Raw genomic sequence first — 57,671 nt, 5'->3', positions numbered from 1 at the left:
ATTTAATTAGAAATTTATAATGCATTCATTAGCTTTTAAGAATATTTATTTTAATAAGAAAAGCAGTTATTATCATTTGCAATTAATACTTTTTGTTGCTTTGCTATTTATAGCTCTAACAGTAGCACTTCAACATTATTTTATAATTGAACATAATTCCAATCAACATTATAGCTTATTGTGGCATATTCCATTCAATATTTTTTACTGGCTATACTGGTTTTTTATTGCGCCATTAATTTTTATGATAGTAAAAAAGTATAATAAAAATAAATTTCTTGATTACTTTATTCTTTATTTTATTGCACCCCTGATACTCGTTAGCATTCATCAAATTGTATCTGCAGTTGTAATAAATCTTATACTTGATTATCTCGATATTGAAACATTGATTTATAGAAGGATTCTTCGAAATCAGTGGTTGTGGGTTGATATTGTTATTTATTTTATCATAGAAATAGGGATTGATGTAGTAGAAAATATCGAAGGAAATAAAAAAGAAGAAATAAAATTATCTCAGTTAAATAACAGTATCACAGAAACACAAATAAATATATTGCGAAGTCAAATTCACCCGCATTTTTTATTTAACACATTTAATACACTTTCAACCTTGATATTGAAAGAGGACAGGCAAACAACATTAAGATTGATAAATAGCATAAAAGAATTACTTTCAAGGTCAATTAAAGAGAATAACAATTCACTTATATCAATAAGCGAAGAATTAGAATTTGTAAAGAATTATCTTGAAATTGAAAAATTGAGATTTGGCGAAAAACTTTCCTTTGAAATTAACAATTATATAAGCATTGAAAATGTGTTAATACCGAATTTTATTCTTCAGCCGCTGGTTGAAAACTCAGTTCGTCATGGAATTGCAAAAAATCCTGAAAGTGGGATTATTCAAATAAATATTATTGAAGAAAATAATCATCTGGTGATTTCTGTAGAAGATAATGGGAAAGGAATTGATGATAATAAAATTGAAAAAGGATTAGGATTAAAAATCATCAGAAAGCAGCTTGAATATTATTATGAAAACAAATATGATTTCGAACTGATGAAATCAAATCTTGGCGGATTAAAGGTTTTGATGAAAATACCCATAATTAAAAAAATGTAAAATCAGCGTGAAGTGTTGATACAATTGAAAAAAATAATTGACCTCAAATTGTTTATTTCACTTTTTATCGTGCTGAGTTTTGTGGGTTTGGTAAATTCATTGCAAAACTATTTTATTTACCGGAAAACCATAAATCCTTTTTTGCTTTTATTATTTACTAAATTGATTTACAACTGGTATTTCATAGTGATTGCTTTAATTATTTTAATTCTGGTAAATAGTCAAAATAAAAATATTTTATTTAAGATATCGAAAGATATTCTGGTTATTTTTTCTTTGATTGTAATTCATCAGCTTCTTTTTTATGCTTCAGAGAATTTGTTTCTAATTCGAAAAAGCTATAACAGTTTTTATCAATTTATGTTTAATAATCCACTTGTGTGGCTTGATATTGTAATGATAATTTTATTTTATCTTGGTTTTTATTTGATTAAATATAAAAATCAATTAAAAGAAAATGAGCTGATTAGTTATCAGTTGAAAGAAAAATTATCTTTGGCAAGACTGCAGGAACTTAAAAGTAAAATTAATCCTTCATTCCTTTACAAATCTTTGGAAAAAATTTCAGAATTAGTAAAAGACCGACAAACCAGTCAAGCAGACAATTTACTGACAGCAATAAGTGATTTTTTGAGAATATCACTTTATAATGAAAAAGATTTTATTTCACTTAAAGATGAAATTGATATTGTAGAAAAATATTTATCAGTAGAAAGAATAATCTCCAAGAAAAAAATAGAATTGAAAAACAAAATAGATAATTCTCTTTATGAGTTTATGATTTCATCTTTCTCAATTTTATTTATTGTAAAAAATTTATTGAATATAATCAGCCAAGATATTTGTGTTGAATTAACTGCTAAGGAAACGAATAATGAATTATTTATAGTTCTTAATATTTTTTTTAATGCAGGTATTGAATATGAAGAAATAAAAATGCTTCATAATTTTATAAAAGAAAATGATAATGTTTATCTAATTGAAAATGGAAATAGTTATTCGATTATTCTGAGTACCAAAAAAATTCTAAAAATGGAGCAGGTGATTGCTTGAAAGTGCGAACAATAATTATTGACGATGAACCACATGCAAGAGAAGGTCTAAAAATTCGTTTGAAAGATTATGATGAAATTACAATAGTTGCTGAATGCAGTTCTGGCATAGAAGCTGTAGAAAAAATTAATAAATTTTCTCCTGACTTAGTTTTTCTTGACATTCAAATGCCTGGGATGAATGGTTTTGAAGTTCTCAAAAATCTTAATAGTGATAATATTCCTATGATAATTTTTGTGACTGCTTATGACAAGTATGCTCTTAAAGCTTTTGAATTTCATGCAGTTGATTACTTATTAAAGCCAATTGATAAAAATCGTTTAAATAAAGCAATAAATTTTGCAATGAGTGAAATAGAAAACCGAAGATTAAAATTATATTCTGAAAAACTAAAAGCACTTGCAGATGAATATCTAAATTTAATTTCAAATAAAGAAAAAAATATTGAAGAGGGTAAGTTTATTAACAGAATATCTGTAAAAAACAAAAATATAATTAAAATTATTCCTGTTTCAGAAATTGACTGGATAGAAGCTCAGGGAGATTATGTTTATCTTCATGTTAAAGATGAGAAATTTCTTTTGCATGATTCATTAAGTTCCCTGGAGAATAAATTAAACCCGGAAGTTTTCATTAGAATTCACCGCTCATCAATTGTTAATATTGAAAAAGTAGAAAAGTTGAAATCAAATGAACATGGTGATTATGAATTGTTTCTTAAAGATGGAACGAAATTAAAAATGAGCAGAACTTATAAGGAAAATTTTCGAAAATTATCTGGAAACATATTTTAATGCCTCAGCTTATCCTTTCAAAATTGCTGCTTATCGAAAAATTACTCAACTCATAGAAATTTTATTCTAAATGCTAAAAATCCGTCATAGATTTAATTACGGCATAATTTCTTTGCTTAGATGAAGAAAATTATAATTCAATAAACGGAGGCATCAATGAAGAAAATTCTATTGTTGTTTATTCTTCTTATTTTAACGAATTATCTATATTCACAAAACAAAGCATTTGTTGAGTGGAAATGTATTCCACCCGATAGTCAAAAAGTTTCTGTTGTCCAAGGTAACTTAATTGGATTTCCTCAAATCGGAAGTTCTAATTTTGTTGTAAGAAGTTATACCGGCACTAATGCAGGTCCACTAGGCACAAATCAAAGATGGTGGCCATTTGATGGGACTAATCCAATATCGTGGGGAAATGAAACTGGTCAAGTCGAAACTCGTTATGTTCAATTTTCTTTAATGCCAAAAACCGGAAATAGTTTTCATGCAGATTCAATTTCATTGTGGCTTGGTGGCGGTGGAACAAGTTATATGAGAGTCAATATTTGGTATTCAATTGGATCATCTTTTGTTAATGCCCAGAAATTAAATTCCAATCCATTAATACTTGGGAATAATAATGATTCATTGTATGCTTTTAAAATCAATGCACAGGTGAATAATGGTGATACACTTTTTGTAAGAATTTATCCATGGTATGAAGGTTCACCTTCAACATCTAAATATCTTTATATTCAAGATGTTAAAATTTGGGGAACAACAAAAGGGAAAACTTATCAAACATCTGCAACATGGCCTTTGACAAATCCTGCTGATGGAGGAACAGGTTTTTCAGTAATTACGACTGGACAAATTGTAGCTCAGGATGAATTTTTCAAGAATACTGAAATAAATCAATATACCGGACCAAACAACAGCCAGAGAATTAGAATGGCTGGAACAAATAATACTTGGCCTGCAGGATTGACAGACCAGATTGATTCTGTCTATGTTCAATTTTCAGTATCTCCAAAATCAGGTTATACCCTTTATGTTAATAAAATTTCTTTTGATATTGGTGCAAAAAGCTCAAGTACATTTAAAGCTAATGTATGGATTTCTACAAAGGCAGATTTTAGCAATGCAATTAAGTTGATTTATCAAACAAGTGACCAGACAGGTCATAATTATCTAAATCCAAATGCATTAGAGCATTTTGAATTTGACCAGAACATTGCAGTAAAATCAGGTGAAACATTTTACTTGAGATTTTACCCATGGCACGAAAGTTCAACAGTGTCTACAGGAAAATATTTGTGTCTGCAGAATATTGTAATTGCGGGCGAAGTTGAAGGCAGTCCAGTTGCATCAAAGGTTTTGTGGCCTTATGAAACAGGTGAAGAATATGAAACTACTGGACCAATTTTAGCAGAACCTGTTAAATACAGTCCAACTATGAAATTTTATGGAACAACTCAATTACAGGATACAAAAGGTAATAATTTGAAATGCGGTGCAATTCAAACTGTTTCGAAGGCATGGTATGCTGAACCTAATCCAACAGACACACTTTATATACAGTATACCGCTAAACCAAAACACGGTGGAACTTTTTATGTTGATTCTGTTTCTCTATATATGGGAGGATGGTTTTCAAGTAATTTAAGAGCAGCAGTGTATTATTCTAAAGATTCTACTTTTGCAACAAAAACATTATTGATAAAAGATACTTCTTTAGTTGGGAACAAAGTTGATAAGTATGGTGCAAAGCTTGAAGAAACAGTTAATACAGGAGAAAAATTCTATTTGAGAATTTATCCGCATAATACAAAAGCAGAAGGATGGGCAAAATTAATTGCTGTAGATAGTGTTCAAATAATTGGAAATGTTCTTGGTGTTACAGCAGACCCCCCAGCTGTAATTACTAATGCCGTGACAGATATTTCAACTACTTTTGCAACAAGTGGCGGAAATATTCCAAATGATGGAGGTGCAATTGTTACCTCAAGGGGTGTTTGCTGGAATACTACTGGAAGTCCAACAATATCAGATAATAAAACTAATGACGGGAGCGGTTCTGGTACTTTCAAGAGTAAAATGACAGGATTAACTCCAGGTACAAAATATTTTGTTCGTGCTTACGCTATTAATGATGCTGGAATTTCTTATGGTGAACAGATAGAATTTTCTACTCTTGATTCACTGACGGTTCCTATTGTTACTACAAATATTGTAACAAGTATTTTAGCTAAAACAGCAGTAAGCGGAGGAGAAGTTATAAGCTGGGGTGGTGATACTGTAATTGTAAGAGGTGTTTGCTGGAATAAAACAGGAAATCCTACAATTAATGATTTTAAAACTGAAAATGAAAAAGGATTAGGAAAATTTACCAGTATTTTATATCCATTAGAACCCAATACAACTTATTATGTTCGTGCATATGCCACAAATAGTAAAGGAACTGGATATGGAGAAGAATTTTCATTTAAAACTCAAGAAATGATGCCCCCTGTAACAAAAGTGGTTGCAAAAGATGGAACAGGGGATTACACATCTGTACAAGCAGCGTTTAATGATGTTCCGGATTATTATACAGGACCATATACAATTTATGTTAAAAAAGGAGTTTATTACGAAAAATTACTTTTGTCATCTACTAAAACAAATGTAATATTAAAAGGTGAGGACAGAGATAGTACAATACTTACATATGATGATTATGCCGGCAAAAATAACTTGGGAACCTCAGGCTCTTACAGTGTTGCTATTGATGCTGATGATTTTACTGCAATGAATATTACTTTCCAGAATACAATTAAAAATGATGGAACTCACGGAAGCAGTGAACAAGCAGTTGCATTAAGAGTTAATGGTGATAGACAGCAGTATTTTAATTGTCGCCTTCTTGGTTATCAGGATACTTATTATACATGGGGCGGCAGAGGTGCTGGAAGAATTTATATGAAAAATTGTTACATTGAAGGTTCAGTTGATTTTATTTTCGGAAGAGATATAGTTGTATTTGATTCATGTGAAATTCATATTAATAGAGAAGGAGGAACATTAACTGCTGCAAGCACTGATGCAGAATCAAAATTTGGTTATGTGTTCAGAGATTGTAAAATTACAGCCGACTCAATTGGTTTTGATGGCAGAAGAATAACATCTTTTTTTCTTGGAAGACCATGGCAAGCAAAACCAAGAACAGTATTTATAAATTGTTATGAACCTGCATCTCTTAATCCAGCTGGATGGTCAACATGGAATGTTACTCCAGCACTCTATGCAGAATATAAATGCTATGGACCAGGTTCTGATATTTCAAAAAGATTAACTTCGATATCAAGACAATTAACTGATGAAGAAGCCAAAGAGTATACACTTCAGAATATTTTCTCTAAAAATACGAATCCAAATTTTGGATACAATTGGATGCCAGATATTATCACTTCTGTAGAAGAAAGAGAAGTTAATATTAAAGAAATTCCTGCTGATTATTCTTTATCTCAAAATTATCCTAATCCTTTTAATCCATCTACCACAATCAATTATACATTGCCAAAAGCAGGGAAAGTTAAACTTATTGTTTATAATATTGTAGGTCAAAAAGTTGCTACACTTGTTGATGAATTTCAAAATCCTGGATACTATAAGATTCAATTCAATGCATCAATGCTAACAAGCGGGGTTTATTTCTATCAACTTATAACAGATGATTTTGTAAAAGCAAAAAAAATGATTTTATTAAAGTAAAAATCTCATCTTAAGGGCTGTTCAAATATTTGGAACAGCCCTTAAATTTATTTTAAGAGGTAGTAAAAATGAAAAAAGTATGGTTGCTTTTATTTCTTTTATATTCAATTCCTAATGCGCAAAATAAAGTTAATCAAGATACTTCATTTACAATTTATTCAGCATATGAAAAATTAAAAAATGATTATCCATTTGTTAAACCTGCTAAAGTGAACGAAAATGTAGTATCAATAAAAAATATAGTTTATTACAAAGAGGGCAAACGTAAGCTGCAGCTTGATTTATTTATGCCTAGAATTATTGATAATAAACTTCCCTGCATTATTATAATTCACGGTGGTGGATGGCGTTCGGGTCATAAAGAAATGGAATGGCCTATTGCTTCTGAGTTAGCTTCAAAAAATTTTATTACTGCAACAGTTGAATATCGACTTTCAACCGAAGCTTTGTTTCCAACTTCAGTTTATGATATTAAACAAGCAATATTGTTCCTAAAGGAAAATTCTAAAAAATATAATATTGACACTAATAAAATTGTTTTAATGGGACAATCTGCAGGTGGACAGCTTGCAGCATTGGTTGGTGCAACATCAGAAAAAAAATATGAACCGAGCAATAAAAAATTTTCATCTAAAGTTAAAGCAATTATTGATATTGATGGAGTTCTTGATATGACAACACCTTCAGAAAGTGGAAAAGATACAATTCCTACTAAACCATCTGCTGCAAAAATGTGGCTTGGTTATACTTATAAAGAGAACCCGAAATTGTGGTTGGAAGCCTCACCTTTAACTTACATTGGAAAAGATACTCCGCCAATGCTTTTTATCAATAGTTCAATACCAAGATTTCATGCAGGAAGAGATGAAGCAATTGAAATTATGAAAAAGCATAATATTTATTTTGAAGTTCATACAATCGAGAATACTCCTCATACATTCTGGCTTTTTTATCCTTGGCAACAAAAAGTTGTAAATATTATTGTGAATTTTTTGAATAAAGTTTTGTGAGATAATTATATTGTTTGATTTGAATTGACTGAAATGCATTAAATAATTTTTACAATTTTTCGATAATTATAAAAAAAGAGAGCGTGATGGAACCAATTAAAAACGAACACTTCTTTTTAAGTTCGATATTTAAAGAAATTTATGATAAAAAAGATTTTTTAAAAGAAGAATATAAACTCAAGGATTCTGCTGAAATTTCAAATACAGCCAAAGTATTTGATAAACTTGATAAGTTTTTAAATCTTGGCCGCTCAAATAGACTTGATATTGATGACCTGAACGACAAAGAAAAAGAAGAATTCCTGAAAATGTTAAGTGAATTAATAAAACGAGGTGTAGTTGGTTATGAAATTCTCGAAGTAAATGGAAAACCAGAGAAACATTATATTGTAAATCAGATTGGAAATCAAAGAATTTATGGCGCAAAACTTTATAAAAAGAAAGGTTATAGTGATTAGGCAATTACATTTACAAGTGTACCAGGGTCTTTTGTATAATTTATATGATAAACTTTATTAATTCTTTTTTGAATGTAACTTAAGTCTTCGTTTTTTGCTGCTGGTTGAAAAACCATTCCATCAATAATTATATAAAAACCCTTTTCATTTTTTGATTCAACAGTCTTTTGAGGTGCATCCTCGCTATAATTATATGAACTAAAATTTCTTCTTGTTCTTTTATTGAGAACCTTTTTTGTTTCATTAAATATTGTTGAACTTTCAAGTGGACGAGCAATCGGAGTATTTTCGTGAAATCTTAAATCACTTTTATTTTGACTAGAATTATCATCAGCTTTCTCTGATACAAATAAATTTTTCTTTTCATTAGATGAATATTTTATGAAGAATTCATAATCTATTTGTTTCTTTAGTTCACTTATGTTTTTAATACTATTGAAATCAATCTTCGAATGTATAAATTCATTGATAGGATTAATTGTATTGGCATTATTAATTGTCATAGCGAAATTAATCTTTTGAGACAATTATAATCTAATAGGATTATTAATTCAAGTAATTTTTCGTATGAATTTTTTTTATGTGATGTGTATCTAAAATTATTATTAAATAATTAAAAATTCTTATAATCATTAAAAAGACAAAGATTACTCAAATTAAACAGATTTACACAGAATTTAAGTAAAGTTGATTAAAGAAATTAGTGTTTTTTTAAGCCCCTGTTTACAAAAACTTAACGAGAAATAAAGTTAAATAAATAGAATAATTTTATTGAAAAGAATTAAAATTATTTTTATAATTGCTACTAAGAAGACCATTTTGGTAGTAATTAATTTTTAAGATAATATGAAACTTTCAACACGCAGCCGTTATGGCGCTAGATTTATGTTTGAATTAGCGAAGAATTATAACAATGGTCCAATTTATCTTAAGGACATAGCTAAAAAACAGGAAATATCAGAGAAATATCTAAGCAAGTTGGTCATATTACTAAAAAATGCTTCTTTAATTAGTTCTTTTAGAGGTTCTCAGGGTGGTTATACTCTTGCAAAAAAACCCTCCGAAATTTCGATGAGAGAAATTGTGGAGGTCTTAGAAGGGGGAATTGAAATTGTTGATTGTATTAATAAAGATAATTTTTGCAAAAAAATTGATGGATGCGTTACAAGAGATGTATGGATTAAGCTTAATTCTGTAATAAGGGATACTTTAGAGAAAATTACCTTGGAAGATTTAGTAGAAAATCATAAGAAAAAAAATAATGCGGAAGTTCATAATTTTATTATTTAATTACTTGTAGGGTAGAATCAGATGAGTAACATTGCAGAAGATATTACAAAATTGATTGGTAATACGCCTTTAGTAAAAATAAATAAAATTACGGATGGCTCTAAGGCAAAAGTTGTAGCTAAACTTGAATTTTTTAATCCATGTTCTTCCGTTAAAGATAGAATTGGTGTAGCAATGATAAATGAGGCTGAAAAAAAAGGTTTAATAAATAAGGATACAGTAATAATTGAACCAACTTCTGGTAATACTGGAATTGCGCTTGCTTTCACTTGTGCTGCCAGAGGGTATAAGTTGATTATTATCATGCCAGATACAATGAGTGTAGAAAGGAAAAAATTATTAGAAGCATTCGGTGCCGAAGTTATTTTGACGCCGGGGCATCTTGGTATGAAAGGCTCAATTGAAAAGGCTGAAGAATTGTTTAAAAAATATAAAAACGCTTTTATACCTCAACAATTTAAAAATCCAGCTAATCCAGAAATTCATAGAATGACTACTGCAGAAGAGATATGGAATGACACAAATGGTGAAGTAGATATTCTTGTTGCTGGTGTTGGTACTGGTGGAACTATTACAGGTGTAAGTGAAGTTATTAAAAAAAGAAAACCGCAATTCAAAGCAATAGCTGTTGAACCTGAATCTTCTGCTGTATTATCTGGTAATAAACCAGGACCGCATATGATTCAAGGCATAGGTGCAGGATTTATTCCAGATGTATTAAATACTGAAATAATCGACGAAATTATAAAAGTTTCTAACGAAGATGCATTATCAATGGCAAAACGAATAATAAAAGAAGAAGGAATTTTAGCCGGTATTTCTTCAGGTGCTGCTATGCATGCGGCACTGCAAATTGCTAATCGAGAAGAGAACTCTAATAAATTAATAGTTGTTGTATTTCCAGATACTGGTGAAAGATATTTAAGTATACCAGTTTTTACAGACTAACTAATGGGAGAAAAAATGAAACTTATAATTAATGGAAAAGAAGAAATTCTTGAGCAAGAAAAAATCACCATTTCGGATTTATTAAAAATAAAAAATGTAGAAATGCCAGATATGGTCTCAGTTCAGTTAAATGAAGAATTTGTTGAAAAAAATAATTATCAAGAAATTTATCTGAAAGATGGCGATGTAATCGACTTTTTATATTTTATGGGCGGGGGAAGTTAAATGGAATTTGAAACAAAAGCAGTTCATATTGGAATAGATTCAAAAGAAAGATTTGGAGCCACTGCAATTCCAATTTATGAAACTGCTTCGTATGCATATAATACTGCTGAAGACTTAGAAGAAGTATTCAGCGGAAAAAAATTTGGTTACATTTATTCAAGAATTGCTAATCCTACTGTTACAGTGTTTGAACAAAAAATTTGTTCATTAGAAAATGGAATTGGTTCGGTTGCAGTTGCATCTGGCATGGCAGCAATTTCTACAGTTATATTCGCTTTAACTGAACAAGGGGACGAAATAATCTCGTCTAAAAGTCTTTTTGGTGGCACTTATCAATTTTTTAATGAGGTATTAAAAAAATTTGGTGTAAATATTATTTTTCTTGATTTAACAGATTTAGAAACATTAAAGAAAAATATATCAGAAAAAACCAAATTAGTCTTTGTAGAAACAATCGGGAACCCCCGAATCGATGTGCCCGATATAGAAAATATTGCTAAAATTACAAAAGAATTTAACATTCCCTTAATTGTGGATTGTACTTTAACTCCCCCTTGTATTTTTGAAGCAAAAAAGTTTGGTGCAAACATTACTGTTCATTCATCTACTAAATACATAACTGGTAGTGGTATTGCAATTGGCGGAGTATTAACTGACCTTGGAAATTATGATTGGGGAAATTCAAAATCTCTTAGGATTAAACAACTTCATAAAAAAGCTGGGCATTTTGCTTTCCTTTATGCTGCTCGTAAACAGATAGTTCAAAATATTGGAAGTTGTCTTTCACCTTTTAATGCATTTTTACATAATCTTGGTCTTGAAACCTTATACTTGCGTATGGAAAAACATTGTACTAATGCTCAAATACTTTCAGAATTTTTATTGAATGAGAAAAAAGTAAAAGAAGTTAATTATCCAGGTCTTAAAATTAATCCATTTCATACTGTTGCGAAAAAACAGTTTAATGAAAAATTTGGTGGACTATTAACTTTCAAATTAAACAGCAAAGAAGAGTGTTTTAAGCTTATTAACAATTTAAAGCTAACAAAAAATCTTGCTAATCTTGGAGATGCTAAAACATTAATTATTCATCCTGCTTCCACAATTTATCATGATTTTAGTAAAGAAGAAAAACTTGCTGCAGGTGTTACTGATGATTTGTTGAGAGTTTCGGTTGGTATAGAAAATATTAAAGATATTATTAATGACTTTAAGGAAGCTTTTGAAAAACTATAAGAAAGGAAATAAAAATGGAATTCACAGAATCACAAATAGAAAGATATAGCCGGCAAATAATATTAAAAGATGTTGGTGGAATAGGGCAACAAAAATTATTAAACGGAAAAGTTCTGATTGTAGGAGCCGGCGGTTTAGGTTCTCCTGCAGCTCTTTATTTAGCAGCAGCAGGTGTTGGAACAATTGGTATTATTGATGGCGATGCTGTTGATTTGACAAATCTGCAACGTCAAATTATTCACTTTACTCCGGATGTAAATAAACCGAAAGTTGAATCTGCAAAAGAAAAAATCGAGAAATTAAATCCTGATGTAAAAGTAATTACATACAAAGAAAGATTAAATGCAGAAAATATAATTGACATTATTAAATCTTACGATTTTATTATTGATGGAACCGATAATTTCCCAACAAAATTTTTAATTAATGATGCTTGTGTGATGATAAAAAAGCCATTTTCACATGCTGGTATTTTGCGATTTAATGGACAAACAATAACATATACTCCAGGTAATACCTGCTATAGATGTATTTTCAAAGAACCACCACCAAAAGGTCTTATTCCTACTTGCAGTGAAGCAGGTATTTTAGGTTCTGTTGCCGGTGTTCTTGGTACGATTCAAGCAACAGAAGCACTCAAATATCTTTTAGGAATCGGAAATCTTTTAATAAATAAATTATTAACCTTCGATGCTTTTGAAATGAAGTTTAGAGAAATTTCTTTAAAGAAAAATAAAAATTGCCTGATTTGCGGAGACAATCCTACAATTACTGAACTCAAAGAATATGAACAGCCTGTTTGTGATTTAAAATTTAGCTAAGAGAGGTGAATATGGAAACAAATAGAAAAAAATTATCGCTGATTCTTTTCTCGGGCGATTTTGATAAAGCAATTGCAGCTTTTACACTTGCTACTGGTGCAGCTGCTGTTAATTATGAAGTAAATATGTTTTTTACTTTTTGGGGATTGAATGTTATTAAAAAATCAAAAAGCAGAAAAGCAATTGGTAAAGGATTCTTGACAAAAATGTTTAATTTTTTAATGGGAGGATTCAATAATCTTCCATTGTCAAGATTAAATTTTTGCGGAATAAGTCCAAAACTTATGACAGGTCTTATGAAAAAAAGAAATGTTGCAACACTTGAATCGTTAATCGAAGCTGCAAAAGCATTGTCTGTTAATTTTTATGCCTGTGAAATGTCGATGCATATTCTATTATTGAAAAAAGAAGATTTTATTCCAGAAGTAAAAGAAGTTTTAGGCGTTGCAAAATTCCTTGAGTATTCACAAAATGGGGAGGTATTGTTTATATGAACATGTATAAACTTGACATAACTGCAGATCATTGCCCTATGACTTTTGTTAAAACTAAACTCGAATTGGAAAAGTTAAAAGCTGGCGACCGTCTTGAAGTCCTTGTTACTGAAGGTGAACCCCTTGATAATATTCCAAAGACAGTGAAAGAACAAGGATATAAAGTGATAGAAATTTCTCATATTAAAGACAAAATTCATAAAATCGTGATAGAAAAATGAGCGATAAAATTCTTTTCCAAATAAATAAAGATTTACTTGAGAAAATAAAAGAGCAAGGTCGAAAAGAAGCTCCTATTGAAGCATGCGGCTATTTAGCCGGCAATGATAATGTTGCAAAGGAAGTTATTTATATGAAAAACATTGATAATTCACCTGAACATTTTACATTCGATCCAAAAGAGCAGTTTGCTGCACTTAAATATGCCCGCAGTAAAGGCTTAGATTTAATTGGCGTTTATCATACTCACCCTGCTACTCCAGCAAGAATGTCAAAAGAGGACATTAGATTAGCAAACGATACTAATATCGTTTACCTAATTTATTCATTAACAGAAGATGTAATTAGAGCCTTTAAAGTTGATAAAGATAAAAATGTAAGTGAAATAGAAGTTGTTATTAATGTAGAATTCAGAACATTGAATTCATGATGTAGCTGATTTTTATGTTAAAGTTCAAATTGAGCATAATTGAACATCTATTATTCAAAAGAGACAGAGCCATTCCCACAAAAGAATGGCTCTGTCACTTTGGAAGAATTTTTAGGTATCTATCCCTTCAATCTTTGAAATCCAGTCAATAATTTTTTATGAACCTCTAACAGGAGTGAGATTATTTTGTTATTAAATCAGAAAATGGAGACAATTATTCTGCATTATTTCACCAATTATGTGTATGACAATCATTTCATTCTGTCGATATTTTATTAATAGATTCCATAGATTTTAATTTTCTTCTAAAAGCATGACCTTTGCCATAATTAATGATGCGTGTTAATCATCATTATTTTTCTTTACAAGAATTTTCCAATGTTTTTCATTTATCTTTTCCTGTAATATTATTTCGTGTCCATCTTGTTTTAATGATAATGGAACATTCTTTATTGGTAGACCATCATCTAAAATTACTTCTAAGATTTGTCCAATTAGCATTGTCTCGAGTTTTAGTTTTGTTCTTACATAATTGATTGGACAAGATACACCTTTAAGGTCAAGTGTTTCGTCTGGTTTAATTTGGATCTCAGACATCTTCTTCTCCTGTAATTTTTGCACATTCCATAATTTTCAAATTTGGTAAAAGTCGTAAATATGATTTATCAGAATCTTCTACAAATCTTTTTGTATAATCGAAAATTCTTAGAGCAATTTCTTTTTCATCCGACGAGTGTTTCCATATAAAATAATTATCTTTAATATTGGACCAATCATTGCACAACCAATGTTTTGGAACAATTCTATTTACAAATTCAGTAAGAATTTCTTCTTCATTTTGTGGTTCAATTCCTTCTAAGTAAACGTACATTTTTGAGCATTTTAATAATGAATCGAAACATTTAGATTTTACAGCTGACCAATTTTCTGCTTTAATGTCATCTTCTGCTTCGTAAATATTTCTCATTGAATCATAAAGATTGATTGCCATTATATCGAGTAAACTGCCTGCGCATTCTCCTCGTGTTTCTGCTTCCATTTTGAATTCTTCATCAATATAAGGTTCATGGAAATATTCAGGATTATCTTGGGGCACTTTTGAATATTTCGAAAGAATTCTTCTTAATGAATCGATTCCAACTCTATCAACAAATTCAAAAAATTGTTCTCCGTTTTGTTTTTGATTTTTCCAAAAATCTATTACTTCTTTTACAAACAAAGGAGCAGCTGCAGCAGGTACTTTACCAATAACTTGACCAATACGAGTTCTTTGATGAAAAACATTGCCGCCTATTAAAACCACATAATGAGGTGAAAGCTTTCCATCTATTTTTAGAGATGCGCCAAAAAATCCTAAATCGCCAATGTGATGTTGTCCACAAGAATTAGGGCAGCCTGATATGTGTATTCTTAATCCATTAAGATCATCTATGTTTTTGCCAATATATTCTGCAAAGTTATAAGGATGGGTAACAGCAAGTCGGCAAGAAAAAGCACCTGGGCAAGAGACAATTTCGTGCATTGCTTCTGTGGTCCCACCTATTAATCCATTTTCCTTGAGATATAGAAATGTGTCTTGTAAAAATTTTTCTTCAACCCATGGTATCAGTAATTTTTGAGTTGGAGAAATTTTCATATAACCAGCACCGTAAAGGTCAGAAAAATCGGCAATTAGACGGAGTTTATCTGGAGTAATATTTCCCAATGGTGGTTTTATCCAGATTGCATAATACCCGGTTTGTTTTTGTTTAATTAAGTATTTATTAAGAAATGTTTTCCATAGAGGATCAATTTCAACATTTTGATTCTGATAAATTGGATTTTTTAATCTTCGTGTATTTTCCGGTCCATCAGATTTCCCATTTTTTGTTGGAGCTGGGAGCGGGAAATTATTTACATATTCTTTTAATTCGTCATCAATTTGTCTGAACTTTTTTAATACTTCAAATTCTTTTGCAACAAGTTCTTTGAAATTATCAAATCCAATCCGTGCAATTAAGAATTTCATTCTTGCTTTGTTTCTGTTGTTTCTTTCTTCAGTTCCATATTTATGAAATACTCTTAGTATTGCTTCTGCTAATGGATAAAATTCTGTTACAGGTATAAAATCAAATAATAAATTAGAAGTCATTGGAACAGAACCAAGTCCGCCGCCAACATAAATTCTAAATCCATATTCTTCCTTACCATTGTTTTTAACTTGCGCAATGCAGCCAATATCATGAATTCGAGATAAGGCAAAATCTTCTTCACTTTCTGAAAATGATATTTTGAATTTTCTTGGCAATGTTGAAGTTAAAGGATGCCTTAAAAAATATCTTGTGCAAAAAATTGAATAAGGTAAAATGTCAAAATATTCATTAGGGTTAATTCCAGATAAATAAGATGCAGTAATGTTTCTAACACAATTTCCGCATGCTTCTTTTGTTGTAATTCCAACATCAGCAAGCATCCTGAGAATAACAGGTATATCTTCGATTTTAATAAAATGAAGTTGTATATCTTGACGAGTGGTTAGATGTGCATGACCGGAACCAACATATTTTTCTGTTATAGATGCAATTTGTCGAATTTGTTCTGAAAGAATAAATCCGCTTGGGATTTTAATTCTTTGCATGTGAATTCCTTCGCCATGATGCCTTACTCCATAAGTTCCAAAAGTAAGACGATATCCTTTGAATCTCTCGGGATGAATTTCACCGGCTTTTAATTTATTTATGATTTCTTCGTATTCATTAATTTCACTATAGACATCATACCCTCGATTAATGTCTATCTGCTCCCAAATAGTTACCTGTGTCATTTTCATTCTCCTTTCATTTATTTTGTTAATTTATTTTTACAGTTAAGCAAGAAGCATATTAACCTTTGGCTGAATAAATAGTATATGCATCCCGCTTTTCTGAACTTTGAATGTTATTAATTTTAATATGAGGAAGTATGTTGGAATAATTAACAACATTCCCAAAAATTAAAACTGCAGGTGATTCAGCTTCTTTTGAAATAGTGATTAAATTTTCTAACGTTGTTATTAAAACTTTTTGATTACTTCTTGCTGCATTTGAAATAATTGCTGCCGGTAAATTTTTGTCTACTCCGATTTCTATAGCGAACTTTACAATGTTCTCAACCTGAGTTAATCCCATAAGAACAATTGTAGTATGATTTTTACGTTTTAATAAATCGAGCCATGAACTATCGAATACATTGCCATTTAAGTGACCCGTAACAATAGAAACCGAAGACGAATGACCACGTGCGGTAGGTGGTATTCCAGCAGATAAAGGTGCAGAAAATGCCGATGAAATACCAGGGATGATTTCTACATCAATGTTATGGCTTACTAAAAATTCAGCTTCTTCAGCACCTCTTCCAAATATAAATGGGTCTCCATTTTTTAGTCGTCCCACTTTAAATCCTTGCGATGCATAAGCAAGCATCAAATTGTTGATTTCATTTTGTGATATAGAATGTTTGCCTTTGCATTTGCCCACATAAATTTTTTCTATATTTGGTGGAATAATATTTAATATATCATCTGTAATGAGATGATCATAAAGCACTACATCTAAATTCTGTATTGTGTTGAATGCTTTAATTGTCAGCATATCTATTCCGCTAATTCCGCAGCCGATTATATACACCTTACCAAATAATCGAAGAGTTTCTTTTCTGGTTTCTTCAATATTCACAATACCATTTATTCTTTCGTTTAATTTTTTCTCTGCAAGGTTGCCTAATCCCTCTGGTAAAAATTCTTTTATTTTATCTCTAACAATTTGTGTTATAGTGGGACTTGCACCATCACTCGAAACTGCGATTTTAAGATTCTTGTATTTTAATAATGAAGAAAAATAAAAATCGCACTCATCTGGTACATCAACTGTATTAAGCAAAATGAATCTCTCTTTTTTAATTTCTTTAAGTATAGAATTTACCTCTTTATTACCGGTTGCATCAATAATAATATTGTAGTTATCAGCATCATGCTTTTCGAATTTCTTTAGTTTATAAGGGAAAGTATAATTCTTTAATTCGTCGCAGAGATGTTCTGATATTACAAAAAAATTGATTTCATTTTCCTTAAGCACTTTTATTTTTTGCAGTGCTACTTTCCCACCGCCGATTATCAAAATTTTTGGGTTCCTTAATAATACCGGTAATGAATTTATCTTATACATTTTGATCTCTTTCATAATATTTTATTTTCATTAATTAAAAACATGATTAAAAAATTGGTTTTATTTCCCAGTGTGGAAAATATTTTTTAATTAATTGATATAATTCTTTTTCAAATTCAGAATAATCAACTTTAGCTGGCTTTTCCTCTTCTTCAAGAGCTTCTACAATTATACCGCCGCCTGCAATGTCATATTCATCGACAATAACAAAACGTCCTGTAGTTTTTATTTGATTAAAGAGGTCAAAGCTAATTGGTTTATCTGTTTTAAAAATAATTTGTGCTACTTCGTTGCGATGAACTTCTTCTCGATTTATCGTGCTTTCCAAATTAGAAGCATTCATTACGGTTATGATTTTTTCGATATTCAATCCAGCCTTATTTGTACCGATTTTTAATTTATATTTTTTGTGAATGCTCAGTAAATTTTTTCCCATCCAGAATATATTTGCTTTAAATCGATTTGTAGTAAAAGGCAGCTGCTGGTCAGTTCTGCAGATTAAATCGCCAGGCTTTACATAAACTTGAGTTGTTAATGTCAGTCCGATTGCCTGTTCAACCGAAGCAAAAAGAGGAGATTCTTTACCGTATATTTCAATAGTTTTTACTGTAGATTTTTTATTAGAAGGCAAAAAGATTATTTCATCTCCCACATTGATTGTCCCCGAATTAATGGTTCCAGCAATAATTCTTCTGTTGTCACCATTTTCTGTAAATTTATAAACTCCCTGAACAAACATTCTGAAATTTTTTTCTTCATCTCCTTTTTCTTTTTCAAAAGAATCAATTAATTCTAATATAGTTTTCCCTTTATACCAGGTCATATTATTGGAATGTTCAATTAAATTAAATCCATTTCTTGCCGAGATTGGTACAAATGCAATAGGCTCAATTCCAATTTCTTTTAAGAAAACGACATAATCATTTTTTATTTCGTTGAATTTTGATTCGCTGTAATTAACCAGGTCCATTTTATTAATAGCAACTGCAATTTGTTTTATTCCTAGTAATGAGAGCATATAAGCATGTCTTTTAGAATTTTCTGCTATGCCTTCGTGGGCATCTATTAAAAGAATTGCAGCTTCTGCACGTGCAGCTCCGCTTATCATATTTTTTAAGAATTCGATATGACCAGGTGCATCAATGATAATATATTCCCGCTTTGATGTTTTGAAAAATACTCTTGCAGTATCAATTGTGATTCCCTGAGCTTGTTCATCAACTAATGCATCAAGCAGAAATGCGTATTCAAATGGTTTTGAGTTTAATTCGCAAGTTCTTTTTACCTGTTCGAGTTTACCAATAGGCAATGAATTTGTATCAGCTAATAATCTTCCAATCAAAGTGCTTTTCCCGTGGTCTACATGTCCAACAATTACAATGTTCATTCTTTCTTTCATGAAAAACTCCAATTTGTTACTTAATTCTAAAATTGATATTTATTTTGAAATCATGATTTATATTTTAAACTCTTTAAGATTTATGAGACTGTATTAAAATGCTAACTATCATGCAAAATATATTTGACTTGTTAAAATCTGTTTTCACAATAATTATTTGCTAAATAAATTTTTCTTTACAATTATTATCAAACAATCTCGTCAGTAAATTGTGTAAAAAACATCTTACCTCATCCCTGTTCGAAGTTATCGAAAAAGAATTTTTAATTTTAAAATCTGTGTAAATCGCTCTGAATCTGTGTTTTCTGTGTGCCATTTTTAAACACTTTACTTTTAAGAAAGCACCATTTGAAATCTTTAATTTATTTAGAATGACCTTTAAAAAATATTTCAACATTTTAATACAACGTAAAAATTATGATAAAGAACAAAAGCAAAAATCTATTACATATATCCTTCTCTTCTTAATTCTTCAAGAGTTCCTCCGCCATCTTTATCTTGAGCACGTCCTGACCTTTCTGCTATGTTGACTAATTTTCCACTTTTTAATTCTTCAATAATTTCTTTAACATTTTTTGCTGTTGATTCGATTGGAAAAGTACAAGGATAGCAACCTAATGACCTGTATCTTTTACCATCGCCATTATCAAAATAAAGTGATACAACTGGAATATTTTCTCTATCGATATATTCCCAGATATTTAGTTCAGTCCAATCAAGTAAAGGATGAATTCTTACATGAGTATTAGGTGCAAATTCAGTTTTAAATTGATTCCAGAGTTCCGGCGGTTGATCACCAATATCCCAGTCACTGTTTTTATCTCTCGGTGAAAAATATCTTTCTTTTGATCTGCTTCCTTCTTCGTCGGCTCTAACACCAACAATAACACCAGTATAAGCTTCTTTATTTGGGTCTTCAACGAAAATGCCTAATTCATGGTCAAATTTGTATCGCGTAAAATTTCCGGATAAAGTATTTTTCAATGCTTCAGTTTTTAATAATTTGCAGCAAGTAATACGATCAACATTTCCATCAGGAAAAGTTTGTTTGGTGCGCAATGCTTCTTTGTTTTGTCCAACTATTAAATTTAATTTTAATTCTTTAGCTAATTTGTTTCTGTATTCAATCATTTCAGGTATTTTAAATGAAGTATCAATGTGTATTAAAGGAAAAGGGATATGATCAAAAAATGCTTTGCGGGCAAGATGCAAAAGTACAGTGCTGTCTTTTCCTATTGACCATAACATTGCTAAATGTTTGAACTCGCGGTATGCTTCTCGAAAAATGTAAATGCTTTGTGCTTCTAATTTATCTAAGTAATCCATATTCCACCTCATTATTGTTTAATGTGTAAACCACATTCTTTCGTATTTGGATTTTCCCACCACCATCTGCCGGCTCTTATATCTTCGCCAGGTTGAACCGGCCTTGTGCATGGTGCACAGCCGATGCTTAAATAATTTTTATCATAAAGACTATTGTATGGAATATTATTTTTTTTGATATAATCCCATACTTGGGCTTCTGTCCAATTAAAAAGTGGATTTACTTTTATTAATTTGTAATTATAGTCATATTCTATTAATTCAATATTTTGCCGTGTGATTGATTGTTCTCTGCGCAAACCAGTAATCCACACTTCTATATTTTTTAGTGCGCGTTTCAATGGTTCAATTTTTCTTACATAACAGCATCTTTTTCTGTCTTCTATGCTGTTATAAAAAAGATTTATTCCTTTTTCCCTTACCATTTTTTCAACTGATCTGTAATTGGGAAAGTAAATGTGAATTTTTATGTTGTATTGTTCTCTTGTTCTTTCAATTAAACTGTATGTTTCGTTTGGTAATCTGCCAGTATCAAGTGTAAATATTTTTACTTTTGAATTAATGGAAGAAAGCATGTGAGTAATTACCTGGTCTTCAATACTCAGACTTGTTGAAAAAGCTGCTTTTTTCCCAAAAGTTTCTGAAAAATATTGTATTACCTCGAATGTATCTTTACTTTTTAATTGATTATTTAATTCTTCGATTCTTTCCATTTCATTCCTCAAATGTTGTATTCAATGTCAGATTTTGTTTCTTTCCCAAATTTGATTTTATCCCATATTCTTTCATGAAGATAATAAATGAATATTTTGGTAAATATTTCTACACCTCCTATCGATAAAGCTATTCTTACACTTCCAGTAAAAAAGTAAGAAATTATTGCAGTATATAAGCTGCCAGTGATTCTGTAAGTAATAGATTTTATTAAACTTCGATATGACTTCTCATGCATGTTTTTCCCATCTTTTTATTGATAATGGGGATTGTTTATTATTAGTCTCTAAAAAGACTAAAGTTTAATATTGTTAATTATTTATTTAGTATAGTGTTGATTAAAAAAAGAAAAGTATTAACAACAACAGAACATTCGGTGGGTACAGAGACAGGTATTATTTGAATTTTGGATGTAATTAATTGAGAAATTAGTTTGAATATAAACAGAAGTATTAAACCTTCTAATACTTCGATGCTTCGTTTTAAGTAAGTTATTCATCTTTAGTCCCTTTCTATTTTTTGATTATCGTTTTCTTATTCTTGCTAATAACAAAAAAGCCCTTCAATCTGTGAAGGGCTCTTGAGATTAAATTTATAAATATAATTTTATCTCCGCTCCTTCACAGAACATTTGATAAACATTTTACAAATACAATTACTAAAAATATTTTTTGGTGTCATCTGCTAATTTTTTATTTTCAGTGCAAAGATAAATTTAATAAGTTATTATGTCAAGTTTATTTTTAAATTTCTCAGTAGTAAAATAATAAATATGAATTATTTATTTTTAGTTGTGATAAATAAAAAATTATAACTACGTTAAAACATCTTTTATATCAATGGAATCAGAAATATCTGAAAGAATAATTGGAAAAAGAAAAGTAGCTATAGCTTCAGCTTTTGCCGCAATATTTCTTACTTCATTAAAGCTTATCATTGGTTTAATTACAGGCAGCCTGGGTATTTTATCAGAAGCACTTCATTCAGGATTGGACTTGATTGCAGCAGGAATTACATATTTTGCCGTTAAATATTCTGATAAACCTCCAGATGAAGGACACAACTACGGACACGGAAAAATTGAAAACTACTCAGCTCTTATCGAAACAATTTTGTTATTTATTACATGTATTTGGATAATTTACGAAGCGATCAGAAGATTAATTACAAAAGAAGTTGAAATTGAAGTATCAGTTTGGGCATTTGCTGTAATGATTACATCAATTATTGTAGATTTAACACGTTCACGTGCACTGAGTAAAGCAGCAAGAGAATATAATAGCCAGGCACTCGAAGCCGATGCTCTTCATTTTTCGACTGATATATGGAGTTCTACTGTAGTAATAATTGGGTTGATATGTGCGTATTTTAATTTTTATTATGCAGATGCAATTGCAGGATTAATAGTTTCATTTATCGTAATGACAGTGAGCTATCGCCTTGGAAAAAAATCTTTTGATGCATTAATTGATAAAGCACCATTGGGATTAAAAGAAGAAGTAGTAGCTATTGTTAGCAAAATTCCTGAAGTTGTGTTATCTCACGACATAAAAGTTAGAGAATCTGGTCCTTACAAGTTTGTTGATATTAATATTCACGTAAATAAATCAATGACAATTGAACAAGCACACGAAATTTCTCATTTAGTTGAAGAAGCTATTGTTTCTAAAATCAAAAATGTAAAAGTTATGGTTCATGCTGAACCAGATAACGAAATTGATGAAAAATAGTATTTTATTATTAATTTTTATATTTGTTAGGGACATTTATTAAATGAACTAAAAGTTAAAGGAGCGTGTTAATTTTATAAAATTAACAAAAAAATAATTATTGAAAATTGGGAGATAAATATGAATGAAAATAATTTAAGGAATACTCAAATTGATGATATTGAATTAAGAGAATGGCTTGAATCCCTTGAATATGTTTTACAAACAGGTGGACCGGAAAAAGTTAAAGAGCTCTTACATAATTTAGACACATATGCACATGAAAAAGGTGTTGAAATTCCATTTACTGCAAATACACCTCATATAAATACAATACCAAAAGAAAAACAGCCTCCATTTCCTGGTGGAAGAGAAATTGAAAGACGTATTAAAAGTCTGGTTCGCTGGAATGCTATGGCTATGGTTGTAAGAGCTAATAAAATTGAACCAGGTATTGGGGGACATATTTCAACATATGCTTCACTTGCTACTTTGTATGAAATTGGCTTTAATCATTTTTTCCGTGGCAAAGATGGAAATCATGAAGGAGACATAATTTATTTTCAGGGGCATGCAGCTCCAGGAGTTTATGCAAGAGCATTTCTTGAAGGAAGATTAACAAAAGAACAACTCGAAAATTTTAGAAGAGAATTACAACCAGGGGGAGGATTATCTTCTTACCCTCATCCATGGTTAATGCCAGATTTCTGGGAATTTCCCACTGTTTCAATGGGATTAGGTCCTATTCAGGCAATTTATAGAGCAAGATTTATAAGATATCTTGAAGACAGAGGTTTGAAAAAACCAAGTGACCAGAAAGTGTGGGCTTTTATAGGAGATGGCGAAACAGATGAACCAGAAACACTTGGAGCAATAACACTTGCAGCTCGTGAAAAATTAGATAACTTAATTTTTGTAATTAATTGTAATCTTCAAAGACTTGATGGACCTGTAAGAGGCAATGGAAATATAATTCAAGAACTCGAAGCAATTTTCCGAGGTGCCGGTTGGAATGTGATAAAAGTTGTTTGGGGTAGTGATTGGGACCCACTCTTGGAAGCTGATAAAACTGGTCTTTTAATTAAGAGAATGAACGAATCAATTGACGGCGAATCACAGAATTATGTTACAAGAGATGGAAAATATATAAGACAACATTTCTTCGGTAAATATCCAGAATTATTAAAACTCGTTGAACATTATACTGATGAACAATTAGAAAAAATGAAACGTGGAGGTCACGACCCTGAAAAAGTATATGCTGCTTATAAAGCAGCGGTTGAACATAAAGATGCACCAACAGTAATTCTAGCAAAGACTGTAAAAGGTTATGGGCTTGGAGAAGCTGGGGAAGGTAAAAATATTACTCATCAACAAAAAAAATTAAACGAAGAAGAATTAAGAGAATTTAGGACCAGATTTTCAATTCCAATAAGTGATGAAGAAGTTTCTAATGCTCCTTTCTATCGTCCTCCAGAGGATTCCCCGGAAATTCGATACTTGAAAGAAAGAAGAAAAGCTCTTGGTGGGTATATTCCTAAAAGAATAATTAAAGCAGCTCCTTTGAAAACACCATCTGAAGAATTATTTGAAGAGTTTTATAAAGGTTCAGATGGACACGAAGTTTCAACAACTATGGTTTATGTTAGAATTCTCTCTAAACTATTAAAGGATAAAGAAATAGGTCATTTGATTGTTCCAATTGTTCCAGATGAAGCAAGAACATTTGGAATGGAAGCACTATTTAGACAGGTGGGAATTTATTCTCATGTGGGACAGTTATATGAACCTGTTGATAAAGACACACTCCTATATTACAAAGAAGCTAAAAATGGTCAGATACTTGAAGAAGGAATTACAGAAGCAGGAGCTATGTCTTCTTTCATTGCTGCTGGAACAGCTTATTCGGTGCATGGAATAAATACTATCCCGTTCTTTTCATTTTATTCAATGTTTGGATTTCAAAGAGTTGGAGATTTAATTTGGGCTGCGGGCGATATGCGTTGCAGAGGATTTTTACTTGGTGCAACAGCAGGCAGAACAACTCTTGCTGGAGAAGGTCTGCAGCATCAAGATGGACATAGTCATCTTCTTGCTTATCCTGTTCCAAATCTTTTAGCTTATGATCCAGCTTTTGCATATGAACTTGCTGTTATTATTCGTGATGGTATTTATCGAATGTATGAAAAACAGGAAGATATATTTTACTATATAACTATAATGAACGAAAATTATGTTCAACCTCCGATGCCTGGTGATGTAAAAGATGGAATATTGAGAGGTATGTATAAATTCAAAGTTAGCGAAATGAAAGATCAAAAACTAAAGGCTCATTTACTTGGAAGTGGTACAATCCTAAATGAAGTAATTAAAGCAGCAGAAATTCTGGAAAATAATTATAAAGTTTCTACTGATATTTGGAGTGTGACAAGTTACAAAAATCTTCATCTTAATGCTCAAGAAATTGAAAGATGGAATATGTTTCATCCTGACCAACCAAAGCTTCCATACATCTCAGAAATTACAAAAGGAGAATCTGGTGTATTCGTAGCTGCTTCTGATTATGTACAAATTATTAAAGATGCAATGGCTAAATGGCTGCCAGGTCCACTTCATTCTCTTGGAACTTATGGATTTGGAAGAAGTGATAGCAGAGCTGCTTTAAGAGACTTTTTTGAAGTTGATGCTAAACACATTGTTTATGCAACTTTATATTCTTTATATAAAGAAAATAAAATTAAACTTGATGTTGTTAAAAAAGCACAAAATGAACTTGGAATTAATCCGGATAAACCAAATCCGGCAAAATCATAAAAATTTTTTAACAAAATTGGAATTCTAAAATGATAGTAGACTTTAAACTTCCTCATCTTGGAGAAAATATTAGTTCAGCAGATATTATAAAGGTTCTTGTTAAAGAAGGTGATAAAATTGAAATTGATCAGATTATTGTAGAAATCGAGACAGATAAAGCTACAATTGAAGTGCCTTCTGAGGTAAGTGGAATTATCAAAAAAGTTCATGTCAAAGAAGGAACTAAAGCTAAAGTTGGTGAACCATTAATATCTGTTGAAGTAGCTGAAGAGGATAAATCAAAAATTGATAAATTGGAAAAAGTATCAGAAGAATCAACTTCTGAGCAAGTGCAGTTAACTTCTCAAACAGCTCATACTTCAGCTGAAATTGAAAATAAAAAAGCAAAAGCTGAATCAAGTCCATTGCATTCTGAAATTAAAGAAGTAGTTAAAGAACATACTCACATGCCTCAGGTTATTGATATTCCTCAAGATATTGTAAAAACTATAGTTCCTGCTGCTCCATCAGTAAGAAGATTTGCCCGTGAAATTGGAATTGATATAACACAAGTAAGAGGAAGCGGTCCAAAGGGAAGAATTACAATTGATGATGTTAAAGCTTATGCAAAATTATTAAATGAACAAATTCAAAAAGGAGGAATAGTTCCAGGTGTTCAAGTTGGAATTTCTAAAGAACCTTTACCAGATTTTTCAAAATGGGGCGAGATAGAACGTTTGCCAATGAGTAATGTGCGTCGTAAAACTGCGGAACATCTTTCTTATGCATGGAATACTGTTCCTCATGTTACACAATTCGACAAAGCTGATATTTCAGAAGTAGAAAAATTTAGAAAACAGTATAGCAATAAAGTTGAAACTGCAGGAGGCAAGTTAACTGTAACAGCAATTTTGCTAAAAGTAGTGGCATCGGCTCTTAAAATATTCCCTCAGTTTAACTCAAGTGTTGATATGGAGAAAAATGAAGTTATCTATAAAAAATATATTAACATCGGAGTAGCAGTTGATACAGAAAAAGGGTTGCTTGTACCAGTAATTAAGGATGTAGATAAGAAAAATATAACACAGTTAAGTATAGAACTTTCGGAAATTTCTCGAAAAGCACGCGATAAAAAATTGTCTCTTGAAGAAATGCAGGGGGGATGTTTTACAATTTCAAATCTTGGTGGTATTGGTGGAACTTATTTCACTCCAATTGTAAACACACCAGAAGTAGCAATTCTTGGTGTATCTAAATCTGTTTTTGAACCAGTTTATGTAGATGGCGAATTTAAACCAAGATTAATGTTGCCTCTTTCATTGTCGTATGACCACAGAATTATAGATGGTGCTGATGCAATTAGATTTCTAAGATGGATTGTTAATGCTCTTGAAAATCCACTCTTAATTTTTCTTGAAGGCTGATTATTTAATTACAAATTGTTTTCTGAAAATTAAACCGATGTTTATTTCATAAATGAATAATTTTTGTTTTGATTTTTTTCTTTGAAAAAGTAAATAGAAATAAAATTTAATAATTAAAAAAAACCAATCAATTATTTGTGTATTGAATAACAAAAGAGATTAAAAAATATGTCAACAAAAACACAATTAGCAGTAATTGGAGCCGGACCCGGCGGTTATGCTGCTGCATTTTTAGCTGCAGATTTAGGAATGCAGGTTACACTAATAGATATGGAAAAAAATCCAGGTGGAGTTTGTCTTTATCGTGGATGCATTCCATCAAAAGCATTGCTTCATGTAGTAAAATTAATTAATGAAGCAGAAGAAGCTAAAAAGTGGGGAGTTGAATTTGGCAAACCCAAAATTGATATCAATAAAATTCGTGATTTTAAAAATAGTGTTGTAAACAAATTAACAGGCGGACTTGGTCAACTTTCCAAACAACGAAAAGTTAATTATATAAATGGCAAAGCTTCATTCCTTAATTCGAATGCTTTATCTGTTACAAAAAATGATGGAACTGTTGAAGAAATTATATTTGAAAAAGCAATAATAGCAACGGGCTCTGTGCCTGCTTCAATTCCAGGTATTTTAACTAATTCACAAAGAATTATGGATTCTACTGCAGCTTTAGAATTAAATGATATTCCAGAAAAACTTCTTGTTATTGGTGGAGGTTATATTGGATTGGAGTTAAGCACAGTATATGCAACTCTTGGAAGTAAAGTAACAGTTGTAGAGATGATGCCTGGACTTTTACCGGGTGCAGACAGAGATTTAGTTGCTGTTCTCGAAAAAAGAATTAAAACAAAATTAGATTCAATTTATCTTGAAACTAAAGTTATTGAGTTAAAAGAAACTGAAGAGGGAATAAAAGTTAAGCTCGAAGGAAAAAATATAGACAAAGCTGAGATGACATTTGATAAAGTTCTTATATCAATTGGAAGAAAACCGGTGACATCAGGATTTGGATTGGAAAATACAAAAGTCAAAGTAAATGAACGAGGTTTCATAATAGTTGATAAACAATTAAAAACAGATGACCCAAATATTTATGCAATTGGTGATGTTGTAGGAAATCCAATGCTTGCACATAAAGCAGCTGCAGAAGGTCGCACTGCTGTTGAAGCTATTCTCGGTCACAAAGTTGTATTTGAACCAAATGCAATACCAGCGGTAGTCTTTACAGATCCAGAAATTGCATGGACTGGAATAACAGAAACAGAAGCTCAGCAAAAAGGCATTAAGTATGAGGTTGTAAAATTTCCGTGGGGTGCAAGTGGTAGAGCTGCTACTCTCGATAGAAATGATGGTTTAACAAAATTAATAATTGAACCTGAAACAGAAAGAATTATCGGTGTAGCTATTGTTGGGGTAGGTGCTGGAGATATGATTGCTGAAGGTACACTTGCAATTGAAATGGGTGCAACAGTTAAAGATTTAGAATTAACAATTCATCCACATCCAACTTTATCTGAAACATTAATGTTTGCAGCTGAATTATATTATGGTCATGCTACAGATTTATATAGACCAAAACGAAAGTAGATTTAGAACCTATTGCATCTTTGATTGTTGAATGATTGCACAATTTTAAAAAAATGTATGAATACTAAAATTTTCCTTTTCTTTCTTTTAACCTCATTGGTTCATGCTCAAAATTATGATTGGGTTCGCCACGACTCTTTAGTCAAGGCTGGTGTAAATCAAATTTATGGTATTGAATTTGACAAAGCAGAAAAAACATTTGATATTGTAATTAAAGAATATCCAAATCATCCTTCGGGAAAATTTTTCAAAGCAATGATTACATGGTGGCGTATTTTACTCAATTTAGAAGATGAAAGCATGGACCAGAAATTTTATAACCAGTTGCAAGAAGTAATTGACATGTGTGATAAAATTCTTGATAAGAATCCTAAAAATATTGATGCTATTTTTTTCAAAGGCGGCTCTATTGGTTTTAGGGGAAGATTACTTGGAATTCGTGAAAACTGGATTAAGGCTGCACTCGATGGAAAAGAAGGTTTAGATCTTGTTTATAGAGCATACAAAGCAGACCCAAAAAATGTAGATGTTCAACTTGGTTTTGGTATTTATCATTATTATGCTGAGGTAATTCCACAAAGATATCCAGCTGTTAAACCTTTCATGGTCTTTTTCCCTCAAGGTGATAAGAAAAGAGGATTAAAAGAACTTGAAAATGTTGCATGGAATGGAAGATACGCAAGAATAGAATCAAGATATTTTTTAATGACACTTAATTTTCAATTTGAAAATGACATGGACGAAGCACGAAAATGGGGCAGACTTCTTCTTTCAGATTTTCCTAATAATCCTAACTTTCAGAAATATTATGGTTTAACTTTTGTTAAGGAAAATGATTACAAAGAAGCAGCAAAAATTTTTAGAGATATCTACAAAAAGTGTGAAAAAGGTTTTCAAGGCTACAACAAAAGATTTAAACGAGAAGCAAGTTATTACCTCGGCATGGATTATAAGATAAGTGAAAAAGTCGATTCTGCTATATATTATTTTGAGATATGCGAAAAACTTTCAAGAGAAATTGATAAAAAAACTGAATCTGGATTTTTAATCAATACGGTTTTGTATCTTGCAATGTTATATGACCAGAAAGGACAGAGAGATAAAGCAATTAGTTATTATAATGAAGTCCTTAGAATGAGAGACAGAAATAATTCTCATGAACTTGCAAGAATGTATCTTAAAGTTCCATATAGAAAATGAAAACTATAATCTTGTTGTAATTCCAAATCTGTGAAGTGAACCAATTGAACCTAATGACGAGTATGCATAATCAATAAAATAACTTGAAGCCTTGAAGCCAAAACCAAGGCTGAAACCTGCCAATCCTGCTGTTGTGCCAATTTTTAGTTCTCTTCTTTTTTCACTGTCATAACCTATGCGCAATTTAAAGCTCTGTCCAAGTTGAATTTCACTTCCGAATGTTATTTGTTTGAATCTAGAAAAAAAGTTATCCTGTTTTTCATTAAGATTATTAAACGACCAGTAGAATCTTAAAGGAACTCTTGAAAGTTGTTTTGAAAATCCAAGTCTAATGTCTAATGGTAAATCTTCTTTTGTATTAAAATAAGAATTCAATTGTGAGCCGAGATTCAAAATTGAAAAACCAAAATTCCATAAATGTTCTGGAATTTCATAATGCATTCCTAAGTCAACTGCAGCAGCAGTAGAAGAATAATTTTCAATTCCAGAGTAAATGAACTTGACATTAATTCCATAGTAAAAATTTTTATCAAGATGATTTCCATAACCAATTAATAAGGCAACATCACTTGCGCCAAAATGACCAAGTTTTAATCCAAGAGGGTCAGCCTTTGTAAAATTACCATAGTTAATGTATTTAACAGCTGCACTAAATTTCCCAATGGTTTCAAATTCTTTTGAAATAACAAATGAAGCGGAATTAATATCAACCAAATGTTTCAAAAAAGAAAATGAAGATTGATTACTTTCTAAAAAATTTATTCCGGCAGGATTATAAAAAACAACATTAGGGTCGTCGTTGTTAGCAACAAAACTTCCCGCAAGTGCAGCAGCACGGGGACTTAAATCAAGTTCTAAGAATTTGTAAACACTTTGTGAGAAAGAAATAGTTGTTGTTAAAAGAAATACAAATATTATTTTTGCTTTTGTCATAATTCTCTATTTTTGATGCACGATTTTAAAGATAATCATTTATAAAGGCAAGGTAATAAAAAACTTTTTGAATCTTGCGGAACAATAAGAAATCTAATTCTGTTAGAAATGCAAAAGTTTTTATTAATAATGAAATAAAGGAAAGGAGATAAAATGAACAGCGTTAAAACTGTAATTCTAATGACTGCTATGATGGTATTATTTATTTTAGTGGGGAATTTAATTGGCGGTCAATCAGGAATGATGATTGCATTTATAATTTCACTTGCATTAAACTTTGGTTCATATTGGTTTTCAGATAAAATTGTATTAGCAATGTATAGAGCACATGAAGTTACGAGAAGTGAATTTCCAGAATTATTTAATATTGTAGAAAAGCTATCTTCAAAAGCTAATTTGCCAATGCCAAAAGTTTATGTGATTGATAGCCCAACACCAAATGCATTTGCGACAGGTCGTAATCCACAAAATGGGGCAGTCGCAGTAACAACTGGAATAATGAAAATTCTTAATAGTGATGAACTCGAAGGAGTAATTGCTCATGAATTAACTCATATTAAAAACAGAGATATTCTTGTAAGTACAATAGCCGCAACACTTGTTGGAACTATTACATTTATTGCCCGCATGGCAGGTTGGGCTGCAATGTTTGGAGGAAGCAATAGAGATGACAGAGACAATGGAAATATTTTTTATGAATTAGCTCTCATAATTATTGCACCAATAGCTGCAATGTTAATTCAACTGGCAATTTCGCGTTCGCGTGAATTTATGGCAGATGAAGGTGGTGCATTAATTTCTGGAAAACCTCTTGGCCTGGCCTCTGCTTTGAATAAATTATCTCAAGCAAATGAAATGATTCCAATGCATAATGCGGGAGCTTCTTCTGCACACATGTTTATTGTAAATCCTTTGAGTGGTAAATCTTTTGTTAAATTATTTTCTACTCATCCACCGGTGGAAGAAAGAATTGCAAGACTCAAAGAAATTGCAAGCGGAAGAAGATAAAGTAAGTTTATAGTCAGTATTAATCTTGAATATTTTATTTAATTAATAGTTGTTTAATGAAAAAAAAATATCTGATACTTTTAGGATTTATTTTTGTTAATTATTCAGTATTGTTTTCTCAAACAAATTTTGAAATATGCTGTCAATTAATTAATAAGTCCATAAAAAGTATAGATTCTTTATTAAATAAAAATGATGATGCAATTAAACTTGATATCATTCTGCCATCTTCTTACGAGGAATTAAGACCATATATTATAAATTCATTTTTAAGTAATGGATTTAATTTGTTGAAGGATTCTTCAAAGGTAAATCTAATTTATGCCTTAACTGATATTAATGTTAGTTACAATAATTTTAATCGACTTAGTTTTTTTGGTGATGATGAATTGATTAGAGAAATTTCGATAAGTGGTTCAGCAATTTTTATTAATAAATCGCAAGAGCCTTATAAATTTTATTATAATTATTCAGATACAGTTAAATATAATGATATAGAATCACTCGAAAACAAAATTCTAAAATTTACTCAAGGAAAAATTCCTGAACAGCCGTTATTAAAAAATTTAATTCAACCAATAATAATTGTTGGAGTGTTAATATCGACAGTAATTTTATTTTTTACAGTAAGAAGTAAGTAGTCCTTCTAATTTTTTTAGCATAAATGATTTAGTTATCTTTACACTTGAATCAATTTAAAATTCGGAGTTGTCTTGGTAAGAAGAATATTTCTTTTTTTCATAATAGTATTATTAATTGCAGCATGCTCTGGAACCGTTGATACTTCAAAGTTTAGCGCCGAGGAATATTTTAAGTATGCATTAGAACTTTTTAACAAAGAAGATTATGAACAAGCTGTGATAGAATTCCAGAATATTTTGATGCAATTTACTGGCAGTACAATTAATGATGATGCTCAATATTATCTTGGAATGACATATTTCAAAAAAGAACAATATCTGCTTGCCGCTTATGAATTTAGCAAATTGATTCAGAACTATGCAACAAGTCCATATGTACCTGATGCTCAATTTATGCTTGCAGAATCTTATTATAGGTTATCTCCACCATATCAGCTTGACCAATCTTATACCAAAAAAGCAATTGAAGAATTTCAGGCTTTTATAGATATTTTTCCATCGAATCCAAAAGTCGAAGAAGCTGAAAGAAAAATAAAAGAGTTGAACAATAAACTTGCTCAGAAAGATTTTCAAAGTGCATTGATTTATGAAAAAATGGAATATGACAGAGCAGCAATGAAATATTATGAGCAGGTTTTCGAAACATATCATGATACAAAATATGCCCCTATTGCATTATATAATAAAATTAAAATTGAGGTAAGGAAAGGTTTAATAAACGAAGCACTCGCTGATATCAGCATTTTTTTAAGTAGATATCCTGATGATGTCAATGCAAATGAAATTAGAAAGTTAGAAACTGAATTGACTAATAAACACAATGAACTCACAACAGAGAAAAAGTAAAAAGGTAAAAGATTCTATTGTTACAATGACAGAGCTGGTTTTGCCTAATCATACAAATCAGCTTGGAAATTTGCTTGGAGGGCAATTAATGCAATGGATTGATATTTGTGCTGCACTTTCAGCTTCAAAGCATTCTCAAAGAGTATGTGTTACTGCTTCTGTTGATAAAATTGATTTTCATCACCCAATTAAAGTTGGACAGGTTGTGACTATAACTGCACGAGTCAATCGTGCTTTTAGAACATCTATGGAAGTGGAAGTAGATGTTTATGCAGAATCACACACAGAGGGCACAAGAGTTCATACTAATTCTGCTTTCTTAACATTTGTAAGCGTTGATAATAATGGTAAACCAGTAGAAACATTTGAAATTATTCCAGAAACTGAAGATGAAAAAAGAAGATTTGAAGAAGCACTGCAAAGAAGACAAAAGAGACTTAATGCAGGGTAAATTCACCTTATTATTTTTATTCATTTCACTTAATATTTATGCTCAAATTCCATTAAATGGTTTTTGCAGATTTCGTGAATTTTCTACAAAAGCCAATGTTTCAAATATTATTGCAGTTGATGTAAATAATGACGGCTGGCGTGATTTAATTACTTTTTCCAATCAAAGTAAAAATTATAATGTTCAAATCTGGGCTAAAGAAAAATTTTCAAATCCATCAGAGAGATTTTTAAATTTCTCTCTTTATGATTTGAAACTAAAAAGTGCTCAAGCTAAAGTTACTAAAAAGTATGTTTACCTTTCGAGAAAAGAACGACTACTTGGTACATCTTCTTTTTCTTCTACAGGAAATATGTTAATCAATTCAAAAGTGAAATTGACAGGATTCGCTTCAGATTTTGACATGCAGGACATAGATAATGATGGAATTAGTGAAATATTAGTTTATGGAGGTGCTTATGAAGGATTATCAATTTTTAATGAATCAAAAAATATTTTGATTGAAAAAAAAATTAATGCCAATCGAATCTTTTCTTATGCATCATTTATTGACCTTGATTATGATGGTTTTAACGATATAGCTGCTGTTGATTTATTTACAAATTCAATAATCTTTTTTTATAATAATCGAGCTGGCAATTTTAAGGAAAGCAGAACTTTGAATATTTTTAGTGATATTAAACAATTTAAAGTTGCTGATGTAAATTCAGATGGATTTAATGATTTGATGTTTGTTGACGGGAATCAATTTGTAATTCTTAAAGGTGATTCTGTTTCATCTTTCAGCAAAAAAGTTTTTATCAAGTGCCCTGTCCCTCCCGATAAATATATAATTTTTGATTTTAATGCAGATGGCTATAACGATATTGCTTTTATCAATAGAGATTCAGGAACTCTTTACATTATTTATTCCAAGAATACCGAGTCTTTTTATTATCCGGTTCTTTATTTGAAGCGAAATGGTATTATTGACTTAGAAGGTTTTGTAGACCGTGGTGGAAGAAAACTTGTAGTTTTAGACCAATATGGAAAAGTTTATTTGATTGATAAAGTTATTTCCTTAAATGATGATTTAGCAATTTCACTTCAATCAAAATTAGGAACTATCGGAAGTTTTAGTTATATGTATCAAACAATGCGTGGATTATTCTTTCTTGATGAAGAAGAATTGAGCTTAAATGTTTTACTCGGAGGTAGAGGAAATTATTTTGAAAGATATTTTAAAATTCCATTGTCCGAAGCATATAAAAAAGTGTTTGTTGATGAAACTGATATAGAAAGCAGAACATTTTATTTTTATTCACCAAATAATTCTGTAATTGAAATAATCAAAATAAATTTTGAAAAAAATGATATCACAAGAAGAATCTTATATGCAAGTGGAAATATTTTAGAACTGAAAATTATAAGTGACACTCAAAATAAACGGCAAACAATTTTTGTTCTGTCAGAAAAGGAGAGAACTCTTTTTATTGAATCATTTGAGTATAGAGATTTCAGGTATGTCAAATCTGGACTCGAAGAAATTTCTCGTAATGTCGAGGAAGCTACACTTTCTTACGGTATAAATAAAGAAATTTATTTCTTTACAAGATTTAATAATGTTTTTTATCTCAATAAATCTCTTTATGATAAAAAAGCAGGAAGTCCAATAAATATTGCTGCAACTGTGCTTGATAAATCTCAATATTACTCTATAGAAATACAAGGATACAGCAGTCAAAATAACATTGACAAACCTGTTATTGGTTTAATCGGCGACAGCAGTAAAACAAATTTAACAGTTTTTTTCAAAGGTCATTTTAGAACAATTACGCTCCCTGATTTTTCTCATACGAAAGATTATCTTAATTTCTACGAGTCCGATGGAACAAATAATTTATTGTTGTATGACAGATTAAGAGGTATAATGAAAAGAATCTCATTTTCTAAAAACTATTTGACATATAAAATTGATAATGTTTTTGAATACAAAAACATCAATAGTTATATTGCAAATCAATTAAGAAATAATATTGATATGATTATTTATACAGATTCATCAAATAATCTAATAAGGTTTAAATATATTCGATAATGAAAAAATTTTTTATTGCAATAAATTTGATATTTATCAACTTGTCAGTAGCACAAAACCTTGATTCTCTTTATTCCAAATTTTTATATATCAAAGGAATCCAAAGCAATGAAAAAATTGCTGTTGCTTTATCTGATAGTCAGCATTCAAAATGCGGTTTTGGAATTGTAAATTCAGTAAAGTTGAATATCAATCGATTCAAAACAAAAGAAAAAGCTAAAATTGCTCAATTAGCAACCAGACCAGTTACAGATACAAGTATTGTGACACCTTCCGGTAAATTTAGAATTCACTTTAATAAAACAGGTATTCATTCACCCAAATATGATTTAAAAGAATTAGCTCTTGCAGCCGATTCAGCTTATGACTTTGAAGTAAATATTTTGAAATATCCACCACCGCCAGCAGATTTCGGCGAAGGCGGGGATGATAAGTATGATATTTATATTCAAAATCTTTCAGGTGGTTTATACGGATATACTGAAATTGAAACTCAAATTGGTGAAAATAAATTTACAAGTTACACTGTGATTGATAATGATTATTCAGATACTTATACAAAAGGAATTAATGGCGCAAAGGTTTCTGTTGCACACGAACTTCATCATGCAATTCAGGTTGGAAATTATGTTTATAGAAATGCAGACCAGTTTTATCATGAAATTACTTCTACAGCTATGGAAGAATTTGTTTTCGATAGTATCAATGATTACTATGCTTATATGCCCTCATTTTTTAGAAATCCTCAAAAAACATTTCCTTATAATGACGGTTATAATCTTGCAATCTGGAATATTTTTTTGAAAGAACGTTTTGGAGTTGACATAATTAAAAGAATTTGGGAACTCATGCCAAACGAACGAGCGCTTAATGCTATTGCAGATGCAATTGCCGAACAGGGTTCAACTTTCAAAAATGAATTTGCCTTATTTGGTCAATGGATTTTCTTTACAAACTATAGAGCAATCCCAAATAAATATTTTAAGGAAGCAGAAAATTATCCTTTAGTAAAATCTTCTATGACTGTCAATTTTACTCCTCCTTCTTCTTCAATAGATATTTCATCTGAACCGGTCTCAACAAATTATTTTGCTTTTGTTAATAATGCCAAATCTGTTCCTGATACTTTTGTTTCAATTATTTCAAATTCAGATATAAATCAAGCAATAAGTAATCCGTCCAGTACATTATTATTAAAATACATTCTTGCTAATCAGAGCGGGACTGGTTATAAACATATTATTGATAATTATTTTTCAAAAATTGAATGTGATAATTCTTTTCTTTTGACCGAATCAAATATTTTGAATAATAAATTAATTAATGATGGTCAAATAATTACCGAAGAAGTTAATTATGCTTTTCCACAACCATTCAGGTATTCTACTGATGAGTATATTTATTTCCCTGCAGAAAGAACCAAGTCTGGTTATGCTAATTTATATGTTTATTCAATTGATATGGATTTAGTTTATTCAGGTGAACATAAAATTTACTCATCAGATAAAACTGTAATAAAATGGGATGTGCGAAATAATGAAATGAAAAAACTTTCAACAGGAATTTATATTTATATTGTAAATTCTGGAGATAATATCAAAAAGGGAAAATTTGTTATCTATAATGACTGAGTATTCGTTACAAATAGAAAATCTTGTTAAATATTTTGGAAGAAGATTGGTTTTCAACGGAATCAATGCTTCTTTTAAGTCTAAAAATATTTATGGCATTGCAGGTCCAAATGGCTCTGGTAAATCAACATTTGTAAAAATTATTGCCAACTTAATTTCTCCAACACGAGGTAAAGTAACTCATAAAAATGAAGATGAAATTATAACCGGCGAAAAACTTCATAATTATATTGGATTTGTTTCTCCTTACCTTTTTCTTTATGATGAATTTACAGCGGAAGAGAATTTAATTTATTTTTCAAAAATTCGTGGAATTAATTTCAATAAAGATTATTCAGATTACCTTCTATTGCAAATGAATTTAATTGATAGAAGAAATGATTTAGTTCGTGGTTATTCATCTGGAATGAAACAAAGATTGAAGTTTATTTTTGCTTTACTTCATAAACCCAGATTAATTATTCTTGATGAACCTACTTCGAATCTTGATAATTTTGGAAAAGATAAAGTTTATGAATTGATTTCGAAAGAAGGAGAAGAAAATCTTATTGTTATTGCTTCAAATGAATTGGATGACTTAAAATTATGTTCTCAAATTTTGAATCTCGAAGATTATAAGAACAAGAATGAATAAAAATGAGAGGAGGTGTCTAAAAAGTAAGATTAAATAAAAGAACACAGATGAGACTGATTTGAACTGATTTTTTGCAGATTACTAAGTTACTTTTTAGTCACCCCCAATTATTTAATCAGGTTTGTGATTCAATATCAGTTGATTGTTGAGTTATTTCTTCAGTTTCTGTTTTAACTTTAACCACAACTTTTTTAACAGGAATTGATAAGTTTACTGCAATGCCCGGCATATGAACATCTGTTGGAAAGAATAAAGCGAAATAACCTTCTTCTGCAATCAAAAAATTTCCGTTCCCTTTTAAAAACATTACATCTTTTTCAGAATTATATTCTTCTGTTACAATCATTTTTACTGGATTTGAGTAGCCCATCTTTTCTTTGCCAGAAACTATATATTGAATGTCAATATATTTTTTGTGTGCTTCCCATTTGCCTGCAGTTATTGGTTTTGTATCGTAATTTTGCACTACAGCATAAATATTCTCGCCTTCTATTTCATATTTGCCGGGCTCAAGAGAAGTTAAATCATTATTCTGCAGATATTCAAATGCGGTTTGAATTCTTTTTCCAAGAGGAAAGTAAAGATGAGCATTTTTTAGTTGATCAAAAATCATAATGTTCTCCTTAAAGTGAATTTCCTGATTGTAAATTAAGAAATTATAATTCAAATAAAACACCGGCTGTTATAACATAAAAATTATTTTTTAATTCTTTTACTCCAGGTAATCTATCCAATTTCAAATTAAGAAAAACATAACGAACATCACCGGTTAAAATTAAATTGCCCAGACCAAGTTCTGCACCTATTCCGAGGTGATAACCAAATTCACTTTTTGTTTCATCTTTGAATCCCAACGAGTTGAGACTATTAGAGTAATCAATTTTTGTGTTATACCAGCCTGCCCCTATAGTTCCGTAAAGCAAGGGGAAAAAGTACAACAAACCACTTACCATAACCGGATACATTTTTGTTTTAACACCACCATTTTCGTAATCTTCAGATCTGTAGTTGATTGAAGCTTCGAGAGCTAAGCTGTTTGCAAGATAAATTCTTCCCATTGCCCCAAGTAGTAAAGAACCTTCTGCATCTTCTGATTTGTGATAACCTAACTGTGGACCAATAGCTATAGTTTGAGCTTTCAAAGAAGCAAATGAAAAAATTGTTACAAAAAGTAATAGCACTGTTTTCTTCAACATAAAGCCTCCGCGGATATTATTTTATGATATTAAATTTAATGTGAGAAGGATAATCTTTTGAAAAATAAACTTTATGAATAGCTTTTTGAAAATCTTTTTCTTTCGCAGAATAAATATCAACAAATTTTTGTGGATTACGATCGAAAAATGGGAAAAAGCTGCTTTGTATTTGTACCATTATTTTATGGCCTTTTAGAAATGTATGGTCAATATCATTTAATTTAATTTTTACTTCTGTAATTTTATTTGGTATGAATGGCTCAGGTTTTTCGTAGCTGTTTCTAAATTTTCCTCTCATAATTTCATATCGAATTAATCTTTGATAACCACCATATTCTATATTATTTGGATTAGGCTCAGGATTCTCTTCTCCATCTGGATATACATCAATTATCTTTACAACCCAATCGGCATCGGTTCCAGTTGTTGATACATATAAATTTGCATAAATTGGTCCTGCAATTGTAACATCATTTTCCAATGGTTCTGTTTCATAAACTAACACATCTGGTCTTGATGCAGCAAATCTTTGGTCTTCACTCATATATGTTCTTAAATACATTTGTTTTGAATCATAAAATTTAGCTGTGTAAGGGACAGGTTTATTTGGGTCGCTAATAAATTCATCAAATAATATTTTTTTGTTCGAAGGTTTTTCCTGACTTAATTTTCCTTTGGGTGATAGATATAAAAATTTTGTTTCAGAATTTTTTGGCGGCCACTCATCATAGTATTTCCATTCGTTTATTCCAGTTCTATATGTTATAACTTCTGGTAAATTTAATTCACCTTCATTTTTAAGATAATATTTGAAGAAAGGAGTAAGAATATTTTTGTTGTAATACTCGCTTGTATTTTCCGGAAATGTAAAATCACCAAAAAAGTTTCCATTGCTTCTTGCCCAGCCTCCATGACTCCAGGGTCCCATTATCAAATGACAATTGTTCAAAGAATTTTTTTCTTCAATGGATTTGTAAATGTTCAAAGGTCCATATAAATCTTCTGAATCATACCAGCCGCCAACAATTAGAACAGCTGATTTGATATTTTTAAAGTGTGGAAGATTATTTCTGCTTTTCCAGAATTCATCATAAGTGCCGTGCTGAAGAATTGAATTCCAGAATGGAAGTTTGTTGTGAAAAAATTTTTCATTAATATTTTTGATTGGTCCAAGTTTTAGAAAAAAATTATACATATCGGGAGAATCATAAGGCTCGATTGTTTTCCATTTTGTTGTTAAACTTTCTCTTGGCTGGTCAAATGATTTGAAAAAGTTAAACGACATTGATAAAGTTAGAGCACCATTGTGATGCATGTCATCACCAATAAACCAATCTGCAATTGGAGCCTGAGGTGATACAGCTTTTAATGCTGGATGGGAATCAATTAAACTCATAGCGGCATAAAATCCCGGATAAGAAATTCCCCAGATTCCAACATTACCATTATTATGTTTAAGATTTTTGATTAACCAGTCAATAGTATCATAAGCATCTGTTGTTTCATCTACATCATTATTACTTTTTTTATCTGGTAAGTATGGACGCATGTTTTCATACTCACCTTCACTCATAAATTTTCCACGAACATCCTGATAAACAAAAATATATCCGTCTTTTGCAAAATCTTCGTTTGGTCCAAGAATTTGTGGATAATTATCCTCGCCGTAAGGTGAAACACTGTATGGAGTTCTTACCATTAAGATAGGATAATTTTTTGTTGTATCTTTTGGTGTGTAAACAGCAGTAAAAAGTTTAATTCCATCGCGCATTGGTATTCTATATTCTTTCTTCGAATAATTTTCTTTTATCCATTCGATGCCTTGTGCATTTAAAAGAGAAAAAATAAAAATAAATAAAAGTAATAATCTTTTTTTCATCTCAGCTCCTTAAGAAAATTTGATGATGATAAAAATATTTCAGCTTGTTGTAAATTTTCTTTTTTGCCCAGGTCGAAAAAAAAGTTTTTGCTATGGTCATAAAATGTTATTCTTTTTTCTACTGCAACTGCAAGATAAAAATCAATTATTGAAAAAACATCATCACGCGGGAAATGATTGAAAATATCCGGATTCACAATATGAATTCCACTAAAAGCATATTCATTCAATGGAGTTGATGATGCTCGAACTATTTTTGTTTCCGAAGTTTTAGAATTTTTCCACCCGCATAAATTATTTTCATTATCGAAAAGAAAATATCTTGATGAGTTTCTTTTTTGAACTGCAATTGTAGCAATGGCATCTTGATTTTTATGATACTCATAAAAATCTATTAAGTTAATGTCACTTAGTACATCGACATTGTGAATGAGAAAGGGAAATCCATCATCAAAAAAAGATGATGCTTTTTTTAGTCCTCCTCCTGTATCGAGCAGTAAATTTCTTTCATCAGAAATGAAAATGTCAGCATCAAATTTATTCTTTTCAATAAAATCAATTATTTGTTCTGCTAAATGATGAACATTAATAGTTATTTTATTAAAGCCGAACTTAATTAATCTTTTTATTATGATTTCGAGTAATGGAATGCCATTTATTTTAATCAATGCTTTAGGTGTTGAATCTGTTAAAGGTCTTAATCTTGTTCCAAGTCCAGCTGCAAGTATAAATGCTTTCATGATTAGTTGTTGTTGGTTTTAAAAAGCTGCGAATGATTTACCTTTACTTGAATATCATATTGAGTTCTAAGATATTCTGCTAATTTTTCTGCAAAATAGACCGAACGATGTTGGCCTCCAGTACAGCCAAAATTTATCATTAAATCTTTCCAGTCTCTTGAAATGTAATTCTCAATTGACTGAGATACAATGTTAATTACATTATTCAAAAATTTTTGTGCTTCTGGCATTGAATCTAGAAAATCTTTTACTGCTTTATCTAATCCAGTAAGATTTTTGAACTCTTCTAATTTTCCTGGATTTGGAACTGCACGGCAATCAAAAACATATCCGCCGCCGTTTCCAGAAGCATCTACAGGAATTTTTTCTCTGTAAGAAAAACTGTTTATACGAACATTAAGTTTATCAGGTTTTTTCCATTCAAAATTTTTTATTTCATTTAATTTTATTAATTGATTTAAGACAGAAAACAATTCTAATATTTTTATTTTTGTTTTAATTTTGCTTAAAACATACTCAACATTTTTTATTGCATAAGGAATACTTTGAATGAAATGGGATTTACCTTCAAACAAACCGCGATAACCATAGGCTCCAAGCATTTGTAAAAGTCTGATTAGAACAAATGCATCATAATATTTAAGAAATTCTTTGTTGTTGATTTTTTTAATTTGATTTACAGAAGTTAAATAGTAATCGAGAAGTTCTTCACGAAGTTTTACCGGAATATTTGCTTTTGAATCGAAAAGTAATGAAGCAATATCATATTGAAGAGATCCTTTTCTGCCTCCCTGATAATCAATAAAGTAAAGTTCATCATTTTTTACCATTATATTGCGGGAATTAAAGTCGCGATACATAAAATAATTTGAATCTGCTGAAAGAAGAAATTTTGTTAATGTATGAAAATCATCTTCAAGTTTTTGTTCATCAAAATTAATTTCAAATGCTTTTGCAAAGTAGTATTTGAAATAATTTAAATCCCACATTATAGATTGTTCATCAAAAGCAGGACGGGGATAGCAAATGGAAAAATCTAAGTTAACACGGCCACTAATTTGAAATTTTGGGAGTTCTTCAATTGCTTTTTTGTAATAAACAATAACATCATCGGGAAATTTATTTTGGTTTCGTTTAGAATTGAGATATGAGAACAAAGTAGTATCACCAAGGTCTTCGAGCAGGTAAATGTCAATACTTAATTTTGAAGATAAAATTCTTGGTACATTTAAATTGTGTTTGGCAAAATGTTTTGTAAGATAAATGAAAGCCCTATTTTCCTTTTTATTTTTATTATATACACCAATTGCAGTTTTACTTTCTCCAGTAATTCTATAATATTTTCTATTTGAACCTGAACCTGTAATTTCGGTAAATGATTTTACTTTTTGATGTGACCAATTTTGAAATAATTTTATAAGCTCATTTTTGAAATTCATTATTACCTCTATTTTACTCATCAGATTCTGAATAATTTAAAATTGGGCGCAGCCATTTTTCTGCTTCTTTCAAACTAATTCCTTTTCGTTTATGATAATCGTAAACCTGGTCTTTACCAATTTTCCCAACATTGAAATACTTTGCATTTGGATGTGCAATATATAAACCGCAAACCGAAGCAGCAGGGTACATTGCCAAGCTTTCCGTTAATTTAATCTGAATATTTTCTTTTACATTAAGAATTTTCCAGATGGTAATCTTTTCTGTATGATCAGGTTGAGCAGGATAACCTGGTGCAGGACGAATACCCTGATATTTTTCTTCAATTAAATCTTCATTTGAAAATTTTTCATCAGGAGAATATCCCCATAATTCTTTACGTACTTTTTCATGCAATAATTCAGCAAAAGCTTCTGCAAGTCTATCTGCTAATGCTTTGACCATAATTATATTATATTCATCATGTTCATTTGTAAATCGTTCAATTAAACTTTCAATTCCTAATCCTGCAGTAACGGCAAAGGCTCCTATGTAATCTTTGACTTCAGTTTCTTTGGGTGCAATAAAATCTGCAAGAGCAAGATTGGGAATCCCTTGTGATTTGATTGTTTGTTGTCTTAATGTATGGAGTATAGCAAGAATTCCTGTTCTTGAATCATCAGTGTAAATTTCAATATCATCATCTAATGAATTAGCGGGGAATAAACCAACAATTCCGTTAGCAGTCAATAAATTTTCTGTAATTATTTTATTTAGAAGTTTATTGGCATCATCAAATATTTTTTTTGCTTCGTTACCATAATCTGCATTCTCAAAAATTTTGGGATAACGACCTTTAAGTTCCCAGACTTGAAAAAAGGGAGTCCAATCAATATAGTTTTTTATTTCATTGAGAGGATAATTTTTGAAAATTGTAATTCCTAATTTGTTTGGTTTTTTTACATTATAGTTTTTCCAGTCCAGAATAAGCTTATTTTTTCTTGCCTGTTCAATTGTCAGAAATTCTTTTTCAATTTGTCTTTTGTTATGTGCTTCTCGTAATCTTTCATATTCAATTTTGATTTCTTCTATAAATTTATCTTTTATTTCTTTATTTAATAAATTGCTTACTACACCAACACTTCGGGATGCATCGAGAACATGAATTGTTGGATTTGAATAGTTTGGAGCAATTTTAACTGCAGTATGAATTCTCGATGTAGTTGCACCGCCAATCAACAATGGAATTTTCAAACCCATTCGTTCCATTTCCTTTGCAACATGAACCATTTCATCAAGAGAAGGAGTAATTAATCCGCTCAATCCAATAATGTCAACATTTTTTTCTACTGCAGTGGATAAAATTTTATCGGATGGAACCATTACTCCTAAATCTATTACAGTATAATTATTGCAGCTCAGAACCACGCCAACAATATTTTTCCCGATATCATGAACATCGCCTTTTACAGTTGCTAATAATATTGTGCCGGAATTTTTATCTTCAGATAAATTAATTCTGCTTTGTTCAATATAAGGGATTAAAATAGCAACAGCTTTTTTCATTACTCGTGCACTTTTTACCACCTGAGGCAGAAACATTTTGCCTGAACCAAATAAATCTCCAACTATATTCATTCCTTCCATTAGGGGTCCTTCAATAATTTCAAGAGGATTAGAATATTTTTTTCTTGCTTCTTCAATATCAATTTCAATAAAATCTACAATCCCATTTATTATTGAGTGTTTCAATCGTTCTTCTACCGAAGAAGTTCTCCAGCCTTCATTAATAATTTCTTTTTTTGAATCTTTGTTTATAGAATTTGCATATTCAATTAATCTTTCGGTTGCATCGGGTCTTCTGTTGAATAATACATCTTCAACTAGTTCTAATAAATCTTTTGGAATTTCTTCATAAACAGTTAATTGTCCAGCGTTAACAATTCCCATATCCATGCCTGCTTCGATAGCATGATAAAGAAATGCAGAATGAATTGCTTCTCTTATAACATCATTTCCTCTGAATGAAAATGAAATATTGCTTACACCCCCGCTGACTTTGCAGAGGGGAAGATTCTTTTTAATCCATCTTGTAGCTTCAATAAAATTTATTGCATATTGATTATGTTCTTCTATCCCTGTTGCAATAGCAAAAATATTTGGGTCAAAAATTATATCCTGCGGTGGAAAACCAACTTCTTCGGTTAAAATTTTATAAGCTCTTTTACAAATGTTAATTTTTCTTTCAAATGTATCTGCTTGGCCTTGTTCATCAAAAGCCATAACAATAACAGCTGCACCATATCTTAAAATTTTTTTTGCGCGTTCTTTAAAAACTTCTTCACCTTCTTTTAATGAAATTGAATTAACAACACCTTTTCCTTGAAGACATTTTAGCCCTGCTTCAATAACACTCCATTTTGATGAATCAATCATAATCGGAACCTTTGCAATATCAGGTTCTGATGCAATGTATTTTAAGAATTTAGTCATAGCTTCTTCTGAATTAATCATTGCTTCGTCCATGTTGATATCAAGCATTTGAGCTCCATTTTCAACTTGTTCTCTTGCAACCGATAAAGCTTCTTCGTATTTATTTTCTTTTATGAGCCGGGCAAATTTTTTCGAGCCTGTTACATTAGTTCTTTCTCCAATATTGACGAAGTTTGTTTCAGGTCTGAAGATTAAAGGTTCCAATCCGCTTAATCTTAAATAAGGTTCAACAGAAGGAATTTTTCGAGGAGGATATTTTTTTGCAATTTCTGAAAAAGCTTTAATGTGAGCTGGAGTTGTTCCACAGCAACCACCAACAATATTGAAAAATCCTTCTTTGGCAAATTCTTCAATAACTTTTGCCATTGATTCAGGTGATTCATCATATTCTCCAAATTCATTAGGTAATCCAGCGTTAGGATATAAACTTACAAATGCATTTGCTATTTGAGAAAGTTCAGAAATGAAAGGCCGCATTTGAGCAGGTCCTAAAGAGCAATTTAATCCCACACTTAATAAATTTTTTGTGTGAGAAATTGAAATCCAGAATGCTTCTGTTGTTTGTCCTGATAAAGTTCTTCCGCTCATATCGACTATTGTTCCGGAAATCATAATAGGAATCTGAAGATTTAATTCATCACACAATTCCATAATCCCAAAAAGAGCTGCTTTAGCGTTAAGAGTATCAAATATGGTTTCAAGCAAAAGGATATCCGCACCTCCGTCAATTAATCCGCGTGCTTGTTCTTTGTAAGCATCTTTTACTTCATCAAATGTTACAGCACGAAAACTCGGGTCGTTTACATCAGGTGATATTGATAATGTTTTGTTTGTAGGACCAAGTGCACCTGCTACAAATCGAGGTTTGTCAGGATTCATTTTTGTAAACTCTAAGGCTACTTCTTTAGCAATTCGAGCTGCATTAAAATTAATTTCATAAATTAAATCTTCTGTTTTGTAATCAGATTGCGAAATTTTTGTAGCATTAAAAGTGTTAGTTTCTATTATATCTGCTTCAGCTTCAAGGTATAATCTGTGAATTTCTTTAATAATTTCTGGTTGAGTTAGAACAAGAATATCGTTGTTACCTTTTAAATCTACAGGATGATTTTTGAATTTATCCCCTTTAAAATCATTCTCGCTTAATTTATATCGTTGAATCATTGTCCCCATTGCACCATCAAGGACCATGATTCTTTCATTTAATATTTTTGTTAGCTGCCTTAGAGTATCCATATAATCCTTTCTTTATAATTGAGTCAAGGAATATTTTTATTAATCAATGATTATGATTAATTTTCGTTCAAATATAATAAATTAATGAGAAGTTTATGATAGTAGTTACTGGTGGCGCTGGATTTATTGGCAGCGCAGTAGTATGGAAATTAAATAAAATGGGAATTGATAAAATTATTATTGTTGATGAACTTGGCACTGATGATAAATGGAAAAACCTTAATGGATTAAAGTACGCAGATTTTTTTCATAAAGATGATTTTATCGGGTTAGTACTGCAACGTGCCGTACCGTTTAAAATTTCGGCAATTATACATCTGGGAGCTTGTTCATCTACTACTGAAAGAGATGCAGATTATCTTATGGATAACAATTTTCATTATTCACAAGAACTTGCTTTATATTCCCTTGAAAACGAAATAAGATTTATTTATGCATCTTCTGCTGCTACTTATGGTGATGGCTCGCAAAGTTACAATGACGATGAAACACAACTCGAAAAATTAAGACCTCTAAATATGTATGGATATTCCAAGCATCTTTTTGATTTGTGGGTTAAGAGAAATGGGTTGCTTAATAAAGTTGTAGGACTAAAATATTTCAATGTATATGGACCAAATGAATACCACAAAGGTGATATGAGAAGTGTTGTTCACAAAGCTTTTGAACAGATTAGAGATACTGGGAAAGTAAAATTATTCAAATCTTACAGAAGTGATTATAAAGATGGTGAGCAAAAAAGAGATTTCATTTATGTTAAAGATGCTGTTGATATTACGCTATTTTTTCTTGAACATAAAGATAAAAATGGAATATACAATGTTGGAACAGGAAAAGCTCAAACATGGATAGAACTTGTTACTGCGTTGTTTAATGCATTGGATAAACCTGTAAATATAGAATTTATTGATATGCCAATGGAGATACGCGATAAATATCAATATTTCACACAAGCGAATTTGGAAAAACTTAGAGCTGCAGGTTACGATAAACCAATAATGAATGTTCAACAAGGTGTTGAGGATTATGTTAAAAATTACCTGCTAAAAAATCCTTATCTTGCAATGAACACTAATTAAAAAAATCTAGTGGTGTTAATTTGACAAAAGAATTTTCAAAAGGGGAATTTAGAAAACGACTTTACTTTTTCACTCTTAAATTAATAGAATTTATTGACCAGCTTCCTAAGGACAATGTATCACAAAGAATTGGTGATGAACTTTTTAGCAGCGGCACAAGTGTAATAAGCAATTATATTGAAGCTACTGCAGCAACAACAAAAAAAGATTTGAACAATTACACAATTGCATCTCTTAAATTTGCAAATGAATGTAAATTATGGCTGGCTCTTGTAAGAGACAGCAAGAGAGCAAATCCGGAAAAAGTAAAATGGTTTCTCGATGAACTTGATGAAATTTCTACTATTCTTGCCGAAACAATTTCATAAATAACAAATCAAAAATTTCAGGATAAATTATGCAGCTTGCTACTTTGTGTTATGTTATTGATAAAGATAAAACTTTAATGCTACATCGTATAAAGAAAAAAAATGATGTTCATGAAGGAAAATGGAATGGACTTGGTGGAAAATTCGAACATGGTGAAACACCAGAAGAATGTGTAATCAGAGAAGTTAAAGAAGAATCAGGCTTGTTAATTAAAAATCCTAAACTTCATGGATTTATCACTTTCCCAATGTTTGATGGAAAAAAAGATTGGTATGTTTTTCTCTTTACAGCAAGAGAGTTTGAAGGAAATTTAATTGATTCACACGAAGGTTTCTTAAAGTGGATTCCAAATGATAAACTTTTAGAACTGAATTTATGGGAAGGTGATAAAATTTTTATCCCATGGTTATTTCAGGATAAATTTTTTAGTGCAAAATTTATTTATGAAAATGGAACATTAAAAAGCTATAATGTAAAATTTTATTAGTTATCTAAAAAATATAATTTTATTTTACTTTTTGTTTGTAATTAAAAATTATCTGAACGCATTACAATTTTCTTTTCAAAAAACCTTTAATCAAATCGTTTACTGCATCCGGATTTTCAAGTGGAGAAAGATGACCTGCTCTTGGTATTATTGCAAACTCAGAATTGGGAATTTTTTCTGATATTGTGCGCATAACATGTGGTGGAGTAAGTTTATCAAATGAACCACATAATATTAATGTTGGAATTTTTATTTGCGGCAAGTAAGAAGATGTATCTGTTCGGCTCATTATTGCTATAATTGCTCCTTTAACGCCTATTGGATTGTGTTGATAAGATTTATTTAATATGGCTGAAAACAATTCTTTTTGTTCTTCAATTGTTTCATCTGCTAAACAGGTTGGCACAAAATAATCAACAAATTTTTTTAGACCTTCTGTGTTAATCATATTGATATTAGAAGAGCGTTTTAATTTTCCGGCATTATCATCTGCTTCGGTTCTTGTGTCGCATAATATTAATGCACCAAACAATTCCTGATTTCTTTCAATTGCTCTTAAAGCAATGTAACCACCCATCGACAAGCCGCATAAAACAGGTTTCTGTAGTTTTAATTCTTTGATTATTGAAAATAAATCTTCAACATAAAATTCCATTGTGTATTGTCCATCACCAACATAACTTTCTCCTAAGCCGCGAACATCGTATGCAATGCAGTAATAATTATCTTTTAGTGCATCAATTTGATTTTGCCACATTGTGTAATCATAAGGAAAGCCATGAATGAAAATAATGGATTTATTTTCAGGATTGCCGAATGTATTTACTGATAAACCATTGATTGTAAGTTTCATAACAATACCTTTACTTAATTTTTTGTAAATTAAGAACACTTACATATCAAAAGTTATATTTATTATGAGAAAGATTCAAAAAATTCTTTTTTATGAAAAACACACAAGGCTTCTAGCAATAATAACAGGATTGATTTTTATAATTTTATTAAATTCTTTGAGAGATAATCTAAATTATCAAGTAGAAAATTTAATGAGGTTGTTTAGTGGAGTAAAAAACACAGATAGTTCAATCGTAATTATTCATATAAGTAATAACGATATAGAAAGATTAGGTGGATGGCCCCTTAAGCGAAGTTATTATGCACTATTGATAAATGAACTAACAAAATTCAATGTAAAAAAAATTGGAATAGAAGTATTATTCTCGAATAATTTAGCCATTCAGTCAATTTATAATGATTTGTTAGAGGAAGAATTGTTAAAATCAGGCAAAGTTGTTCTTTCATCAATTATTACTAATCAAAGTAAAACAGGTGAATTTTATGAAGGGGATACTTTAATTTATTCTCAACCTAAAATTGACTTGCCTCAATTATTATCAGGACATTTAAATTACATAGTTAAAGATGGAATTTATGTTCCATCAGAAATTCATATTAATAGTAAAAGAGAAAAGGCATTTGCTTTTCAACTTGCAGGAGAAAACTATTATTATAAAAAAGATTTGGTAAAGGTTAATTTTTATACATCATGGAAAAATTTCAAATCATATTCATTAATTGAATTTTTTGAATTAGCAGAAAGTGATAAAAATTTTTCAGAAAATTTTAATGATAAAATTGTAATTGTGGGAGTAAGTGACCCAACTGTTGCAAAAACAATGTCAACATTTTATGATGATGAATTGCCGGGCGTAGGCTTTCATGCAATTGTACTTGATAACATCTTAACAGGACGAATGTTAATCTACCAGAAAGCTGTTTTCATCTCGGTAATTTTTATTTTGATTTTTATAATTGTTTCTCAAATAAATTTAAAGAAGTCTCAGGTAAAAATCGAGTTTATAGCATTAATGGTTTATCTTTTATTCTCTTATGTATTATTCAATTTTTATTTTGTAGAAAATAATTATGCCGTTGTTATGATACCTACATTATTTTTATTCTTAACTGAGGGACTATTTTATTTCATTAAAAGCAAAATCGAACTTGATGAAACATCAAAAGAAATTACTGCACTAAGATTTGCATTGAAAAACAAAGAACAATTATTGTCTGAACTTCAAAATGAAAAAGAAAAATTTCAAAGTAGTTCAGATGCTCAATTGATTGATAAGATAAATAAACTCAAAGAAGAAATTAAATTACTTAAAAAATATAGTGATGATGAAGAAGTGGAATACACTGAAAAGGAGATGAAAATTTTTGAAGGCATAGTTTATGCAAGTCAAGAAATGGAAAAAATTGTCAGATTGATTGAAAAAATAGCACCAACTGATGCAACGGTATTAATACTTGGCGAAAGTGGAAGTGGAAAAGAATTGGTAGCACGTGCTATTCATAACTTAAGTAATAGAAGGAACAATAAATTTGTAGCTGTAAATTGTGCAGCATTATCTGAATCATTGCTTGAAAGTGAATTATTTGGTCATGTGAAAGGTGCTTTTACGAATGCATATCAAGATAAGAAAGGAAGATTTGAAATTGCAGATGGTGGTACAATTTTTCTTGATGAAATTGCCGAAACAAATGAAAATTTCCAAGCAAAACTTTTAAGAGTTATTCAATTTGGAGATTTTGAAAGTGTTGGCTCGTCGGTAACTAAACATACAGATGTGAGAATAATTGCTGCTACTAATAAAAATATTGATGAATTAGTAAAGCAAAAAAAATTTAGAGAAGACCTTTTCTACCGCTTGAATGTAATTAGGATTAACATTCCTCCTTTGAGAGAAAGGAAAGAAGATATTGTAGTACTGGCTAATTACTTTGTTCAACGGGAAAATGATTCTTTAAAAATCTCAAAAGCTGTAATGGAATGTTTGGTGCGTAATGAATGGAAAGGAAATGTAAGAGAACTTGAATCAATAATTAAGAGAATGGCAATATTTGCGAAATCAGAAAATAGAACTATTATTACATTAAAAGATTTGCCTGAAGAATATCGCAATATTGAAAAATTTGATTTTGAGAATATTATTTTGGATACTTTGAGAGAGAAAAAATTTTCTCATTCCTCAATTGTTCAAACAGCAAAGGAATTAGGTAATTTAAGTAGAACAATAGTATCTGAAAATTTTAGAGGCATTTTTTTTAAAATTTATGTCAATGCAAATTTCAATCTTGAGGAAGCTGTAAAATTAATCGCTCAAACTGATGATAAAAATGTTCAAGAAAAAGTAATGTCGAAAGTTTCTACTTATCTGGAAAATATTAAAAAAGATTTGCTGACTATTAAAAATCATAATTTTTCAACAATTAAAATTAAACTTGCATCCAAATACAAAAATTTACCAGTTAGGTATCATTCTTATTTGGATGAAATTATTAAATATTTTATCAAAGAGTTAAATGACTGAACATAATTTTTCCCAGGCATTTAGAAATATTTTCCATGCATTTAAATAAAGTAAAATATGCAATAATCTATATTTTTTAAGGGAATTTAACTGGCATAAAAAATGAAACTCCATTTATTACATTAATTACAATGGAGGTATTATGAGACTGTTAAAATCATCACTTAGTTTTTTTTCATTAATTTTAATCTTTACTCTAATTATTGCATGTGAAGATAAAAATTTTATAACTGAGCCGGACTCATCGGCATCAATAAAATCTGCTTTAGAAAAAATTACTTATTCGGACGAAATATTAAATTCTTTTGTTCCAAATTATAATGAAGAACAAGCAATGAGCCTGACAGGCCAATTAAGCAAAACTCTTTACCCGATTAAAATTGGTCAGGTAGTTAAACTTGTAGACCGTAATTTGCAAATTGAATATGGAGCAGATACAGCTGTTGGTAAACTGACACTCAAATTTGAAGGTGAATTAATTATTATGGGTTCTTTTAATGATAAACGTATAATCCCGGATACTATAGTTAAAAAACCATTTACATCAATAATAGCCAGAATAATTAAATATGCTAAAGTTGACAGCACTGGTGATAATCTTGTAGATTGGAAAATTATTGGTTCATCACTTGCTGAAGGTGGAACAGAAACTAACAATATTGAAATTACGAAGTTGACACTAACAACACTGGATGGCAAATCTGTGACTATTACTTCTCCAAATGAATTTTTCTTTGATTTTGGAAGAAGAGGATATGCAGCAGGAATTGATACATCAAAAAATAATAGACAGGGGCTGAATAATAGAATTAAAGTCAAGATCAACGATTTAATGCCATTTTTTGGTAGAAAGCAACCTGTTACAATAACGCTGGAAGTTAAAAGCATTTATGAAAAACCAGACTTTGTTACCATTACACATGGAGCTATGGTTAGTGCAGGTATGTATAGAACAAAAGAAAAATTTGAGTTAAAAGATACTCAGTTTGATGGAACATATTACATTAGAACCTATGAAAAAACATGGTTGACTCATTTACACCCGGGATTTATACATGCAGTAATTAATTTATTGCCTGATAAATCTGTTACAGATACAGATTATCCTGTAGAAGAAAAAACATGGGGTTTACCATACGTAATTAAATAAAAGGGCGGGATTTTTATTTCCGCCTTTTAATAATAATTCTTATGAAAAAAATGAGAAAAATATTTTTGTTTTGCATAATTATAATTATTGTTATTTCATGTGGTGAACCTTCGCCGACTGAATTAATTTTTTATAATAAGTCAGAAAATACTATTCAAATTGAACCGGCACTAAATGATAATGATGCAAATCTAAACTCTTCCGGTTATGACACTACAGGTATATTTAATCCGTTTTTAAGTAAAAGTACAATTATAAATATAACAGGTGTCAGAAATACAAACTATGGAATTGTTCAGAACGAAGGATATTATTATGCGATATTTAATGATAAATCTAAACCAGTAAAAGTTAAAAATGGGAAATTGATTGGTTATAAATCCAAGAACATTTCTTCAGTAAAATTTAATAATTATGAAGCTGTCAAAATTCCACATGTAATTCATTATGTTGATAGAATGATGGTTAAAGATACAACCTTAGGAATAAAATACTTTTTTAAACAAAGGATGATGCAGAATGGACAGATGCATGACTTCCCATTTTTTTCTAAGGTAAATGTTAAGGTTGTTGTCGATAGAAACTCTTTTGCTCAAATTGATGTATTCACTCCACCCGAAATTATTGGTAAAGTTAGTTTAGAAGGTAACCGACTAAGAAAAAATCTGAATATTATTTTAGAATGGAATAAAAAATCAGAAGACAATGTTGAAATAATAATTGCAAGGTTTAGACAAAGTTCCAGTGATGCAGAACCTTTGTTGAAATTAAAAGGTAATGAAATCGGTAAAATAAAATTACCGTTCAACATCCTGGAAAATATTATTACAGATCAAAATAAGTTTTTAATTATTAGTTTTGTAAGAAAATATGAGAAACTAATAAATCACAATATTCTTGATGATACTTATATTGTTACTCAAAGTATTCATAATATCAAAATTGAAATACCATAAACCTCTTATTATAATTATGATATTAAGTTTGATATTCGCTGATTCTGCAAAGAGCCAGATTTCCATGGATTATTTTGGGAACACTTATTCAAAAAATAACTTACATTTTCGTTTAAATAGTTTTGAAAGCAATGTATCTAATTTTAATTTTACAAAAGATATAGAACTTAGTGCAACATTTAGCAGCATTTATGAAGGAAGATTAAAAAGTAATCTTTATTCAATTTCATTTTCCAAGAAAATCAATTCACATTATTTTTATATTAGATATTCGCCTGGCATATTTCAACAATTTATAATAAAAAGCGGAACGAATATTCAACTTCCAGATAGCGTTGCACAACTAAAAACAAAACTTAATTATGATGAAAAATTTGGGTTGGGATATGCCTTTAATTTTTCTCGATTTTTTACAGTCGGGTTTTCTGTTCGATATTTTTCTCAAGTATTTACTGAAGAAAAACCAGTTTTATTTTATACTGATTCTGTAAATTATATTTCTATAAAAGATGAAATTACTCAAAGTAATTTTTGGGTCGGTGATATTGGATTAACATTTTCGCCGAATCCTGATTTTTTAATTACAATTTTTTCAAATAATTTATTTTTTTCACAGGAATCAGCTCAAAATTATTTGACAGATCTTTATTCCTTAAAACGAGAAAAGGGATTAACAGCAAAACTTTTTATTTCACCTGCCGAGCAATTCAATATAACAGCAGTATATGAAACATCTAATTCTTTCTATACTGGATTGAATTTTACTACTAAATTATTGAAAGGATTTTTAACAATTGGCGGTTTAATTTTTCATGACAGATATCAGGAACCGTTTTTTGCAGGCTTGATGCCTTCATTAAATTATTCAACTAATTTTTTCAGTATTACATTAAGCGGTATGAAATATTTTTCTAATAGAAGCACAATTCAATCTATTGATGATATGATAAAAAGGGGAATTCACAGCATTTCGAATAATTCTTACAGCGATGATAAATTATTTTTAACTCTAAATTTCTCATTGAGTTTAACGAAAGAAAAACAGGTTAAAATTATTGATATTGATATTAAAAATGATATTTATCCTACACTTAGCGATATATTTATGCAGAAACCATTTGCCATTGGGAAAGTTGCAAATCTTACCGACAAGATAATAGAAGTTAGACCTTCTTGTTTAATAAAAAATGTTAATGAAGATATAATTTATTCTCCTAATGTAAAAATTCCACCATATGATACAGTTGAAGTTCCTTATTATATCTTTATAAATAATTTCTCAATTACAAAAAGAGAAATATCACAAGCGGAATTTTTTGTGAGTGTTGATGATTTAGAACCAGATGATAAAATTCAAAAGCCAGTTTTAATAAATGATAAAAACAGTTGGGATGGAAATGTTTTTAATCTTATTTACTTTGTAAGAAGGGATTTTGAATTCTCAAGCAATTATTCTAAAAATCTTTTGCAATCTTATAAGAAGCAATTGGATTCACTTGTTCCTGAACTTTTAATATTCAATCAGATAAAAATTATTTTTGAAAATTTCATAAAAGGTATGAGTTATGTAGCCGACCCACGCGCAAGTGTAGAACATGTTCAATTTCCAAATGAGACTTTAAAATTAAAAGGAGGCGATTGTGATGATTTGAGTGTATGTTTTGCTTCGTTACTCGAAAGTATAGGGATTCAAACTGCTTTTGTTGACTACAAAAATACCGATGGAGTTAGTCATGTTAATTTATTAGTTAATACAAATCTTAATCCCTCCAATATAAATTTAATTACAAACAATGATGCAAAAGTTGTTATCAGAAAAAATAATGATGGAAAAGATGAAATCTGGATTCCTATAGAAACAACTTGCTTACAAGGTTTTGATAAAGCATGGAATATTGCCGCAGAAAAATTCTATAAAGAAGCAATCGAGGAATATGGCTTATCTAATGGCAAAGTAACAATTATTGACATTTATTAGGAGGTGAGTATGAAAAAGAGTTTTTTAATTATTATGTCATTAACATTATCAATATATGCACAATCTTTTGTCGTTGAAAAAATTGATGGAAATGTTCTAGCATTAATTGGATTTAACGAAGAATGGACTAAAGTAAAAGTTGGACAGATATTAAAGGGAACTGATTTAATTTCTACAGGAGAAAAATCACTAATTCAGTTAAATAACAATGGAAATAGATTTATTCTTCAAAGCAATTCGGCATTAAGCATTAATAACATAAAAAAAATTTCATTAAATGAATTATTATTAGCATTAGCAATGGAAGAAATTAGAAATGTTCCAAACTTTAAGGAGAACAATTCGAGAAGAAACACAGCAGTCTATGGTGAAAAAGTGTCAAATGTATCTCCTAATAAAAGCTTAGTAAGTGATTTAGGTATAAAAAAATTGAATGGGGCTAAACAGCTTGCAATTAATGGATACAGAGAATCAGCAATATTACTTGCAAAGGAAACTTATAGAAAATACCCCGAAACAAAATCAAGGATTGACGATAGATTATTTTTTGTTAATCTTATGATAGAACTTCAGTTATTTAATGAAGCTGCTACTGATTTATATGAATTAGAAAAAATGAAATTGACAAAAGAACAACATGAAAAAGTAGAACATTATTTTGAGATTATTAATGATAAGATATTAAAGAATAATTGAAATTATTTTCAAAAGGGTTATTTATAATTTTAATACAATTACTTAAAAAGCTTATTTAACAGAACTGTGGATATTTTTTAATAGCTTAAAAGAAACAAGTAAGCTCTCACACCTGTAGATTTGAGAAATTTTTCTCTTAGTAAAGCATCTTTTTTTGAAATAAATTCTTCAAGATAAATAAGTTCAAGGGGGCGGCGATTTTTAGTAGACTTAACAAGACCGTTGTTAT

At 30.2% G+C, this 57,671-nt stretch carries 51 protein-coding genes (1 of these 51 running past the window's edge); 35 read left to right on the top strand and 16 right to left on the bottom strand.

Annotated elements, in window-relative coordinates:
* The 7 genes from VJY32_RS13550 to VJY32_RS13520 form a co-directional block, all read left to right on the top strand.
* On the top strand, window positions 1–20 hold the final stretch of the coding sequence (locus tag VJY32_RS13550) for a serine hydrolase domain-containing protein (protein ID WP_353678468.1). It extends 913 nt beyond the left edge of the window; the window shows 20 of its 933 coding nt (coding positions 914–933); the start codon falls outside the window, past its left edge; its stop codon occupies window positions 18–20.
* Complete coding sequence (locus VJY32_RS13545; protein WP_353678467.1) at window positions 20–1,126, top strand: sensor histidine kinase; 1,107 nt, start codon at window positions 20–22, stop codon at window positions 1,124–1,126. The genes VJY32_RS13550 and VJY32_RS13545 overlap by 1 nt, the downstream gene beginning before the upstream one ends.
* A gap of 186 nt (window positions 1,127–1,312) precedes the next feature.
* Window positions 1,313–2,179: a histidine kinase gene (locus VJY32_RS13540; RefSeq protein ID WP_353678466.1), complete on the top strand. Its 867-nt coding sequence runs from the start codon at window positions 1,313–1,315 to the stop codon at window positions 2,177–2,179.
* Window positions 2,180–2,181: 2 nt separating this feature from the next.
* Window positions 2,182–2,973: a LytR/AlgR family response regulator transcription factor gene (locus VJY32_RS13535; RefSeq protein ID WP_353678465.1), complete on the top strand. Its 792-nt coding sequence runs from the start codon at window positions 2,182–2,184 to the stop codon at window positions 2,971–2,973.
* A gap of 156 nt (window positions 2,974–3,129) precedes the next feature.
* Window positions 3,130–6,705, top strand: coding sequence for a pectinesterase family protein (locus VJY32_RS13530; protein ID WP_353678464.1), 3,576 nt, complete (start codon window positions 3,130–3,132; stop codon window positions 6,703–6,705).
* Window positions 6,706–6,773: 68 nt separating this feature from the next.
* The gene (locus VJY32_RS13525; protein ID WP_353678463.1) at window positions 6,774–7,715 is read left to right on the top strand and encodes an alpha/beta hydrolase fold domain-containing protein; all 942 of its coding nucleotides are present in this window, start codon (window positions 6,774–6,776) and stop codon (window positions 7,713–7,715) included.
* A gap of 86 nt (window positions 7,716–7,801) precedes the next feature.
* Window positions 7,802–8,173 carry a hypothetical protein gene (locus tag VJY32_RS13520; RefSeq protein WP_353678462.1) on the top strand — a complete coding sequence of 124 codons (372 nt, stop codon included), beginning with the start codon at window positions 7,802–7,804 and terminating at the stop codon, window positions 8,171–8,173.
* Here the strand turns inward: VJY32_RS13520 and VJY32_RS13515 are convergent.
* A complete protein-coding gene (locus tag VJY32_RS13515) occupies window positions 8,170–8,676 on the bottom strand; it encodes a hypothetical protein (RefSeq protein ID WP_353678461.1) in 507 nt (168 codons plus the stop codon). The genes VJY32_RS13520 and VJY32_RS13515 overlap by 4 nt on opposite strands.
* Before the next feature lie 343 nt (window positions 8,677–9,019).
* On the opposite strand from VJY32_RS13515, the gene VJY32_RS13510 reads away from it, so the two are divergent.
* From VJY32_RS13510 to VJY32_RS13475, 8 genes are read left to right on the top strand one after another with little or no spacing between them, the layout of a single operon-like run.
* Window positions 9,020–9,463, top strand: a complete 444-nt coding sequence (locus VJY32_RS13510; RefSeq protein WP_353678460.1) for an RrF2 family transcriptional regulator — start codon at window positions 9,020–9,022, stop codon at window positions 9,461–9,463.
* 21 nt (window positions 9,464–9,484) lie between these two features.
* Window positions 9,485–10,411, top strand: a complete 927-nt coding sequence (gene cysK / locus VJY32_RS13505) for a cysteine synthase A (protein ID WP_353678459.1) — start codon at window positions 9,485–9,487, stop codon at window positions 10,409–10,411.
* Window positions 10,412–10,426: 15 nt separating this feature from the next.
* Window positions 10,427–10,636: a sulfur carrier protein ThiS gene (gene thiS, locus VJY32_RS13500; RefSeq protein WP_353678458.1), complete on the top strand. Its 210-nt coding sequence runs from the start codon at window positions 10,427–10,429 to the stop codon at window positions 10,634–10,636.
* Window positions 10,637–11,872: an O-acetylhomoserine aminocarboxypropyltransferase/cysteine synthase family protein gene (locus VJY32_RS13495; protein WP_353678457.1), complete on the top strand. Its 1,236-nt coding sequence runs from the start codon at window positions 10,637–10,639 to the stop codon at window positions 11,870–11,872. It begins immediately after the preceding gene.
* 14 nt (window positions 11,873–11,886) lie between these two features.
* Window positions 11,887–12,693: a HesA/MoeB/ThiF family protein gene (locus VJY32_RS13490; RefSeq protein WP_353678456.1), complete on the top strand. Its 807-nt coding sequence runs from the start codon at window positions 11,887–11,889 to the stop codon at window positions 12,691–12,693.
* Window positions 12,694–12,704: 11 nt separating this feature from the next.
* Window positions 12,705–13,187: a DsrE/DsrF/DrsH-like family protein gene (locus tag VJY32_RS13485; RefSeq protein ID WP_353678455.1), complete on the top strand. Its 483-nt coding sequence runs from the start codon at window positions 12,705–12,707 to the stop codon at window positions 13,185–13,187.
* The gene (locus tag VJY32_RS13480; RefSeq protein WP_353678454.1) at window positions 13,184–13,408 is read left to right on the top strand and encodes a sulfurtransferase TusA family protein; all 225 of its coding nucleotides are present in this window, start codon (window positions 13,184–13,186) and stop codon (window positions 13,406–13,408) included. The genes VJY32_RS13485 and VJY32_RS13480 overlap by 4 nt, the downstream gene beginning before the upstream one ends.
* Window positions 13,405–13,836, top strand: a complete 432-nt coding sequence (locus VJY32_RS13475) for a M67 family metallopeptidase (RefSeq protein ID WP_353678453.1) — start codon at window positions 13,405–13,407, stop codon at window positions 13,834–13,836. The genes VJY32_RS13480 and VJY32_RS13475 overlap by 4 nt, the downstream gene beginning before the upstream one ends.
* Before the next feature lie 342 nt (window positions 13,837–14,178).
* Here VJY32_RS13475 and VJY32_RS13470 read toward each other — a convergent pair whose 3' ends face one another.
* The 7 genes from VJY32_RS13470 to VJY32_RS13440 form a co-directional block, all read right to left on the bottom strand.
* Window positions 14,179–14,433: a sulfurtransferase TusA family protein gene (locus VJY32_RS13470; RefSeq protein ID WP_353678452.1), complete on the bottom strand. Its 255-nt coding sequence runs from the start codon at window positions 14,431–14,433 to the stop codon at window positions 14,179–14,181.
* A complete protein-coding gene (locus VJY32_RS13465) occupies window positions 14,426–16,639 on the bottom strand; it encodes a nitrite/sulfite reductase (RefSeq protein ID WP_353678451.1) in 2,214 nt (737 codons plus the stop codon). Before VJY32_RS13465 ends, VJY32_RS13470 begins: the two co-directional genes overlap by 8 nt.
* A gap of 58 nt (window positions 16,640–16,697) precedes the next feature.
* Entirely contained in the window at window positions 16,698–18,017 is a 1,320-nt protein-coding gene (gene cobA, locus VJY32_RS13460) for a uroporphyrinogen-III C-methyltransferase (RefSeq protein ID WP_353678450.1), read from the bottom strand.
* Between the two features lie 46 nt (window positions 18,018–18,063).
* A complete protein-coding gene (locus tag VJY32_RS13455) occupies window positions 18,064–19,416 on the bottom strand; it encodes a sulfate adenylyltransferase subunit 1 (protein ID WP_353678449.1) in 1,353 nt (450 codons plus the stop codon).
* Window positions 19,417–19,860: 444 nt separating this feature from the next.
* Entirely contained in the window at window positions 19,861–20,742 is an 882-nt protein-coding gene (gene cysD / locus VJY32_RS13450; RefSeq protein ID WP_353678448.1) for a sulfate adenylyltransferase subunit CysD, read from the bottom strand.
* Between the two features lie 11 nt (window positions 20,743–20,753).
* On the bottom strand, window positions 20,754–21,455 hold the full coding sequence (locus tag VJY32_RS13445) for a phosphoadenylyl-sulfate reductase (protein ID WP_353678447.1): 702 nt from the start codon (window positions 21,453–21,455) through the stop codon (window positions 20,754–20,756).
* An 8-nt stretch (window positions 21,456–21,463) separates the two neighbouring features.
* Window positions 21,464–21,694, bottom strand: coding sequence for a DUF2061 domain-containing protein (locus tag VJY32_RS13440; protein WP_353678446.1), 231 nt, complete (start codon window positions 21,692–21,694; stop codon window positions 21,464–21,466).
* Between the two features lie 601 nt (window positions 21,695–22,295).
* Between VJY32_RS13440 and VJY32_RS13435 the strand changes: the two genes are divergently transcribed.
* The 5 genes from VJY32_RS13435 to VJY32_RS13415 all read left to right on the top strand — a co-directional run bounded on the left by VJY32_RS13435 (window position 22,296) and on the right by VJY32_RS13415 (window position 30,169).
* Window positions 22,296–23,186, top strand: coding sequence for a cation diffusion facilitator family transporter (locus tag VJY32_RS13435; RefSeq protein WP_353678445.1), 891 nt, complete (start codon window positions 22,296–22,298; stop codon window positions 23,184–23,186).
* Window positions 23,187–23,306: 120 nt separating this feature from the next.
* Complete coding sequence (aceE, locus tag VJY32_RS13430) at window positions 23,307–25,979, top strand: pyruvate dehydrogenase (acetyl-transferring), homodimeric type (RefSeq protein ID WP_353678444.1); 2,673 nt, start codon at window positions 23,307–23,309, stop codon at window positions 25,977–25,979.
* A 29-nt stretch (window positions 25,980–26,008) separates the two neighbouring features.
* Window positions 26,009–27,382, top strand: a complete 1,374-nt coding sequence (locus tag VJY32_RS13425; RefSeq protein WP_353678443.1) for a 2-oxo acid dehydrogenase subunit E2 — start codon at window positions 26,009–26,011, stop codon at window positions 27,380–27,382.
* 168 nt (window positions 27,383–27,550) lie between these two features.
* Window positions 27,551–28,969 carry a dihydrolipoyl dehydrogenase gene (gene lpdA / locus VJY32_RS13420; protein ID WP_353678442.1) on the top strand — a complete coding sequence of 473 codons (1,419 nt, stop codon included), beginning with the start codon at window positions 27,551–27,553 and terminating at the stop codon, window positions 28,967–28,969.
* Between the two features lie 57 nt (window positions 28,970–29,026).
* Complete coding sequence (locus VJY32_RS13415) at window positions 29,027–30,169, top strand: tetratricopeptide repeat protein (RefSeq protein ID WP_353678441.1); 1,143 nt, start codon at window positions 29,027–29,029, stop codon at window positions 30,167–30,169.
* Window positions 30,170–30,172: 3 nt separating this feature from the next.
* Here the strand turns inward: VJY32_RS13415 and porQ are convergent, their stop codons facing one another.
* A complete protein-coding gene (porQ, locus tag VJY32_RS13410) occupies window positions 30,173–31,102 on the bottom strand; it encodes a type IX secretion system protein PorQ (RefSeq protein ID WP_353678440.1) in 930 nt (309 codons plus the stop codon).
* A 153-nt stretch (window positions 31,103–31,255) separates the two neighbouring features.
* Here porQ and htpX point away from each other — a divergent pair, with 153 nt between their 5' ends.
* The 7 genes from htpX to VJY32_RS13375 all read left to right on the top strand — a co-directional run bounded on the left by htpX (window position 31,256) and on the right by VJY32_RS13375 (window position 38,390).
* A complete protein-coding gene (gene htpX, locus VJY32_RS13405) occupies window positions 31,256–32,110 on the top strand; it encodes a zinc metalloprotease HtpX (protein ID WP_353678439.1) in 855 nt (284 codons plus the stop codon).
* A gap of 56 nt (window positions 32,111–32,166) precedes the next feature.
* Window positions 32,167–32,751, top strand: a complete 585-nt coding sequence (locus VJY32_RS13400; protein ID WP_353678438.1) for a hypothetical protein — start codon at window positions 32,167–32,169, stop codon at window positions 32,749–32,751.
* Window positions 32,752–32,823: 72 nt separating this feature from the next.
* The gene (locus VJY32_RS13395) at window positions 32,824–33,597 is read left to right on the top strand and encodes an outer membrane protein assembly factor BamD (RefSeq protein WP_353678437.1); all 774 of its coding nucleotides are present in this window, start codon (window positions 32,824–32,826) and stop codon (window positions 33,595–33,597) included.
* Complete coding sequence (locus VJY32_RS13390) at window positions 33,572–34,048, top strand: acyl-CoA thioesterase (RefSeq protein ID WP_353678436.1); 477 nt, start codon at window positions 33,572–33,574, stop codon at window positions 34,046–34,048. The genes VJY32_RS13395 and VJY32_RS13390 overlap by 26 nt, the downstream gene beginning before the upstream one ends.
* Window positions 34,038–36,125, top strand: coding sequence for an FG-GAP repeat domain-containing protein (locus tag VJY32_RS13385; protein WP_353678435.1), 2,088 nt, complete (start codon window positions 34,038–34,040; stop codon window positions 36,123–36,125). Before VJY32_RS13390 ends, VJY32_RS13385 begins: the two co-directional genes overlap by 11 nt.
* Window positions 36,125–37,756 (top strand): MXAN_6640 family putative metalloprotease, encoded by a 1,632-nt coding sequence (locus VJY32_RS13380; protein WP_353678434.1) that lies wholly within the window; start codon window positions 36,125–36,127, stop codon window positions 37,754–37,756. Before VJY32_RS13385 ends, VJY32_RS13380 begins: the two co-directional genes overlap by 1 nt.
* A complete protein-coding gene (locus VJY32_RS13375; protein ID WP_353678433.1) occupies window positions 37,749–38,390 on the top strand; it encodes an ATP-binding cassette domain-containing protein in 642 nt (213 codons plus the stop codon). The genes VJY32_RS13380 and VJY32_RS13375 overlap by 8 nt, the downstream gene beginning before the upstream one ends.
* 115 nt (window positions 38,391–38,505) lie before the next feature.
* Here VJY32_RS13375 and VJY32_RS13370 read toward each other — a convergent pair whose 3' ends face one another.
* The 6 genes from VJY32_RS13370 to metH are packed head-to-tail and all read right to left on the bottom strand — an operon-like array spanning window position 38,506 to window position 47,353.
* On the bottom strand, window positions 38,506–39,003 hold the full coding sequence (locus tag VJY32_RS13370; RefSeq protein WP_353678432.1) for a NanQ anomerase/TabA/YiaL family protein: 498 nt from the start codon (window positions 39,001–39,003) through the stop codon (window positions 38,506–38,508).
* Window positions 39,004–39,046: 43 nt separating this feature from the next.
* Window positions 39,047–39,586 carry an outer membrane protein gene (locus VJY32_RS13365; protein ID WP_353678431.1) on the bottom strand — a complete coding sequence of 180 codons (540 nt, stop codon included), beginning with the start codon at window positions 39,584–39,586 and terminating at the stop codon, window positions 39,047–39,049.
* Window positions 39,587–39,602: 16 nt separating this feature from the next.
* Window positions 39,603–41,465, bottom strand: coding sequence for a CocE/NonD family hydrolase (locus tag VJY32_RS13360; protein WP_353678430.1), 1,863 nt, complete (start codon window positions 41,463–41,465; stop codon window positions 39,603–39,605).
* On the bottom strand, window positions 41,462–42,205 hold the full coding sequence (locus tag VJY32_RS13355) for a nucleotidyltransferase family protein (RefSeq protein ID WP_353678429.1): 744 nt from the start codon (window positions 42,203–42,205) through the stop codon (window positions 41,462–41,464). The genes VJY32_RS13360 and VJY32_RS13355 overlap by 4 nt, the downstream gene beginning before the upstream one ends.
* Before the next feature lie 2 nt (window positions 42,206–42,207).
* Window positions 42,208–43,644, bottom strand: a complete 1,437-nt coding sequence (locus VJY32_RS13350) for a RapZ C-terminal domain-containing protein (RefSeq protein WP_353678428.1) — start codon at window positions 43,642–43,644, stop codon at window positions 42,208–42,210.
* A 13-nt stretch (window positions 43,645–43,657) separates the two neighbouring features.
* Window positions 43,658–47,353, bottom strand: coding sequence for a methionine synthase (metH, locus tag VJY32_RS13345; protein WP_353678427.1), 3,696 nt, complete (start codon window positions 47,351–47,353; stop codon window positions 43,658–43,660).
* A 95-nt stretch (window positions 47,354–47,448) separates the two neighbouring features.
* Here metH and rfaD point away from each other — a divergent pair, with 95 nt between their 5' ends.
* Genes rfaD through VJY32_RS13330 form a run of 3 tightly spaced genes read left to right on the top strand, consistent with a single transcriptional unit; the run spans window position 47,449 to window position 49,288 of the window.
* Entirely contained in the window at window positions 47,449–48,432 is a 984-nt protein-coding gene (gene rfaD, locus VJY32_RS13340; protein ID WP_353678426.1) for an ADP-glyceromanno-heptose 6-epimerase, read from the top strand.
* Window positions 48,433–48,452: 20 nt separating this feature from the next.
* On the top strand, window positions 48,453–48,800 hold the full coding sequence (locus VJY32_RS13335) for a four helix bundle protein (RefSeq protein ID WP_353678425.1): 348 nt from the start codon (window positions 48,453–48,455) through the stop codon (window positions 48,798–48,800).
* Between the two features lie 29 nt (window positions 48,801–48,829).
* Window positions 48,830–49,288 carry an NUDIX hydrolase gene (locus VJY32_RS13330; RefSeq protein WP_353678424.1) on the top strand — a complete coding sequence of 153 codons (459 nt, stop codon included), beginning with the start codon at window positions 48,830–48,832 and terminating at the stop codon, window positions 49,286–49,288.
* Window positions 49,289–49,349: 61 nt separating this feature from the next.
* Here the strand turns inward: VJY32_RS13330 and VJY32_RS13325 are convergent, their stop codons facing one another.
* Window positions 49,350–50,141: an alpha/beta fold hydrolase gene (locus VJY32_RS13325; RefSeq protein WP_353678423.1), complete on the bottom strand. Its 792-nt coding sequence runs from the start codon at window positions 50,139–50,141 to the stop codon at window positions 49,350–49,352.
* Between the two features lie 64 nt (window positions 50,142–50,205).
* On the opposite strand from VJY32_RS13325, the gene VJY32_RS13320 reads away from it, so the two are divergent.
* The 5 genes from VJY32_RS13320 (at window position 50,206) to VJY32_RS13300 (ending at window position 57,442) form a co-directional block, all read left to right on the top strand.
* Window positions 50,206–52,662: a sigma 54-interacting transcriptional regulator gene (locus tag VJY32_RS13320; protein ID WP_353678422.1), complete on the top strand. Its 2,457-nt coding sequence runs from the start codon at window positions 50,206–50,208 to the stop codon at window positions 52,660–52,662.
* A gap of 142 nt (window positions 52,663–52,804) precedes the next feature.
* Window positions 52,805–53,812: a hypothetical protein gene (locus VJY32_RS13315; protein WP_353678421.1), complete on the top strand. Its 1,008-nt coding sequence runs from the start codon at window positions 52,805–52,807 to the stop codon at window positions 53,810–53,812.
* 50 nt (window positions 53,813–53,862) lie between these two features.
* Window positions 53,863–54,768 (top strand): hypothetical protein, encoded by a 906-nt coding sequence (locus tag VJY32_RS13310; RefSeq protein ID WP_353678420.1) that lies wholly within the window; start codon window positions 53,863–53,865, stop codon window positions 54,766–54,768.
* A gap of 64 nt (window positions 54,769–54,832) precedes the next feature.
* Entirely contained in the window at window positions 54,833–56,746 is a 1,914-nt protein-coding gene (locus tag VJY32_RS13305; protein WP_353678419.1) for a hypothetical protein, read from the top strand.
* Window positions 56,747–56,755: 9 nt separating this feature from the next.
* Window positions 56,756–57,442 (top strand): hypothetical protein, encoded by a 687-nt coding sequence (locus tag VJY32_RS13300; RefSeq protein WP_353678418.1) that lies wholly within the window; start codon window positions 56,756–56,758, stop codon window positions 57,440–57,442.
* The last annotated feature ends 229 nt before the right edge of the window (window positions 57,443–57,671 follow it).

The organism is Rosettibacter primus, from assembly GCF_036860675.1.
GTDB lineage: Bacteria > Bacteroidota > Ignavibacteria > Ignavibacteriales > Melioribacteraceae > Rosettibacter > Rosettibacter primus.
Note: the sequence above shows the minus strand (reverse complement) of the source record. Positions and strands in the feature narration are given on the sequence as shown.

Excerpts from the sequence above, each read along its gene's own strand:
- VJY32_RS13385 (WP_353678435.1), top strand. The coding sequence starts at position 34,038 with ATGCAGGGTAAATTCACCTTATTATTTTTATTCATTTCACTTAATATT.
- VJY32_RS13305 (WP_353678419.1), top strand. The coding sequence starts at position 54,833 with ATGGATTATTTTGGGAACACTTATTCAAAAAATAACTTACATTTTCGT.
- VJY32_RS13415 (WP_353678441.1), top strand. The coding sequence starts at position 29,027 with ATGAATACTAAAATTTTCCTTTTCTTTCTTTTAACCTCATTGGTTCAT.
- VJY32_RS13320 (WP_353678422.1), top strand. The coding sequence starts at position 50,206 with ATGAGAAAGATTCAAAAAATTCTTTTTTATGAAAAACACACAAGGCTT.
- VJY32_RS13470 (WP_353678452.1), bottom strand. The coding sequence starts at position 14,433 with ATGTCTGAGATCCAAATTAAACCAGACGAAACACTTGACCTTAAAGGT.
- aceE (WP_353678444.1), top strand. The coding sequence starts at position 23,307 with ATGAATGAAAATAATTTAAGGAATACTCAAATTGATGATATTGAATTA.
- VJY32_RS13315 (WP_353678421.1), top strand. The coding sequence starts at position 52,805 with ATGAGACTGTTAAAATCATCACTTAGTTTTTTTTCATTAATTTTAATC.
- VJY32_RS13425 (WP_353678443.1), top strand. The coding sequence starts at position 26,009 with ATGATAGTAGACTTTAAACTTCCTCATCTTGGAGAAAATATTAGTTCA.
- VJY32_RS13475 (WP_353678453.1), top strand. The coding sequence starts at position 13,405 with ATGAGCGATAAAATTCTTTTCCAAATAAATAAAGATTTACTTGAGAAA.
- VJY32_RS13485 (WP_353678455.1), top strand. The coding sequence starts at position 12,705 with ATGGAAACAAATAGAAAAAAATTATCGCTGATTCTTTTCTCGGGCGAT.
- htpX (WP_353678439.1), top strand. The coding sequence starts at position 31,256 with ATGAACAGCGTTAAAACTGTAATTCTAATGACTGCTATGATGGTATTA.
- VJY32_RS13440 (WP_353678446.1), bottom strand. The coding sequence starts at position 21,694 with ATGCATGAGAAGTCATATCGAAGTTTAATAAAATCTATTACTTACAGA.
- VJY32_RS13355 (WP_353678429.1), bottom strand. The coding sequence starts at position 42,205 with ATGAAAGCATTTATACTTGCAGCTGGACTTGGAACAAGATTAAGACCT.
- lpdA (WP_353678442.1), top strand. The coding sequence starts at position 27,551 with ATGTCAACAAAAACACAATTAGCAGTAATTGGAGCCGGACCCGGCGGT.
- VJY32_RS13530 (WP_353678464.1), top strand. The coding sequence starts at position 3,130 with ATGAAGAAAATTCTATTGTTGTTTATTCTTCTTATTTTAACGAATTAT.
- VJY32_RS13455 (WP_353678449.1), bottom strand. The coding sequence starts at position 19,416 with ATGAAAGAAAGAATGAACATTGTAATTGTTGGACATGTAGACCACGGG.
- VJY32_RS13465 (WP_353678451.1), bottom strand. The coding sequence starts at position 16,639 with ATGACACAGGTAACTATTTGGGAGCAGATAGACATTAATCGAGGGTAT.
- cysD (WP_353678448.1), bottom strand. The coding sequence starts at position 20,742 with ATGGATTACTTAGATAAATTAGAAGCACAAAGCATTTACATTTTTCGA.
- VJY32_RS13445 (WP_353678447.1), bottom strand. The coding sequence starts at position 21,455 with ATGGAAAGAATCGAAGAATTAAATAATCAATTAAAAAGTAAAGATACA.
- VJY32_RS13480 (WP_353678454.1), top strand. The coding sequence starts at position 13,184 with ATGAACATGTATAAACTTGACATAACTGCAGATCATTGCCCTATGACT.
- VJY32_RS13360 (WP_353678430.1), bottom strand. The coding sequence starts at position 41,465 with ATGAAAAAAAGATTATTACTTTTATTTATTTTTATTTTTTCTCTTTTA.
- cysK (WP_353678459.1), top strand. The coding sequence starts at position 9,485 with ATGAGTAACATTGCAGAAGATATTACAAAATTGATTGGTAATACGCCT.
- cobA (WP_353678450.1), bottom strand. The coding sequence starts at position 18,017 with ATGTATAAGATAAATTCATTACCGGTATTATTAAGGAACCCAAAAATT.
- VJY32_RS13520 (WP_353678462.1), top strand. The coding sequence starts at position 7,802 with ATGGAACCAATTAAAAACGAACACTTCTTTTTAAGTTCGATATTTAAA.
- VJY32_RS13365 (WP_353678431.1), bottom strand. The coding sequence starts at position 39,586 with ATGTTGAAGAAAACAGTGCTATTACTTTTTGTAACAATTTTTTCATTT.
- VJY32_RS13525 (WP_353678463.1), top strand. The coding sequence starts at position 6,774 with ATGAAAAAAGTATGGTTGCTTTTATTTCTTTTATATTCAATTCCTAAT.
- VJY32_RS13330 (WP_353678424.1), top strand. The coding sequence starts at position 48,830 with ATGCAGCTTGCTACTTTGTGTTATGTTATTGATAAAGATAAAACTTTA.
- VJY32_RS13510 (WP_353678460.1), top strand. The coding sequence starts at position 9,020 with ATGAAACTTTCAACACGCAGCCGTTATGGCGCTAGATTTATGTTTGAA.
- thiS (WP_353678458.1), top strand. The coding sequence starts at position 10,427 with ATGAAACTTATAATTAATGGAAAAGAAGAAATTCTTGAGCAAGAAAAA.
- VJY32_RS13380 (WP_353678434.1), top strand. The coding sequence starts at position 36,125 with ATGAAAAAATTTTTTATTGCAATAAATTTGATATTTATCAACTTGTCA.
- VJY32_RS13300 (WP_353678418.1), top strand. The coding sequence starts at position 56,756 with ATGAAAAAGAGTTTTTTAATTATTATGTCATTAACATTATCAATATAT.
- VJY32_RS13490 (WP_353678456.1), top strand. The coding sequence starts at position 11,887 with ATGGAATTCACAGAATCACAAATAGAAAGATATAGCCGGCAAATAATA.
- rfaD (WP_353678426.1), top strand. The coding sequence starts at position 47,449 with ATGATAGTAGTTACTGGTGGCGCTGGATTTATTGGCAGCGCAGTAGTA.
- VJY32_RS13370 (WP_353678432.1), bottom strand. The coding sequence starts at position 39,003 with ATGATTTTTGATCAACTAAAAAATGCTCATCTTTACTTTCCTCTTGGA.
- VJY32_RS13350 (WP_353678428.1), bottom strand. The coding sequence starts at position 43,644 with ATGAATTTCAAAAATGAGCTTATAAAATTATTTCAAAATTGGTCACAT.
- VJY32_RS13495 (WP_353678457.1), top strand. The coding sequence starts at position 10,637 with ATGGAATTTGAAACAAAAGCAGTTCATATTGGAATAGATTCAAAAGAA.
- metH (WP_353678427.1), bottom strand. The coding sequence starts at position 47,353 with ATGGATACTCTAAGGCAGCTAACAAAAATATTAAATGAAAGAATCATG.
- VJY32_RS13515 (WP_353678461.1), bottom strand. The coding sequence starts at position 8,676 with ATGACAATTAATAATGCCAATACAATTAATCCTATCAATGAATTTATA.
- porQ (WP_353678440.1), bottom strand. The coding sequence starts at position 31,102 with ATGACAAAAGCAAAAATAATATTTGTATTTCTTTTAACAACAACTATT.
- VJY32_RS13310 (WP_353678420.1), top strand. The coding sequence starts at position 53,863 with ATGAGAAAAATATTTTTGTTTTGCATAATTATAATTATTGTTATTTCA.
- VJY32_RS13325 (WP_353678423.1), bottom strand. The coding sequence starts at position 50,141 with ATGAAACTTACAATCAATGGTTTATCAGTAAATACATTCGGCAATCCT.
- VJY32_RS13375 (WP_353678433.1), top strand. The coding sequence starts at position 37,749 with ATGACTGAGTATTCGTTACAAATAGAAAATCTTGTTAAATATTTTGGA.
- VJY32_RS13390 (WP_353678436.1), top strand. The coding sequence starts at position 33,572 with ATGAACTCACAACAGAGAAAAAGTAAAAAGGTAAAAGATTCTATTGTT.
- VJY32_RS13435 (WP_353678445.1), top strand. The coding sequence starts at position 22,296 with ATGGAATCAGAAATATCTGAAAGAATAATTGGAAAAAGAAAAGTAGCT.
- VJY32_RS13545 (WP_353678467.1), top strand. The coding sequence starts at position 20 with ATGCATTCATTAGCTTTTAAGAATATTTATTTTAATAAGAAAAGCAGT.
- VJY32_RS13400 (WP_353678438.1), top strand. The coding sequence starts at position 32,167 with ATGAAAAAAAAATATCTGATACTTTTAGGATTTATTTTTGTTAATTAT.